41 protein-coding genes (2 of these 41 cut by a window edge) are annotated in these 57,671 nt (G+C 52.1%); 20 read left to right on the top strand and 21 right to left on the bottom strand.

Translation table 11 applies throughout. From position 1 onward, the window contains the following. The 3 genes in view from FH871_RS24770 to FH871_RS24780 are tightly spaced (at most 33 nt apart) and all read left to right on the top strand, a layout consistent with a single transcriptional unit that may run on beyond the window. Window positions 1-5,126, top strand: the 3' portion of a protein-coding gene (locus FH871_RS24770) for a polyketide synthase (RefSeq protein WP_171062941.1). It extends 160 nt beyond the left edge of the window; 5,126 of the gene's 5,286 nt are visible here — the last part of the coding sequence; its start codon lies beyond the left edge, outside the window; it ends in the stop codon at window positions 5,124-5,126. Between the two features lie 23 nt (window positions 5,127-5,149). Continuing rightward, entirely contained in the window at window positions 5,150-9,160 is a 4,011-nt protein-coding gene (locus tag FH871_RS24775) for a non-ribosomal peptide synthetase (protein ID WP_229317550.1), read from the top strand. A 33-nt stretch (window positions 9,161-9,193) separates the two neighbouring features. After that, the gene (locus tag FH871_RS24780) at window positions 9,194-9,409 is read left to right on the top strand and encodes a hypothetical protein (protein ID WP_138994115.1); all 216 of its coding nucleotides are present in this window, start codon (window positions 9,194-9,196) and stop codon (window positions 9,407-9,409) included. A gap of 38 nt (window positions 9,410-9,447) precedes the next feature. Here FH871_RS24780 and FH871_RS24785 read toward each other — a convergent pair whose 3' ends face one another. Further along, window positions 9,448-10,161, bottom strand: coding sequence for an MBL fold metallo-hydrolase (locus FH871_RS24785; protein ID WP_171062942.1), 714 nt, complete (start codon window positions 10,159-10,161; stop codon window positions 9,448-9,450). 211 nt (window positions 10,162-10,372) lie between these two features. Between FH871_RS24785 and FH871_RS24790 the strand changes: the two genes are divergently transcribed. From FH871_RS24790 to FH871_RS24800, 3 genes are all read left to right on the top strand, one after another. Beyond that, entirely contained in the window at window positions 10,373-10,795 is a 423-nt protein-coding gene (locus FH871_RS24790) for an OsmC family peroxiredoxin (protein WP_138994117.1), read from the top strand. Window positions 10,796-10,982: 187 nt separating this feature from the next. Next, window positions 10,983-11,441, top strand: coding sequence for a hypothetical protein (locus tag FH871_RS24795; RefSeq protein WP_138994118.1), 459 nt, complete (start codon window positions 10,983-10,985; stop codon window positions 11,439-11,441). Window positions 11,442-11,559: 118 nt separating this feature from the next. After that, window positions 11,560-13,044, top strand: coding sequence for a helix-turn-helix domain-containing protein (locus FH871_RS24800; protein ID WP_138994119.1), 1,485 nt, complete (start codon window positions 11,560-11,562; stop codon window positions 13,042-13,044). A gap of 49 nt (window positions 13,045-13,093) precedes the next feature. Here FH871_RS24800 and FH871_RS24805 read toward each other — a convergent pair whose 3' ends face one another. Then, on the bottom strand, window positions 13,094-14,281 hold the full coding sequence (locus FH871_RS24805; protein ID WP_138994120.1) for an acyl-CoA dehydrogenase family protein: 1,188 nt from the start codon (window positions 14,279-14,281) through the stop codon (window positions 13,094-13,096). 13 nt (window positions 14,282-14,294) lie between these two features. Beyond that, on the bottom strand, window positions 14,295-16,373 hold the full coding sequence (locus tag FH871_RS24810) for an alpha-L-fucosidase (RefSeq protein WP_138994121.1): 2,079 nt from the start codon (window positions 16,371-16,373) through the stop codon (window positions 14,295-14,297). A 345-nt stretch (window positions 16,374-16,718) separates the two neighbouring features. On the opposite strand from FH871_RS24810, the gene FH871_RS24815 reads away from it, so the two are divergent. From FH871_RS24815 to FH871_RS24835, 5 genes are all read left to right on the top strand, one after another. Further along, entirely contained in the window at window positions 16,719-18,308 is a 1,590-nt protein-coding gene (locus FH871_RS24815) for an NAD(P)/FAD-dependent oxidoreductase (RefSeq protein WP_138994122.1), read from the top strand. Beyond that, the gene (locus tag FH871_RS24820) at window positions 18,301-18,939 is read left to right on the top strand and encodes a CoA pyrophosphatase (RefSeq protein WP_114409576.1); all 639 of its coding nucleotides are present in this window, start codon (window positions 18,301-18,303) and stop codon (window positions 18,937-18,939) included. Before FH871_RS24815 ends, FH871_RS24820 begins: the two co-directional genes overlap by 8 nt. 341 nt (window positions 18,940-19,280) lie before the next feature. Further along, window positions 19,281-21,941 carry a DNA gyrase/topoisomerase IV subunit A gene (locus tag FH871_RS24825; RefSeq protein ID WP_138994123.1) on the top strand — a complete coding sequence of 887 codons (2,661 nt, stop codon included), beginning with the start codon at window positions 19,281-19,283 and terminating at the stop codon, window positions 21,939-21,941. Between the two features lie 10 nt (window positions 21,942-21,951). Beyond that, window positions 21,952-22,650, top strand: a complete 699-nt coding sequence (locus FH871_RS24830) for a vancomycin high temperature exclusion protein (RefSeq protein ID WP_229317551.1) — start codon at window positions 21,952-21,954, stop codon at window positions 22,648-22,650. Window positions 22,651-22,782: 132 nt separating this feature from the next. Continuing rightward, complete coding sequence (locus FH871_RS24835; protein WP_138994124.1) at window positions 22,783-23,895, top strand: DKNYY domain-containing protein; 1,113 nt, start codon at window positions 22,783-22,785, stop codon at window positions 23,893-23,895. Here the strand turns inward: FH871_RS24835 and FH871_RS24840 are convergent. The 4 genes from FH871_RS24840 to FH871_RS24855 are packed head-to-tail and all read right to left on the bottom strand — an operon-like array spanning window position 23,890 to window position 27,451. Next, window positions 23,890-24,645, bottom strand: coding sequence for a DUF2490 domain-containing protein (locus FH871_RS24840; RefSeq protein WP_229317552.1), 756 nt, complete (start codon window positions 24,643-24,645; stop codon window positions 23,890-23,892). The genes FH871_RS24835 and FH871_RS24840 overlap by 6 nt on opposite strands. Then, window positions 24,596-25,258: a DUF4956 domain-containing protein gene (locus tag FH871_RS24845; protein ID WP_138994125.1), complete on the bottom strand. Its 663-nt coding sequence runs from the start codon at window positions 25,256-25,258 to the stop codon at window positions 24,596-24,598. The genes FH871_RS24840 and FH871_RS24845 overlap by 50 nt, the downstream gene beginning before the upstream one ends. Continuing rightward, entirely contained in the window at window positions 25,224-26,030 is an 807-nt protein-coding gene (locus FH871_RS24850; protein ID WP_138994126.1) for a polyphosphate polymerase domain-containing protein, read from the bottom strand. The genes FH871_RS24845 and FH871_RS24850 overlap by 35 nt, the downstream gene beginning before the upstream one ends. Before the next feature lie 8 nt (window positions 26,031-26,038). Further along, window positions 26,039-27,451 (bottom strand): CotH kinase family protein, encoded by a 1,413-nt coding sequence (locus FH871_RS24855; RefSeq protein ID WP_229317553.1) that lies wholly within the window; start codon window positions 27,449-27,451, stop codon window positions 26,039-26,041. Between the two features lie 213 nt (window positions 27,452-27,664). Here FH871_RS24855 and FH871_RS24860 point away from each other — a divergent pair, with 213 nt between their 5' ends. Continuing rightward, window positions 27,665-28,993 carry an adenylate/guanylate cyclase domain-containing protein gene (locus FH871_RS24860; protein ID WP_138994128.1) on the top strand — a complete coding sequence of 443 codons (1,329 nt, stop codon included), beginning with the start codon at window positions 27,665-27,667 and terminating at the stop codon, window positions 28,991-28,993. A 2-nt stretch (window positions 28,994-28,995) separates the two neighbouring features. On the opposite strand, the gene FH871_RS24865 is transcribed toward FH871_RS24860, so the two are convergent. Genes FH871_RS24865 through FH871_RS24875 form a run of 3 tightly spaced genes read right to left on the bottom strand, consistent with a single transcriptional unit; the run spans window position 28,996 to window position 34,728 of the window. Next, window positions 28,996-32,634 carry a BamA/TamA family outer membrane protein gene (locus tag FH871_RS24865; protein ID WP_138994129.1) on the bottom strand — a complete coding sequence of 1,213 codons (3,639 nt, stop codon included), beginning with the start codon at window positions 32,632-32,634 and terminating at the stop codon, window positions 28,996-28,998. Window positions 32,635-32,654: 20 nt separating this feature from the next. Then, a complete protein-coding gene (locus tag FH871_RS24870) occupies window positions 32,655-33,509 on the bottom strand; it encodes an SdiA-regulated domain-containing protein (RefSeq protein WP_138994130.1) in 855 nt (284 codons plus the stop codon). 16 nt (window positions 33,510-33,525) lie between these two features. Then, window positions 33,526-34,728 (bottom strand): Pycsar system effector family protein, encoded by a 1,203-nt coding sequence (locus tag FH871_RS24875; protein ID WP_229317554.1) that lies wholly within the window; start codon window positions 34,726-34,728, stop codon window positions 33,526-33,528. 238 nt (window positions 34,729-34,966) lie between these two features. On the opposite strand from FH871_RS24875, the gene FH871_RS24880 reads away from it, so the two are divergent. Continuing rightward, complete coding sequence (locus tag FH871_RS24880) at window positions 34,967-37,495, top strand: DUF5686 and carboxypeptidase-like regulatory domain-containing protein (RefSeq protein ID WP_138994131.1); 2,529 nt, start codon at window positions 34,967-34,969, stop codon at window positions 37,493-37,495. 47 nt (window positions 37,496-37,542) lie between these two features. Beyond that, a complete protein-coding gene (locus tag FH871_RS24885; RefSeq protein ID WP_138994132.1) occupies window positions 37,543-37,926 on the top strand; it encodes an FKBP-type peptidyl-prolyl cis-trans isomerase in 384 nt (127 codons plus the stop codon). Window positions 37,927-38,039: 113 nt separating this feature from the next. Here FH871_RS24885 and FH871_RS24890 read toward each other — a convergent pair whose 3' ends face one another. Continuing rightward, window positions 38,040-38,489 carry a peptidylprolyl isomerase gene (locus FH871_RS24890; protein ID WP_114409587.1) on the bottom strand — a complete coding sequence of 150 codons (450 nt, stop codon included), beginning with the start codon at window positions 38,487-38,489 and terminating at the stop codon, window positions 38,040-38,042. A gap of 164 nt (window positions 38,490-38,653) precedes the next feature. Further along, entirely contained in the window at window positions 38,654-40,126 is a 1,473-nt protein-coding gene (gene proS, locus FH871_RS24895; protein ID WP_138994133.1) for a proline--tRNA ligase, read from the bottom strand. Between the two features lie 190 nt (window positions 40,127-40,316). On the opposite strand from proS, the gene FH871_RS24900 reads away from it, so the two are divergent. The 3 genes from FH871_RS24900 (at window position 40,317) to FH871_RS24910 (ending at window position 44,215) form a co-directional block, all read left to right on the top strand. Next, window positions 40,317-41,630: a hypothetical protein gene (locus FH871_RS24900; protein ID WP_138994134.1), complete on the top strand. Its 1,314-nt coding sequence runs from the start codon at window positions 40,317-40,319 to the stop codon at window positions 41,628-41,630. Window positions 41,631-41,852: 222 nt separating this feature from the next. After that, window positions 41,853-43,400 carry a hypothetical protein gene (locus FH871_RS24905; protein WP_138994135.1) on the top strand — a complete coding sequence of 516 codons (1,548 nt, stop codon included), beginning with the start codon at window positions 41,853-41,855 and terminating at the stop codon, window positions 43,398-43,400. A 254-nt stretch (window positions 43,401-43,654) separates the two neighbouring features. Then, window positions 43,655-44,215 (top strand): RNA polymerase sigma factor, encoded by a 561-nt coding sequence (locus FH871_RS24910; protein WP_171062944.1) that lies wholly within the window; start codon window positions 43,655-43,657, stop codon window positions 44,213-44,215. Between the two features lies 1 nt (window position 44,216). Here FH871_RS24910 and FH871_RS24915 read toward each other — a convergent pair whose 3' ends face one another. The 6 genes from FH871_RS24915 to FH871_RS24940 form a co-directional block, all read right to left on the bottom strand. Further along, on the bottom strand, window positions 44,217-47,411 hold the full coding sequence (locus tag FH871_RS24915; protein ID WP_138994137.1) for an efflux RND transporter permease subunit: 3,195 nt from the start codon (window positions 47,409-47,411) through the stop codon (window positions 44,217-44,219). A 13-nt stretch (window positions 47,412-47,424) separates the two neighbouring features. Then, window positions 47,425-48,591 (bottom strand): efflux RND transporter periplasmic adaptor subunit, encoded by a 1,167-nt coding sequence (locus tag FH871_RS24920; RefSeq protein WP_138994138.1) that lies wholly within the window; start codon window positions 48,589-48,591, stop codon window positions 47,425-47,427. 42 nt (window positions 48,592-48,633) lie between these two features. Continuing rightward, window positions 48,634-49,983: a TolC family protein gene (locus tag FH871_RS24925; protein ID WP_138994139.1), complete on the bottom strand. Its 1,350-nt coding sequence runs from the start codon at window positions 49,981-49,983 to the stop codon at window positions 48,634-48,636. 131 nt (window positions 49,984-50,114) lie between these two features. Next, complete coding sequence (locus tag FH871_RS24930; protein ID WP_138994140.1) at window positions 50,115-50,624, bottom strand: shikimate kinase; 510 nt, start codon at window positions 50,622-50,624, stop codon at window positions 50,115-50,117. A 25-nt stretch (window positions 50,625-50,649) separates the two neighbouring features. Continuing rightward, window positions 50,650-51,798 (bottom strand): BT_3928 family protein, encoded by a 1,149-nt coding sequence (locus FH871_RS24935; RefSeq protein WP_138994141.1) that lies wholly within the window; start codon window positions 51,796-51,798, stop codon window positions 50,650-50,652. Further along, entirely contained in the window at window positions 51,795-52,352 is a 558-nt protein-coding gene (locus tag FH871_RS24940) for a DUF1599 domain-containing protein (protein WP_138994142.1), read from the bottom strand. The genes FH871_RS24935 and FH871_RS24940 overlap by 4 nt, the downstream gene beginning before the upstream one ends. A 90-nt stretch (window positions 52,353-52,442) precedes the next feature. Between FH871_RS24940 and folP the strand changes: the two genes are divergently transcribed. The 3 genes from folP (at window position 52,443) to FH871_RS24955 (ending at window position 54,637) form a co-directional block, all read left to right on the top strand. Further along, window positions 52,443-53,288: a dihydropteroate synthase gene (gene folP, locus FH871_RS24945; RefSeq protein ID WP_138994143.1), complete on the top strand. Its 846-nt coding sequence runs from the start codon at window positions 52,443-52,445 to the stop codon at window positions 53,286-53,288. 45 nt (window positions 53,289-53,333) lie between these two features. Further along, the gene (gene cdaA / locus FH871_RS24950; RefSeq protein ID WP_138994144.1) at window positions 53,334-54,164 is read left to right on the top strand and encodes a diadenylate cyclase CdaA; all 831 of its coding nucleotides are present in this window, start codon (window positions 53,334-53,336) and stop codon (window positions 54,162-54,164) included. Between the two features lie 257 nt (window positions 54,165-54,421). Next, a complete protein-coding gene (locus FH871_RS24955; RefSeq protein WP_212768263.1) occupies window positions 54,422-54,637 on the top strand; it encodes a hypothetical protein in 216 nt (71 codons plus the stop codon). Here FH871_RS24955 and FH871_RS24960 read toward each other — a convergent pair. The 3 genes from FH871_RS24960 to FH871_RS33290 all read right to left on the bottom strand — a co-directional run. Beyond that, window positions 54,623-56,170: a capsule assembly Wzi family protein gene (locus tag FH871_RS24960; RefSeq protein WP_138994146.1), complete on the bottom strand. Its 1,548-nt coding sequence runs from the start codon at window positions 56,168-56,170 to the stop codon at window positions 54,623-54,625. The two genes, FH871_RS24955 and FH871_RS24960, sit on opposite strands and share 15 nt — an antisense overlap. Window positions 56,171-56,346: 176 nt before the next feature. Then, complete coding sequence (glf, locus tag FH871_RS24965; protein WP_138994147.1) at window positions 56,347-57,489, bottom strand: UDP-galactopyranose mutase; 1,143 nt, start codon at window positions 57,487-57,489, stop codon at window positions 56,347-56,349. Window positions 57,490-57,571: 82 nt separating this feature from the next. After that, window positions 57,572-57,671: the 3' portion of a hypothetical protein gene (locus FH871_RS33290; RefSeq protein ID WP_171062945.1), read on the bottom strand. It continues 77 nt past the right edge of the window; only the last 100 of its 177 coding nucleotides appear in the window; its start codon lies off the right edge, out of view; it ends in the stop codon at window positions 57,572-57,574.

The following is a 57,671-nucleotide window of genomic DNA, read 5'->3' on the forward strand; positions in this document are numbered from 1 at the left end:
AGGTAGCCATGACGTTTAATGATAAACAAATAACGTATCAACAACTGGATGATAAATCCAGTCAACTGGCTAATTATCTCAAAAAAAAGAACATAAAAACCGGAACCCTCGTCCCCATCTGCCTGAATCGCTCGCTGGAGTTGCTGGTGGGAATTCTGGGGATTCTGAAGGCCGGCGGGGCCTATGTACCTATCGATCCGGAATACCCCCAGGACCGGGTTGCCTACATGCTTTCCGATAGTGACAGTTGTCTGGCAGTTACGGATGTTCCCTCCAGTGTTTTGTTAAAGGGCCGGGAGAAATTGGAACCGGTGTTTATCGATCGGGACTGGGAGATGATTGCCCGGGAGTCTACCCAACCGCCTTCCAATGCGTTCACGCCCCAGGATCTGGCCTACGTCCTCTACACCTCGGGCTCCACCGGCAAACCCAAAGGCGTGCTCATCGAGCACCACAACCTGGTGAATTTCCTCTGGAGCATGATCGACAAGCCCGGCATCACGCCCAGCGATACCATTCTGGCGGTCACCACCATTTCCTTCGACATTGCCGGTCTCGATCTGTTTCTGCCCCTGATTGTGGGAGCCTCCGTCCGGCTGACCGATCTGACCACCTCCCGCGATGGCCGGGCGTTACTGAACCTGATTGAGAACCACAACATCACCATCATGCAGGCCACTCCGTTCACGTGGCGAATGATGCTCGATTCGGGCTGGAAAAAATCCCTGCCGCTGAAAGTACTCTGCGGGGGCGAACCCATGGCTCAGGACCTGGTGGAAAAGCTCACCGGCAAGGCGGCTGAAATATGGAACCTGTATGGGCCTACGGAAACAACGGTTTGGGCCACCGTGAAACACATCCGGCTGGGCGAAACGATTACCGTGGGCCGTCCCATCCACAACGTCCTGGTTTACATCCTGGATGAACAGCAACAACCGGTAGCGGAAGGTGAAGTCGGGGAATTGTGGATTGGAGGAGCAGGCGTCGCCCGGGGCTATCTGAACCGCCCCGAGTTGACCCAGGAACGGTTTGTGGCCGATCCGTTTGCCGAAACAGCCGGAGGGCGAATGTACCGCACGGGGGATCTGGGGCGGTTTCTGGAAAACGGCGAAATTCTCTGCCTGGGCCGCATCGATCATCAGGTAAAAATCAGAGGCTATCGGATTGAACTCGGCGAGATTGACAACGTCCTGCATCAATTTCCCGGCGTCAAACAGTGTGTCGTCGATGCCAAAGAAGGACCGGGCGGAGACAAACGACTGATCGGATACCTTATTCCCGAAGGTGAATTTAATAAACAGGAAGCGATCCAGTTTTTGCAATCCAAGTTGCCGGATTATATGGTTCCGCAATTGTTGATGGAACTGGCTGAAATCCCGTTAACCAGCAACGGCAAGGTCGACCGCAAGGCGTTACCCAACCCCGATGCCTCCGAGCTCCTAACGAGGGAATTCATATTACCGGGCACGAAAGTGGAAAACAACCTGGTAGACCTCTGGAAAGAACTCCTGAAAGTAAGCCACGTCAGCATTCAGGATAACTTTTTCGAATTGGGTGGCAACTCCTTTCTGGCGTTGCGAATGATGCTCAGCCTGAAAGAAAAATATGCCTATGAATTGCCCGTTACCACCATTTATCAATACCCGACGGTGGCCGGGCTGGCCGGCTTTCTGGAAGGAAAAAAAGGGAATTCCGGCCCAAAAAGAAAGACCGTAAACCGGTCGGGCAGTACGGGTGACATCGCCGTCATCGGCATGGCCGGGCGTTTTCCCGGTGCCAACACGATTGCGGAATTGTGGACGGTTTTGAAAGAAGGCCGGGAAACCATTTCCTTTTTTACCGACGAAGAACTGGATCAATCGTTGCCCCCCGAACTGACGCAGGACGCAAACTACGTGAAAGCCCGGGGCGTCGTTTCAGGTGCCAGTCAGTTCGACCCCCGCTTTTTTGGCCTGAATCCGAAACTGGTAGAACTCATGGACCCCCAGCAACGGATTTTCCTTGAAATTGCCTGGGAGGCCCTGGAGCATGGCGGTTATTTACCCCAAAAATATGACGGACTGATTGGGGTCTATGCGGGCTGTGGTAACAACACCTATTACTACAACCATGTGCTGACCAATCCATTCCTGATGAATCAGGTTGGCAGCTATCAGGTGATGACCGCGAATGAGAAAGATTACATCGCCACCCGGACGGCCTACCAACTGAATTTGACGGGGCCGGCAGTTAGCGTTCATTCCGCCTGTTCAACCTCTCTGCTGGCGATCGCACAGGCCGTCGATAGCCTGCGCAACGGCCAGTGTGATGTTGCGTTGGCGGGCGGGTCCAGTATTCGGGCTCCGTTGACAAGCGGTCATCTCTACGAGGAAGGGTCCATTTACAGCCGTGACGGGCATTGCCGCTCGTTCGATTCGGATGCGCAGGGCACGGTTTTCAGCGATGGTGCAGGGGTGGTATTGTTGAAAAACGCCGAAGCCGCCCGACAGGATGGTGACACCATCTACGCCATCATCAAAGGAACCGGCGTCAACAATGATGGAAGCGGCAAAGGGAGCTTTACGGCCCCCAGTGCCGAAGGACAGGCAGGGGCCATCCGAATGGCGATCGACGATGCCCGCATCGATCCGGCGACCATCAGCTACGTTGAAGCCCACGGAACGGCCACCCCAATTGGTGATCCCATCGAAATCGAAGGGTTAAAAATGGCTTTCGGGAATCAGGTTCCCACCCAATATTGTGCCATCGGTTCCATCAAAAGCAACATGGGGCACCTGGACGCTGCCGCCGGGGTTGCCGGATTTATTAAAACGGCCCTGGCGCTGCATCACAAACAGATCCCGGCCACGCTCCATTTCTCGACGCCGAATCCGGCCATTGATTTCGCCAACAGCCCGTTTTTTGTGAATACTGCGTTTGGTGCCTGGCCAGCGTCGGTTTCAAATCCTGACCAGCCCCGCCGGGCGGGCGTCAGCTCTTTTGGAGTTGGCGGAACGAATGTTCATATCGTATTGGAAGAGTTCGTCAGTGAGGGATTACCGCCCGTTACCGATCCGGCAGAACCGCAACGCCCGGTTCAATTGATCACCTGGTCGGCCAAATCGACGGCCAGCCGGGAAGCGTATGGCCAGCAACTGGCAGCGCACCTGGAGCAAAACCCGACCTTGAATCTGGCGGATGTGGCGTATACCCTGCAAACAGCCCGGGCGGATTTCAACCACCGGCGGTTTGTAACGGCTACCTCGTCAGAAGCACTGATCGGGCATTTACGACTTGAAAACGGCCCGGCATCGAGCCAGAAAACGCTGCAGGAACCACCGGGCGATGTCGTCTTTCTTTTTCCGGGGCAGGGCGCGCAATACCTCAACATGGGCCGTGACCTGTATGAGAACGAGCCGGTTTATAAACAGGCCGTAGACCACTGCGCCGACTTACTCCGGGAATACCTGGAAGTCGATATCCGCCAGGTTCTGTTTCCCGACGAAACCAGCCGGGAAACGGAAGAACGACTCAAAAATACACGGTTTACGCAACCGGCTATTTTTGTCACCGAATATGCCCTGGCGAGGGTATGGCTGAGTTGGGGCATCGAACCCACGGCTTTCTGCGGTCACAGCATTGGTGAATTTGTGGGGGCGCATTTGGCCGGTATTTTTTCGCTGGAAGATGCCATCCGGCTGATTGCGGTTCGCGGCCGGTTGGTGAGCGAACTTCCTACGGGGAGCATGCTCTCGGTGCGGGCCGGCGCGGAGCAGATAACCGCCCTGATGCCCGAAACGTTATCCGTGGCCGCTTTCAACAGCCATTCCCTGTGTGTCGTTGCCGGTGAAGATGAAGAAATCGCCTGTTTTGCCAGACTCCTGGATCAAAAAGAAATACCGAATCGGGTACTGGCAACGAGTCACGCTTTTCATTCGAACATGATGGATTCGGTCGTTCCCGTCTTTGAAAAAACCGTTCAGCAGGTTCGTTTGCACCATCCGCGAAAACCGGTCATCTCGACCGTAAGCGGCACCTGGCTGACGGATGCACAGGCGACGGACCCAGCCTACTGGGCTACCCACCTGCGCTTGCCTGTGCGCTTTGCCGATGCCCTGGACTCTATTGTTGAATTGAACCGACCGGTTCTGCTGGAAGTTGGCCCCGGTAGCGGCCTGACAACCCTGGCCCGCCAGCAGGCGGGTTCCAAACCGGCCGCGCTGGCCACCAGCCTCGACCGAAAAGGCGTGTCAACCGATTACCAGGCGTTGCTGAATGGTCTGGGTCAGGTGTGGCTCCACGGCCTGGAGCCCGACTGGGAAGCTTTCTACCTCCGTCAAAACCGGGTAAAAGCAGACCTGCCCACGTATGCGTTCGATCGAAAACGGTATTGGGTCGATCCACCAAAACCCGCTGCGTCTGCGATCAGTCCGACACCCGTTTCGGGGGAGAACGTACTGGCGAACATCCGGCCCCAAACCACCAGCCGCAAAGCGGTTCTTCTCCAGATCGTGCGGGAAAAGCTGAAAAACGCATCCGGCATTGCGGTGGACCAGATGCGACCGGAACTGAGCTTTTATGAAATGGGTCTCGATTCGTTGCTGCTGACCCAGGTATCCTCCACCCTGAAAAAAGAGTTTGGGTTGCCCATTACCTTCCGCCAACTGAACGAGGAATACGGTACACTGGACGCCCTGGTGGCCTACCTCGACCGGGACTTGCCGACGGGCGCTTATGAGCCTCAAACACCCGCTCCTGAGTCCCAACCGGCTCCCGCCCGGGCAGGAAACGCCGTTGTGAACCGTGATCCGGCCATGGATCAGATGGCCCGGCAGTTGCAGATCTTGACCGAAAAAATTGAATACCTCCAGTATACCCTGCAGAACCTGCCGTCCCTGGCTTCCCAAACCGTTCTGCCGGGACCGAACGGAGCCAGCAAACCCAGTTCTGTCAAAACACCGGAAGCCGTCGTGGAACGGCCGAAAACCATCTTGAAAATGCCCCGATCCGAGCGACCTGTCCTGGACTATGCGTTTACCAATCCGCCCATTCCGGGGGCCCGATTGGGCAAAGACCGGGATGGAAATCCGGCGTGGTTCATTTCAGATCCCGAGAAACCCGGAAGCTATTTACAGATCATACTCTAACCAGAATGGTAGCAAACTTTACGATGCCTAAAACGATAGCGGTTGATTTTGACCCTTTTGCGGGTCCCGAAATTGCGCAAATTGCACCGTCTACCGGGCCGCAAACCGAAATTTGGATCGCCTGTCTGTTGGGAGGAGATAATGCCAACCGGTCCTATAATCTAACAAACACGCTGCGATTGGAAGGGGCACTGGATCGCCGGGCCATGACCCAGGCGGTTCAGGCGGTGGTTGACCGACACGACTCTTTACGGTCTGTCGTCAGCCCCAACGGCGAACACATCTACGTCTATCAAGCGCTGCGGATTGAAATTTCCTATCAGGATCTTTCCCACAACCCGGCCCCCCAAAAAGACCGTTTGCTCGCTGACTATCTGGCGCAGGACGCGATGCACGTATTTGACCTGTTGCAGGGCCCCTTACTGAAAGTGGGTCTGTTCAAAATGTCGGAACACGTGCATGAATTGGTGCTGACCACGCACCACATCATCAGCGATGGCTGGTCGATGGGCGTCATGCTGAACGATTTGAGTGTATTTTATTCGAGTTTTGTCAACCATACCCTTCCCGATTTACCCGAAGCGCCTTCGTTTGCGGAATATGCCACGCGGCAGTTTCAGTATCTGAGCAGTGATGACTACCACCGAACGGAAGCGTTCTGGGTAAATCTGTACAAAAAGAAAATTCCGGTTTTTGACCTGCCCACTGATTTTCCCAGACCGGCCACCCGCACCTTCGACTGCCACCGCCTGGATTATACCCTCGAACCGACTCTGGTAACCGCCGTCCGGAAAGTGGCCGCAAAAGCCGGGTGCAGCTTTGCCACCACCCTGCTGGCGGCTTTTGAGGTACTGATTCACCGGCTGACCGGGCAGGATGATGTGATCATCGGTTTGCCAACAGCGGGCCAATCCATTACGGATTACCAGCAGTTGGCGGGGCATTGTGTCAATTTGTTGCCCTTGCGCAGCCAGATCGAAATGGATCTCGGTTTTTCAGACTTTTTAAAACACTGTAAAAAAACGGTTCTCGATGCGCACGAGCACCAGCGCCTGACGTTTGGCAGTCTATTGAGAAAGCTGAACGTTCCCAGGGATATTTCCAGGGTGCCGCTGGTGCCGATCATCTTTAACTTTAATCGCAAGGACGGCGATTTTAGCTTTGTTGGACTTACCCACCAGGTCGTTTATCAACCCAAAAAGTACGAAAATTTCGAACTTTTTCTGGATGTCAGTGGCGAGGATCAGGCACTCATGCTGAATTGGACGTATAACACCCACTTGTTCAAGGCGGAGACCATCGATCAGATGATGAGCGGATTGATACGGATTCTGGAAACCGTGGTGGCCGATGCATCCATTGCCATTCGCGACATCGATATCAAATCGGAGAAACCGCTGAAAAAAAATTGGGTTCCATTAAACTACACCAAAACCGATTACCCGTTTCATACACCGACGCAGACGCTGATTGCCCAAACCGCCCGGCAGCAGCCGGAAACAATCGCGCTCGTTTTTAACCGGCAAACAATAAGCTACCGGGTTTTGAACGAAACGGCCAACCAGCTCGCCCGCTACCTGATCCAAGAAGGTGTTCAGCGCGGAGACATCGTTGGCATCATGCTGGATCGGTCGCCCGAAATGGTCATGATCCTGCTGGCGGTTCTGAAAGCCGGTGCCGCCTACCTCCCGCTGGACCCCGACTACCCCGCGGATCGTCTGCAGTTTATGCTGGAGGACGCATCGGCCAAAACGCTGATTACCTCTGAAAAATACCACCACTACCTGAATACCGACACAACGGAAATTCACCTGGAGACCGCGTTAAAGGAGTCTAAAAACCATTCGAAGGAGGAGCCTGAACAGGTTGTGGAAGGAAATGACCTGGCGTACGTGCTCTATACATCGGGTTCCACCGGCAAACCCAAAGGTGTGCTCATCGAGCACCACAACCTGGTGAATTTCCTCTGGAGCATGATCCAGCAGCCCGGCATTACGCCAAATGATACCGTCCTGGCGATCACCACCATATCCTTCGACATTGCCGGCCTTGAACTATTTTTGCCCCTGATCGTGGGAGCCTCCATCCGGCTGGCCGATCAGGCCACCGCCCGCGATGGCCGGGCGTTGCTTGAACTGATCCAGACCCAGACCGTCACCATCATGCAGGCCACCCCCGCCACCTGGCGCATGGTGCTCGATTCGGGCTGGGACAAACCCCTGCCGCTGAAAGTGCTGTGTGGGGGTGAACCGCTGGCGCCGGACCTGGCCGATAAGCTCCTTGAAAAAACCGATGAGCTCTGGAACGTGTACGGACCCACCGAAACCACAGTTTGGGGCACCCTGAAGCACATCCGAAAAGACGAGCCGATTACGATTGGCCGTCCCATCCACAACACCTGGGTGTATATCCTGGATGAGCAGCAGCAGCCGGTTGCCGACGGCGAAATCGGGGAACTGTGGATTGGGGGCGCAGGGGTGGCGCGGGGGTATCTGAACCGCCCCGAGTTGACCCGGGAACGGTTTGTGGCCGATCCGTTTGCGGGGACACCGGGAGGCCGGATGTACCGCACCGGCGATCTGGGGCGGTTACTGGACAACGGCGAAATCCTGTGCCTGGGCCGCATCGATCATCAGGTAAAAATCAGAGGACACCGCATCGAGCTCGGCGAAATTGAGAATACCATTCATCAAATCCCGGAAATAAAAGAAGTGGTGGTCATCGCCCGGGAAGACCGGCCCGGCGACCAGCAGCTGGTGGCTTATGTCGTCTCCGAATCCCCGGAAATTAACCAGGCTCTCCCGAAGGAACTGGTTCAGCAGTGGAAACAGCAACTCCGGCAGCACCTTCCCGACTACATGGTTCCCCGCGCTTTTGTGGCCTTGGCGAAATTCCCGATCACCGCCAACGGCAAAATTGACCGGAAGTTACTGCCCGCGCCCGCCCTGAGCGAACGGGATAATGAAACCGGTTTTATGAGCCCGCGAACGGATGTAGAAAAACTGGTGGCTGAAATCTGGAGCCAGTGTTTGAAAATTGAAAACATCAGTGTGTTTGATAACTTTTTCGAACTGGGCGGCCATTCGCTGACGGCGGTACAGGTGATGAGCCTTTTGGAGAAAAAAACCGGTAAAAACCTGCCGCTGGCAACCCTCTTCGAGTATTCGACGATCGAAAAACTGGCGTCGATCCTGCACATGAATGGCCGGTCGGTCACCTGGGATTCGCTGGTGCCGATCAAACCCCACGGAACCAAAATTCCGCTGTATATCGTCCACGGCGCAGGCCTTCACGTGCTGCTGTTCAACACCCTGGCCTTGAGCATGGCCCCCGATCAACCGGTTTATGGCTTGCAGGCCAAGGGAATCAACAGCGAAGATCAGCCGCTTGAGAGTATTGAAGAGATTGCGGCCTATTATATCGATGCCATCAGGGCTCAAAACCCCGAAGGTCCGTATGCGTTAGCCGGGTATTCGTTTGGGGGGATCATCGCGTATGAAATGAGCAAACAACTCCGCAGGATGGGGAAAGAAGTGAAAATGCTCGCGATGTTCGATACGTATGCCTATCAGTCCAATTTTTACGACCCCTGGCCCGCGAAAGCCTGGCAAAACACCCTCACAGCGATCAAAGAGCGGCTGTATGTGCTGACGTTATTGAAAGAAAACCCCCGCGAAACCGTAGTCAATGTAACCAAATCTGTACAGAATAAAGCAAACCGGTTTTATCGAAAAATTCGCTACAACGAAGACCATCTCAAAGTGTTTCATGGCAACTATTACAAGGTGAATGAAGCCAACGAAATAGCATCCCGAAAGTACCGGCTGGAACCCCAGGAGATTACGGTAACCTTGTTTCGGGCTAAAAAACACAGCTATTATGTAGATGATTTTGAATACCTGGGCTGGAAACCGTTCGCTTTGAATGGGATTACCATTCACGAAGTTCCCGGCGACCACTTCAATTTGTTTACGTCGCCCAACGACAAAGAATTTGCCCGGATCTTACAGGAAGTTCTGGATCGCTTAACCTAACATCCGGTTTTTACCTTTTCACTTCGGTACACGATGGCAATTATTACGAATCTTGATCCCGAACGAAGAATTCTCCCCCACGGAACCCTGTTGGTCGAGGAGGTTTCCATGGACGAGGAGGTTTGGTGTGCAGTGGAAGAATTTCTGGAGAAAAACGGAAAAGTCAATGAACTGTATTTGAATACGAATTTTCACATCAACACCGAAGGCAAGTGTATCGTGCATTTGTCGAAGAAAACCTCGGTCTAAGGGCGGAGATGCGGGCGGTTTGGCATTCGATTCCGGCCTTACCGCCACTGCATCAAGGCCGAATTCAGGGCATCTTCGACCCGCCGGCGGGGTTTGTGAAAATAGATCATACCGTGACCGGGCAGCATCAGATCGGTGTCCACTTTGGCAAACCGGCGCAGCGACTCCGTGTAGCTCTTTTTATCGAAATCAATGGATCCACTCCATCCAAAATCCCCGCTTAACAGCGTCCCGATCACATCGCCACTGACGACGACCCGCTTCTGCTCCCAGTTGAACAAATAGGCTGTGCAACCCCGGCTGTGGCCGGGCAGGTGCATCACGTCGATTTCTACCCCCAGTAAGCGTAGTTTCTGGCCGTCTTCCACCCGTTGATCCACCGCAAAAGGCTGGAAGGTTTTGTGGTAGAGATATCCGCAGCAACGTTCGTCGCCGGAACCAACGGCATCGGCCGTTTCGCCCAAAGCAATGATCGGAATACCCCGCTGTTTCAGAAGGTGACCACCACCGGCATGGTCGAAATGGGCATGGGTCAGGAGGCAGTAGCGAATGTCGTCCGGCGAAAGGTCCCAATACTGCAGGTTGGTGAAAATCTGTTCCATCGTATCCCCGCAGCCGCAATCGAACAGAATCAGTCCCTGTTCCGTCTTTAAAACGTACGAATTGGCATCGTTCCACAACGCCCCCGGCTGGTCGAAGGTAAGGCCGTTCAGGTCACCGCCGACCTGAAACAGATTTTTTAGGATTTGCATAGCAATTGGTTTGTGTGGGTGAACCCGCCAGGATGTAATACGGTTTTGCCTTGCCATTCGGGCTATTCAGGATGTTTGAAAAACGAATCATTCGCCAAAATTCCACTTTGCCTTTTGAAGTCAGTATTATTTTTAGACCAAATCCTAAGTAAGTTGCCGGGCTGTCCGCAACATTTCTTACTTTTCCGGCTTAAACACAAACATCCACTTTATGGAAATCAAACGCAATGCCACCGCCCATTGGGAAGGTTCAGGCAAAGATGGTAAAGGTACGGTCAGCACCGCCAGCACCGTTCTGGACGGAACCCAATACTCTTTCAACACCCGGTTTGCCGATGGCGTAGGGACCAATCCCGAAGAACTGGCGGCTGCCGCCCACGCCGGCTGTTTTGCGATGCAACTCGCTTTTAACATTCAGGGAGCCGGTTTTACGGCCACGTTCATCGACGCCAAAGCCGTTGTTTCGCTCGATACCGCCAGCAGCAGCATCAGCAGCTCGAAGTTGACTGTGAAGGCCAGCGTTCCGGGTCTTGAGAAAGAAAAATTTGACGAACTCGTCGAGCATGCCGAAAAAAACTGCCCGATTTCAAAGTTATTCAATACGGCCATCAGCGTAGACGCGACGCTGGAATAAGGTCACCCTGTTGTATCGGAATCCCAGCCTTTCGGGATTCCGATGCCGCGAAACCATTCATCGAATATTCCCATTTCTGGCGTATCATTTGCGGTAGAATATATTAGATAGGCCATCGATTTCGTTCTATAGCGAAATGACCTATTATCTATCTATTTTTCAACCGTTGAAAAACCTAAAGGGCACAATGAGACTCATCGTCGTTTTTTTCATCCTCGTAGTGGGTATATCTTCCTGTAAAAAAAGCGATTCTGAAGCGGATAATGTCGATCCAAGAGAACAATACTACGGAACCTACGACATTGATTATTCGTCAAAAACCATCATCGGATCCATCGACTTCAATGAAGACAGCGGAAAGGGCGTCCTTACCTTCAGCAAGGGAGATGCGTCGAATGAACTGAAAATGACCACTGAATTCCCGGGTTTCAGCATCGCCAACGATGTCGTCAAATTAGACGGAACCAAGTTTACGGTCAACCGAACCCGCGACCAGATGACGCTGGGCAACAAACAATATGATGCTGAATTCCTGGGTTCAGGTCTGTTTGAAGGCCGGCTCGTCACCGTCACATCGGTCACGACCCTGAACCAAAATGGCACTGTAGCCAAATGGACCCGTTCATACAAAGGAATGAGACGATAATATCGATTCATTTTATAGCAAGTCCACCCGGTAAAAATCGAACCGGGTGGACTTTTTTGTTTACCGTCGATTTTAGCGGTATTTTTACTTCCATCAGAACCTTAACCTCCCCTACTCAGTGGCTGTCTATACCGACCATATCCGCCTGCTTTTTGGACTGAAATTAAAACAGATCCGGTTGGATAAAGGGTTATCGATCAGTGAACTGGGCCAGATTTCCGGGCTTTCGGTTTCGTACTTAACCGAAATCGAAAAAGGCCGAAAATACCCCAAAACGGATAAAATTGCGGCCCTTGCCAAGGCCATGGACGTGGACTACGATACGCTGGTTTCGCTCAAACTCAGCAAGAAACTCGAACCCATTTCCGAGCTGCTGCGCTCCCGGTTTCTAACCGAAATCCCGCTCGAACTCCTGGGCATCGACCCCTCCGATTTGCTGGAATTGCTGGCAGAAGCCCCCGCCAAAGTCAGTGCCATGATTTCGACGGTGATGAACATCGGGCGGAGTTACCACGTCAGTGTCGAACGGCTTTACATGGCGGTGCTGCGGTCGTACCAGGAAATGCACGACAACTATTTTGAAGACATCGAGCAGGATGGCGACCGGTTTTTGACGGAGTTTGCGTCGAGCCATTCGCTGGTCGATGAGAGCCTGTTGAGTAGCCTGCTACGAACCCGGTATAATTATAAACTGGTAAACTTTAGCCGGGAGAGCCACCCGGAACTGGCGGCCCTGCGCTCCGTTTTCCGCCCGGAATCCGGCACGCTATACCTCAACAGCCATTTGTCGGTTGAGCAAAAAACGTTCATTCTGGCCCGCGAAGTGGGATTTCAGTACCTCAACCTGAAAATCCGGCCCTATACCTACTCATACGTGGAAGTGGAGTCGTTCGAGCAGATTCTTAACAATTACAAAGCGTCTTATTTTGCCGGAACCATTCTGATTCGCCGGACGGATCTGATTACGCGCCTGCAGGCCATTTTCGACCAGACCAACTGGAGCAACGATGCCTTTCTCAACCTGATTCAGTCCTTCAACGCCACGCCCGAGCGGTTTTTCTACCGGCTCAGCAACCTGCTTCCCAAATACTTCGGCATCGATCAGTTGTTCTTTTACCGGTTTAACAACACCGCCGGGCAAACCAATTTCCATCTGACAAAGGAAATGCACCTGACCCGCCAGCAGGGTCCAAAAAGCATGGTCGATGAGCATTACTGCCGCCGTTGGGTGGCCCTGACCATTCTGCAGGAACTGGCTTTTCTGCAAAAAAACAAAAACCACGTAGGGGCTTTGTGTCAGGCCCAGCTTTCGACCTATGCCGACACGGGGAATACCTTCCTGATTGTGTCGGTCGCCCAGCCCTACCAGCCTCACCAGCAGCAGAACATGAGTGTGTCGATGTGCTTTAAAATGACCGACACGCTTAAAAGTAAAATGCGGTTTTTGAATCCCTTATCCCCCAACATCTCCCAGCGCATCGTCAACGAAGCCTGCGAACGCTGCGGGATTTTCGACTGCCGCGAACGCGTGGCCGCCCCCACCGGATTGCAGAAAAAACGCCAGGTCGATGCGATGAAAAAGGCGCTGGAGGAGTTGAAATAGTTAAGAGTTATGAATTACGAGTTAAATGCGTCAGCCAACTCTTAACTCATCACTTAAAAGCCGGTATTCCCGTAATTTCGTTGCCCAGAATCAGGAGGTGAATGTCGTGTGTGCCTTCATAGGTAACCACGGATTCCAGGTTCATGAGGTGGCGCATGATGGGATAGTCGCCCGAAATGCCCATCGCACCGTGAATCTGCCGGGCTTCCCGAACCACGTTCAGGGCCATTTCGACGTTGTTCCGCTTGGCCATCGAAATCTGCGCCGTGGTCGCTTTTCCTTCGTTTTTCAACACGCCCAGCCGCCAGCAGATCAACTGCGCCTTCGTGATGTCGGTGAGCATCTCGGCCAGTTTTTTCTGCACCAGTTGAAAAGCCCCAATGGGTTTTCCGAATTGCTGCCGTTCCAGGGCATACCGCCGGGCAGAGTCGTAACAATCCATGGCCGCGCCAACCACGCCCCAGGCAATTCCGTACCGCGCCTGATCGAGGCAGCGCAGCGGACTTTTCATGCCGTCGCTGCCGGGCAGCAGGTTTTCCTTCGGCACTTTTACATCCTGAAACACCAGTTCGCCCGTCGCACTGGCCCGCAACGACCATTTGTGGTGGATTTCGGGCGTCGAGAAGCCTTCCATTCCGCGTTCGACCAGCAATCCCCGGACGCGTCCCTGCTCGTTTTTTGCCCACACCACGGCCAGATCAGCCACCGGCGAATTGGTGATCCACAATTTGGAACCATTGAGCAAATAATGGTCGCTATGCTCTGTGAAGGCAGTTTGCATACCGGCGGGGTTGGAACCGTGGTCGGGTTCGGTCAGGCCAAAACAGCCCAGCCATTCGCCCGTCGCCAGTTTCGGCAAGTACTTCCGCTTTTGTTCTTCGGAGCCAAACGCATCAATCGGCCACATTACCAGCGAGCTTTGCACCGAAACACACGACCGCATCCCCGAATCACCCCGCTCGATTTCCTGCATCATCAGACCGTAGGAAATGGCATCGAGCCCGCCCCCGCCGTATTCCGCCGGAATGGTGGGTCCAAACGCACCGATTTCGCCAAACTTCCGGGGCATGTCGGCCGGAAACTCTGCCCGCTGGGCGCAGTCTTCGATGATCGGGCTGATTTCCCGATTCACAAATGCCCGCATGGCCGACCGGACGAGCTTCTGGTCGTCCGTCAGCAGCTCGTCGATCCCGTAAAAATCAGGTGCTTCAAAACCGGTGGTTTGCAGAGTTGCCATGCTGTATAAACCGTTAATGGACCAACACCCCAACCTCAGCCGCCGACGTCCAGTGCTCGTTTTCATTCACCGACGAAAGTGCCACCAGTTTGATGAATTTTGCGGTCTGAGGAGCCGGAAAAGCCACCTCCTGTTTCACCGGATTGTTTTTGATGTTGGCAAACGAGCGGTTTTCCAACACCGGTTTCCAGTCGGTTCCGTTTTCGCTTACGTAAAAACTATACTGGTAAATCGTCCCGCCCGACTGGCCATCCTGCCGGGGAGTGTAGGTAAATCCTTTCAGGGTCAGGCTTTCGCCCAGATTGACGACCAACTCGTGCGGATGTTTCCTGCCGCCCTCCTGCCGGGCGGTTTGCCAGACGGTGCCGGGGTTCGAATCAATCGCCCGGCTGGCGGAATTCCGGCTACTTTCATCACCGACAACCGACCAGTTGGCGGGCGCCAGGTCGAACGAGGCCGGGATGGTTTCCGAGGATTCCGCACCGTTTTTAATGAACGCTTTGGCTTTGATCGTACCGCCTTTGGCATAGTTGAACGGCGCAGAATACCGCGTTGATGCCAGCGTTGGCTCCGTTCCATCGGTCGTATACCGAATAACCGGATCTGCAACTTCCGACGTGATCGTCACCAAACCCTGTTTGCTCCGGGCAATCTCGGGATTCGACAACAACTCCGGTGCTTTGTAAATACCGACCGACGAGAGCACCGGGCAGGCATTGGCATCGAGAATCGTCACCCGCACTTTGGCGGTTTTCAGCGTCGGAAAAACCAGAATCCGTTTGTAGCCAATGGTCGTTTGCTGATCGATGGTTTCGAACCGGTTGCCGTTCCAGGCTTCCACTTTGAACGATTTGACACGTTGCCCCAGCGGAATGTATTCCTGCAACACCACGCGGTTGATTTCGGTCGGTTTTCCCAGGTCAACCACAAACGAAGCCTGCCGAACGGCATCATCCGTCGTCCAGTAGGTATCGTAGTTGCCATCCAGCAAATTACCAGCCGCAAAATGATGATCCTTTCCCCGGACTGTCGAAGCCGTTGCGGTTTTGCCCAGGGCCAGATTCGTTTTGAAAGAAGCATCGACAGTTTTGCGGAATTCCATCAACCGCGTCGAGTCGTTGGGATGAATCAGGCCTTCGCGCGAAACCGGTACATTCAACAGCAAATTGCCGTTGCGGCCTACTGACGAGTAATAAATCTTCATCAGGTGTGTCAGGGTTTTGACCCGGTCATCGGTGTCGGGGCTGTAAAACCAGCCCGGCCGAATCGACACGTCGACTTCCGCCGGAATCCAGTACTTCCCGTTTTCATTGCCGGTATTCAAGACCTGCGTGGAGGGCGCGGCATTACCCATGCCAAAACCGTCCGTATTCAGCGTCGACCAGTTGGTTTCTCCGGCAATACCGGATTCGTTCCCCATCCACCGGCAACCCGGACCTATATCACTGAAAATGATGGCTTTCGGCTGGTGCTTGAACACCACGCCCCGGAACAGATCCCAGTCGTATTCCTGGCGTTTTCCATTCGGCCCCTCGCCATTGGCCCCATCGAACCACTGTTCAAACACGTCGCCATAGCTGCTCAACACCTCATCGAGCGTGTTGGCAAAAATCTGGTTATACTCCGGTGTGCCATAGGCGGGGTGGTTGCGGTCCCAGGGCGAGAGGTAGACGCCAAATTTCAACCCGTATTCCTTGCAGGCATTCGACAACTCACGCAGGACATCGCCTTGTCCATTTTTCCAGGCACTCTCGCGCACCGTGTGTTTGCTGAATTTACTCGGCCAGAGGCAAAAACCGTCGTGGTGTTTGGCCGTGATGATGATGGCTTTCATACCAGCCGCCTTGGCAGTTTTGGCCCACTGGCGGGCATCCAGGCGCGACGGATTGAAGACTTTCGGATCTTCGTCGCCGTGGCCCCATTCCTTGTTGGTAAACGTGTTCGGACCAAAATGGATGAACATGTAATATTCCATTTGCTGCCACTGCACCTGCTGGGGGGTCGGCAGGGCACCGTAGGGCGCGGGGGGGGCAGTCTTTTGCGCGTTGACGCTTAACGTACTGAGTAATCCTAAATAAAGAAATTTTTTCATTGATAAGAGATTGACATCATGCCATCCGGTCAGCGCTCTGGAATCCTGACCGCAGTGGCAAATCTGGTTACTTGTTTTCAAATACTCATGGAGCTTTTGACCGATCCAATACGCCTGAAAGGATGGTAAAAGTAGTTCGGTTTTTGTCAATTGATTACTCAGGTGGCGGGTTTTTTCAATGAGGCATATTGGATCGTAAACGCCATTGTGGTCAGGGTCTTCACCCACTGAGCGGGTTACATTCAGTTATTTGACTAATTTTACCAAAAAATACCTAAATAATATAAGAAATACCTGCGAACCGGGAACACGGTCGTGTTGTTGAAGAAGCAGGAGTTTTCATGTATGATTCATTCGCTTTCGTTAACCCTCGAACCCGATATTGCCCTGGATGATGCGGCTTTCGAGCGGGAAGTCTATAACCGATTATTGATTCCGTCGGATCTGCTGACCGGAGCGGAACCCGAACGTCCTGTTGTCCGAAAACTGCGCCAGTCCATCGACGCCCGATCCCGGCAAATTAAAGTTCATATCGACGCCGAAGTGTACATTGGCGAAAAACCGCACCCCCTGATTGCCTACCAACGCACCTATCCGAACGTCAGCAATGCCCGGCAGGTGGTGGTGGTTGGTGCCGGACCGGCGGGGCTTTTTGCGGCACTGCGGCTGGTCGAACTGGGCATCAAACCGGTGGTGCTGGAACGCGGCAGCGATGTCAGAACCCGTCGGCGCGACCTGGCGGCCATCAACAAAGAGCACGTTGTCAATCCCGAATCCAATTACTGCTTTGGCGAAGGGGGTGCCGGAACCTATTCCGATGGCAAACTCTATACCCGCTCCAAAAAACGGGGCGATGTTCGCCGGATCCTCGAAATTCTCGTCGCCCACGGTGCCACGGAACAGATTCTGGTCGATGCCCATCCGCACATTGGTACCAACAAACTGCCCGATGTGGTGATGGCGCTGCGGCAAAGCATTCTCGATGCGGGGGGCGAAATCCGTTTCGATACCCGCATGGTCGATTTGCTGGTTGAACAAAATGAAATCAAGGGCGTTGTTACTCACCGGGGCGAAGAATTAACCGGACTGGGGGTCATTCTGGCCACCGGTCACTCGGCGCGTGACGTGTTTGCGCTCTTGCAGCAGAAAGGCATCACCATCGAAAGCAAACCGTTTGCGATGGGCGTCCGGATCGAGCACCAGCAGTCGTTCATCGACCAGGTACAGTACCACCGCCCGAATCGGGGGGATTACCTGCCGGCAGCATCGTACAGTCTGGTCACGCAAACACGTCACAAGGGCATCGAGCGGGGTGTGTTTTCGTTCTGTATGTGTCCGGGTGGCTTCATTGTGCCAGCCGCCACCGCGCCGGGCGAACTGGTGGTCAATGGCATGTCGCCCTCGCGCCGGGATTCAAAATTCGCGAATTCGGGCCTGGTGGTGGCCATCCACGAAAACGATTTGAAAAAATACCGGGACTACGGCCCGCTGGCCGGTTTGCAATACCAGAAAGAACTCGAACAACGCGCCTGTCAGTTGGCCGGGGGCGATCAAACCGCACCGGCCCAGCGGGTTTCGGATTTCGTCAATGGGCGGGTTTCCGGCAGCCTGTTGCCAACGTCCTATCAACCCGGCCTGAAACCGGCCGATATGAGTTCGGTGCTGCCGGAAGCCATTGCAGCTCCTCTGAAAGCCGGTTTGAAACAGTTTGGCCTGTCGATGCGCGGCTATGTGACGAACGAAGCCCAGCTCATTGGGGTGGAAAGCCGGACGTCGTCGCCCGTCCGGATTCCGCGGCTGGCCGATACGCTCGAACACGTGCAGATCCGGCGGCTGTATCCCTGTAGTGAAGGTGCCGGGTATGCGGGCGGCATTGTGTCGGCGGCTATGGACGGTGAAAAATGTGCTGAACAACTGATTAAACGCTATGGTTGATCCTTCGTTTCATAGCTTCGCCAGTGCCCTGCGGGAACGACTGGCCGAACCGCTGCCCGGCCCGGATGCCCACCTGAAAATGGCAGCCCGGTCGCGTTTGCGAATGGCAATGCAACCGAACGAACGGACCCGCCGGAGTGCCGTCCTGATTGTCTTTTATCCCTACCAGAATTCGATTTTTTTACCCCTGATTCTGCGACCCCAATACGATGGTGTTCATGCCGGCCAAATGGCCTTTCCGGGTGGTCGCATGGAGCGCACCGACGAAAGTCTGATCCGGACGGCCCTGCGGGAAGCTCAGGAAGAAGTCGGCATTCGGGTAACGGATGTTAAGGTGTTGGGCAAACTGACCGAGATCTACATTCCTCCCAGTAATTTTTACGTACAGCCCGTGGTGGGCATCCTTCCCTACCGCCCGGATTTCTACCCCGACCCGCGCGAAGTCGAACACGTAGTCGAGGTATCGTTAGATGAACTGATGGACGAAAGCATCATTGGCGAAAACGGTATTGAAATCAAAGGCACCCTCATCGACGCCCCTTTTTACCAGATTCAGGGTTTCAAAGTGTGGGGCGCAACCGCCATGATGATCAGCGAATTGCTGACGGTGATTCATTCCGTTCCGAAGTAAATTAGTGAAATCAGCTCTGGGATTCTATTTGGAAATTATTATATTTGTGATACAAGTATCATATACCAAGGATCGCAAAATGAATACGACCGAAACCTTTGCAAATCCGGAAACGGTGCCTTTTTAGGCCTGACTGCAAAACCGGCATCTCTTTTGTTCTTTTTTGCCCGGCGACGTAAAGATACGTCACGAAAACGACCTAAATCCCGCATTTTGCTTCAATCTGGCCTGTTTTCTTGAAAACTATTGTATCTTTATGAAGCTATCGACGGAGCCATTCCACCCGCCGACCCAATCAAAACGATAGCATTTACCATTGATTTTTATCCGTATCCATTCGAATGAGCGAAATTCTGGACCCAACTGATTTACCGGAAGATCAAAATGAAAACACCCTCCACCAGCAAACCGTGGTGTCGGGCCTCTACGAAAACTGGTTTTTAGAGTACGCATCCTACGTAATTCTGGAGCGGGCCGTTCCGGCCGTTGAAGACGGTCTGAAACCGGTACAACGCCGGATTCTACACGCCCTGAAAGAAATGGACGATGGGCGCTTCAACAAAGTGGCCAACGTCATCGGCCAGACCATGCAGTATCACCCCCACGGTGATGCCTCGATCGGTGATGCGCTGACCACCATCGGCCAGAAAAATCTGGTGTTCGACACACAGGGCAACTGGGGCGACATCCGGACCGGCGACGGGGCTGCGGCACCCCGCTACATCGAAGTCCGGCTCTCGAAATTCGGCAACGACGTTATATTCAATCCGCAAACCACTGAATGGCAATTGTCGTACGATGGCCGGAAAAAAGAACCGGTGACCCTGCCCGTTAAATTCCCGCTGCTGCTGGCGATGGGCGTAGAAGGGATTGCCGTGGGTCTTTCGACCAAAATTCTGCCCCATAACTTCATTGAACTGGTTGAAGCGTCGATCAACATCCTGAAAGACAAACCGGTCACTTTATACCCTGATTTTTTAACCGGCGGTTACATCGACGTCAGCAATTACAACGACGGTGGCCGTGGTGGAAAAGCCCGCATCCGGGCAAAAATTGAGGAATTTGACAAGAAAACGCTGATCATCCGCGAAATACCGTTCGGCACCACGACGACGTCGATCAAGGATTCGATCATCAAAGCCAACGACGACGGGAAAATCAAGATCAAGAAAGTGGAAGATCTGACGTCGAAAGATGTCGAAATTCACGTTCACCTGGCCCCCGGCGTTTCTCCCGATATCACCATCGACGCGCTCTATGCCTTCACCGAGTGTGAGGTGTCGGCTTCGCCCAATGCCTGCGTCATTATCAAGGACAAACCGCACTTTGTGACAGTGACCGACATTCTGCGGATCAACACGCACCAGACGGTCGACTTGCTGGAACGGGAGTTGCAAATCCGGCGGGCAGAGTTGCTGGAGAAACTGCTGTACAGTTCCCTCGAAAAGATTTTTATCGAAAACCGGATTTACCGCAAAATCGAAGAGTGCGAAACGTTCGAGGCCGTACTGGAAACGATCGACAAAGGGCTGAAACCGTTCAAGAAACAATTTTACCGCGAAATTACGCAGGACGACCTGTTGCGTCTGACCGAAATCCGGATCAAGCGGATTTCAAAATACGACGGTTTCAAAGCCGAGGAATTGATGCGGAGACTGGAGCAGGAACTGGCGGAAGTGGACGACAACCTGGCGAACCTGACCCGCTACGCCATCAACTATTACCGGGATCTGCTGAAAAAATACGGCAAAGGCCGCGAGCGGAAAACCGAAATCCGGGCCTTCAACACCATCTCGGCCAATGTTGTGGCGGCTGCCAATGCCAAACTGTACGTCGACCGCGAAGGCGGTTTTGTCGGTTCCGGTTTGAAAAAGGATGAGTTTGTCTCCGATTGTTCCGACATTGACGACATCATCGTTTTCCGACGCGACGGCAAATGTCTGGTGACCAAAATTCAGGATAAAACCTTCGTCGGCAAAGACATCATTTACTGCGCAGTTTTCAAAAAGAATGACGAGCGCAAGGTCTACAACCTGCTGTACCTCGACGGAAAATCAGGGATTACGATGGCCAAACGGTTCAGCGTCACGGCCGTGACGCGCGACCGGGAATATGACCTGACGATGGGCAATCCGAAGTCGAAAGTGCTGTGGTTTACGGCCAACGACAACGGTGAAGCGGAAGTAGTAACCATCAACCTGACAGCGCAGAGTACGGCCAAAATCAAGCAGTTCGACTACAATTTTGCGGAAGTCGGGATCAAAAACCGCTCTGCGCAGGGAAATATCCTCACGAAATATCCGGTGCGAAAGGTGAGCCTGAAATCGGGCGGGGTTTCTACCCTAGGGGGCGTCGACATCTGGTATGACGAACACCTCGGTCGGTTGAACCGCGACGAGCGCGGAAAATATTTAGGGAATTTCGACAACGGTATGAGCATTTTGGTGGTCTATAAAGATGGGCAGTATGAACTGACCAATTATAACCTGACCAACCGCTACGAACCGTCCGAAATTGCGGTTCTGGAAAAGTTCGACAGCGAGCGAATTCTGTCGGCCATCTATTACGAAGTCAACCAGAAATCGCATTATGTAAAGCGGTTTAAGGTTGAAACCACAACGCAGGACAAGAAATTCAGCTTCATTGGCGACACAAAAGGCTCGAAACTGATGGCGGTTACGGCCGACCGGTTTCCCCGCTTCGAAATTGCCCACCAGTTGAAAGACAAGGGGCCACTCGAAAAAATGGTGCTGGAGCCTGAAGGCTTCATCGACGTGCGGGGTTGGAAGGCTTTGGGGGCGAAATTGCCATTTGCCAAGGTGAAAGAAGTGAAATTGCTCCCTCCACGGCGCAATAATGAGCGGGATATAGCGGAAAATACCGCGATAACACCTAACTTAATCGTCGTGGAAGCGGAAACGGACGAACCGATGGACGAAACAACCGAAACGGAAGACAACGGAACCGAGCCATCCGCCAAACAATTAGGCTTGTTTTCATGATATGAATCCAATGTCGTACACGACTGACCGGGAATCCGGCAATTACAAAGGAGTCAGACCCCGGGTTCGGGTGTCACGGATGAAGCGTCTTGTCAAGGGTAGTATCACCCTGGCATTTGCGGGCGTGACCATCGTGCTCCTTTGTAATTTCTGGGTGGTCTACAGCACCCGGAGTCAGGTCTATTTCGACATGGATTCCCTGCCTTCCAACGAAGTCGGTCTGGTGCTGGGAACCAGCAAGTCCGTGAAAAGTGGAAACGAAAATCTGTTTTTCCGCTATCGGATGGAAGCCACTGCCCGGCTCTGGAAAGTGGGCAAAATCAAACACATCATCCTGAGCGGCAACAACGACTCGGAATACTACAACGAGCCCTCCGACATGAAAAAAGCCCTGCTGCGGATGGGCATCCCGGAGGCCGACATGACCCTCGATTACGCCGGTTACCGCACCTTTGATTCGGTGGTACGCTGCAAGCAGGTGTTCAATCAGGACAAGATCACGATCATCTCCCAGAATTTTCACAACGCCCGCGCCCTCTACATTGGCAACCACCAGGGCATCGATGCCATTGCCTTTGCCGCCCAGGACATTCCCGGCGGTTATTCGTTCCGCACCCTGATCCGCGAATACCTGGCCCGCCCCCTGGCCGTTCTGGATGTATACATCGTGCATCCACAACCCCAAATGGAGAATATAGAGATTCGATAGCCGATTCAATTTCTCTGGAATACTGCTAAAAACCGCGAGTTATGCGCTCAATCCCACCGGCTATTCATTTCAAATAGGCGATTGCTGAATGCTGCTTTACCTTTGAAGTGCTTTCCAATACGCACACCAAACATGAAATTCGTCTATTTGATCCTGTCGGTTCTGGGCTTCAGTTTCCTGCTCTCCTGCAAAAAATCCGGCTATGAAACGAAGAATGGAACCGTCTACTATAAAGGCAATAAGGTCAACCTGGAAGACCTCGACTCGTTTGAGGAATTGAACTCCGTTTTTGCCCGGGATGCCGTGGCAGCCTATTACCGGGGAAGTTATATCGAAGCCCACGGGGCCAGTTTTGAAGCACTGGACGAACATTATGCCAAAGATCAATCCACGGTTTATTACTGCGATAATTTCCTGGATGGCCAAACCTATTTCACCTCCCGGAAAAATAGCATCAAACGATTATCGAAAGCTGATGCGGCTTCTTTCGAACTGTTATCGAATGGTTATGCCAAAGATAAACTACATGCGTATTCGAATGGCGTGCTGTTTCCGGTACTCGACATTGCTTCTCTCCAGCCCCTTGACTACAGCTTCTGCAAGGATAAAATAACCGGCTATTACGCCCTCACCATGATTCCGAACAGTGACGGACCTTCGTTTGAAGTCGTTGGAAATGGCTTTGCCAAAGACCGAAACCAGGTTTTTTATTGCTGGATCAATTCCGCCGATCCGAAGGTCCGCAACCTGCCGGTAGCGCAGGTCATTCCCGGAGCAAACCCCGAAACGTTTGTGGTTTTGGATCTTGCGTATTCCAAGGATAAAAACCGGGTGTACTACAAAAATAAACCACTAAACGGCGCTGACCCGCTCACTACCCGGCTGGTTGAACCGAACCACCTTGATTATGTTGCAGATACAACGCAGGTATTTTATCAGAATAAGCTAATTTCCGGAGCCGATGTAGTCACTTTTGAGCTGCTGAATGACTTTTATGCCCGGGACCACAAAACCGTGTTTTACCAGGATAAACCGCTAAAAAACAGCGACCGGGCCACCTTCACCGTCCTGGAATCGGGTTATGCAAAAGACAACGAGCACGTTTATTTCGACGGAAAAGAGGTAAAAGGAGCCGATTCGGCCAGCTTTAAACTGGTTGAAAATGTGTATAACCAGGATGCGGCTGATGCCAAACACACGTACCATTTGGGCAAAATTAAAATGCCGGGCGAAGATGATTTATGAGTTGGACTCTTTCGCTACTTTTTTCTTTTTATAACCCAACTTAACCTTGTACGTTACGCCAATTACCGCCCCGCTGCTTTCTTCCGATCCGCTCAATGCGGCATCTTTAAAAACCGTTACATCCAGACTCTGCGTTTTGGTTAAATCGGCACTTACACCCGCTTTATAGCGGATTTGATCAAATTCAACGCCGACCAAATAAAATAAATCAGCGGAGATAAAAGGGGTCAATCGGGACGGATTTTTATACGATAATTCGACTTTATTTCGCAAATAACTCCCGGCCGCCACCAGCCCTTCAACATCGTCTTTAAACTGGTTCTGGTACCGAAGCCGGTAATCCAGTTTTAGGTTTCCCCAGATTTTATGATCGTACGTAATCTGTCCGTAATACCGGTGGTAAGGACGGTAGTAGTACGCATCGGTTTCCTTGTTCCACTTCCGGCGACCCGTATAGCGGTAAAAACCGCTGATTTCCCAGGATTTATTGAGCTTGTAGGAAAGCCCCGCTTCGCCCAGGAACGCCCGGGTGACCGATACATTTTCGCTAAAACGAAGCTGCGTGCTGACTTGCAGGGCAAACTTCTTCGTGAATTTTTTCTCCACATTCACCCCCGACCAGAGCCCCAAACCGGTGCTTTGTGACCAGCCGATTACGGGCAACACAACCAACCAGACGATCAGCCCGGCCTGAAGTCGGTTAGCGAAGTAGCGAAGCGGCTGCTTTATGAACAGATTCGAGTTTTGCATCGTCCTGGTAATAATAGATGGTGATTTGAGCGGAATCTTTGAGAAAGTCAATACCCTGAATATCAACCCGGTGAATGTCCAACCCCGTCCGGTTCTCCAGGTCCAGCAGCAGATCCGGTCGCCGTCCCGGCACGATCAGATCCACGCGATCGTAGAAGACGGTTTTGCTGAATTCGCGCCGAAAAAGCCAGTTTCCCTCCAGCAGTTGTACACAAAGCAGAATTAATCCATTGATGATCGCCAGTTGATACCCACTTCCCTGGCTGACCGCCGAAATCAGACCAACCGCAATCACCACGAACAGGTATGTCATGTCTTTGGCCGAAAGCCCTTCGGTTCGGTAGCGGAGCATCGAAAAAACCGCAAACAACCCAAAAGCCGCCCCAATCGACATCTGAACCTGATTCAGCAGAAAAGTGATCAGGAAAATGATGAGGTTGAACGTAAAAAAAGTCAGGAACAGATCGGTTTTTCGGTAAATGCGGTAATAGACCAGCCGGATCAGGACAACAACCGTAAACAAATCGAGGCCCAATCGGGTGAAAACGCCATCCGGCAGGTTGGCAAATCCCGAACTGTCAGGCGTAGAGAGGTGTTGCAACAGGAGCGTCATCGGCAATGAGTTTGTGTAATTGTTTTAGTTTCGGTTTGAAAAGATTTTGCTTCAGGGTGTGGTCGAGGCTGATCAGGCCGAGGCAGTATTTGCTCAGCGAGCCTTCCCGCATCCGGTATTGTTTCATCAGTTTCAGAAACTCCGACGCTTTCAGCGCATCCTGTTTCAGTTCGGCAATCACGACCTGCGGATACCCCCGCTGCTGCGTTCCATTCCGAAAACAGACGTCCAGATCAATCGTCAGGCGCTCGGCCGTCGTCTGGCTGACGAGCGTCAGGCGCGTATAATTCACCCATAAAACCGGTCTCAGATGGGCGGTTTCATACCCCGTATATTGCATCAGAAAAGCCGTACTGGCATCGTCGAAACCCATGCCGGGGCGGCTGGCGGTCGGAATGCGGGTTTTGATGGTCCGTCCCTTGTTGTTTTTCAATTTGACTTCCGTAAAGGTGAGGTTCGACTGCACGTAATGCCGTTGCCGGATCTTGTAGCGGTTGAGCCGCCGGGTGCGGTGGTCGTGGTAAAACCGCAACTCATCGGTGTCGAAATACAGCGTCTCGTAGGTGCAAAGCCGGTTGCCATCGATCTCCAGCCAGGCATAATGCGGCTGCAACGCCGTTAGCAACTCGGGCAACTGGTGCAGGGGCAGCATGAATTTGGTATCCGTGCGGTTCATCAGCCGGACACCCTCCATGTCGGCCAGGGCAATGGGTGCAAACGAACTCGCCTGGGCTTCGATTTCCCGGACATCGACTTGAAAAGGGGTTCGCATGGACACGGTTATTTTAAAAACGTACTGACTTCTTGGTTGCGGGTAACCACGTGGGCTTTCAGGATGCCCAGCGCACTGCTAAAGTTGGCCGTACTGCTCAGGTTAGAATATTTTCCGGTTTCGGTAGCCTGCGGACCAATGACATAAGGTGAAATAAGATTGGTGTTTTTCTCAAAAAGCGCGTTCATGTTGGTGGTTGTAAACACGGTTTCCAGAAATGTTTTGACGTGTTCTTTGTAGCGGGCGTAGTAAACCGGATCGTTGGCCACGTAGCGGAGCAGCGGCCAGCTACTCGTCACTTCGGACATGGAAATCGAAACCGCCCGCATTCCTCCGCCCCCGCCATTGCCCGGGTTGCCACCCCCGCCCGCTGTGCTGGTCATCGACATGTTGTGATCCCACGGAATCCACGTTAGTTTGCCAGCCGGGGCGTTGTAGAGGTAATAATTGTGCGCCATCGCACCGTAGGTATCCCAGTTGACGATGGTGTTGTTGACCGCCAGAAACTTCAAATAGTGGTCGACATTGAACGTTTTTTCGAGGTTGGCCCGCCATTCGGCGGCATTGGTGTTGCGGGTGGTGGCGTTGAGGGCCGTTATGAAAGCCCGGGCATCGGACCAGTCGGCCGCCGTTTCGTTGTTTTTCTTTTCAAACTGGCTTTGCGTAAACTGCTGAAAGGTCGATTCCGGTTTGTAGATATTGCCGTCATCTTCCCCAAACTGGTCTTTCACCATCGTGTCGTCGATCACTTCGACCATCGTATACACCCCACAGTATTTCTGACCTTCGCCGAAATCGATGTACACTTTGTAAAAAGCCGTTTGTGCCGCCGGAACACCGGCACTGCGAAAAATATCGGCCACTACTTTCTCCCGAATCAGTGAATTATCGCTGTAGGCCGGCGACATCGACAGTTCCTTAAAACCGTAGAACCGCTGGTTTTTGATGTCGGGGAAGTCGTCTTCAAATTTATCGAAGTGCAACCGGAACGGGAGTTTGTAGATGCCGGATCGCCAGGTCGATGATAAACTCGAGTTGCCTTTCAGCCGGAAACCGACTTTGTTCCAGACTTTTCCGTTAAATTTGACCAGCAGGGCAACATAATCGGGGTCATCGGAACCAAAACCGCCTGCCCCTCCCATGCCTCCGCCGGTTGTGCCACTGCTGCCGAAATCGCTGCCAAACTTGGTTTTCATGTCCGCGCGGATCGCGGTCCAGTCGGCCGCAGTCATGGTTATTTCCAGGGTATTGACCTGTTCCTGCGGAAAAACGACAGCATAATTGGGATCAACCTCGTTGCTGTGCGACTCGGTGGTCCAATCCGAATTGGTCGAGGCCGGATCGATGTCGATGGCTTTTTGCTGGCAGGAAAAACTGGTACCAACCAAAGCTAGAATTAAAAGAAGGCGAGATGGTGTCATGCACATATACGGTTGGGAATCATTATTTGACCGTACGTACAAACTCCTGAAAGCGTTGCATGGGTTTTTCGCTAATTTTGTCTGCTCACGAAACGACTTCGGCGGTTCACTCCCCTCGTTTGTCGCTTCGTAGGATTGAACTGGAAACCGTATTTTCCTGGAATTAAATTGCGGGCAGCATTGTCATGTTAACCAATCCAGTACCGTGACGCTATGACCTTTGTTTACCACAAAAAAGAGAAGCCCGAAATCAGCCCGTATTTTCACCTGGCATTTGCGCAGGAAAACCTGCGACGCGAGAAACAACGGGCGGGTTTGCTGGCCAGTGTTTTTGGTGTCGGCGTGCTGATTGCCTCATTTTTTCACTCGTTTATTCCCGAGTCAGCCTTTCCACACCAGGCCAAGATGGCAGTCCTGCGGGTGGTCTTCAGCTTTTTGCTGTTCATGGGCCTCTATGAGCTCAGTATCTGGAACTTATTCCGGCTTTGGCTGAAAAAAGGCATTCACATGCCACAATTCACCAAATTCCTGAACGCGACGTTTGAAGTGACCTCCATATCGCTGTTGATGTACCTGATTTCGGACAAATTCGACCACCCGATTCTGGTCATGCTGTCACCCTTTGCCACGCTCTATTACTTTTTCATCATCCTGTCCACCCTTCGGCTCAACTTCTGGATTTCGTTTTACACCGGTCTGGTGGCTGGTTTCGAGTATCTGTTGCTGAGTGTGTATCTGCTGGAACAGCCGTCGCTGGTGGCCGACTCGCTGGATCTCTACATGTCCGTAGCGTTTGCCTATGGGGTGAAAGCGGGCATTCTGGTGTTGTGCGGAGCCTGTGCCGGTTTTGTTTCCCGGCAAATTCAGAAAAGCATCAAAACATCCATTGAAGGCAACGAAACGCACAATCAGTTGATTACCTTCTTCGGCCAACAGGTTTCCCCCGAAATTGCGGACCTGATCATCAAGGAAAAGGGTATGCTGAAAAGCCAGCACATGAAGGTAAGCGTGCTGTTTCTGGACATTCGAAATTTTACCAAATACGCCGACAAGCACACCGCCGATGAGGTCGTCGCCTACCAAAATTCGTTTTTCAGAATTATTGTCGACGTAGTCAACCGCCACGGTGGCATTGTCAACCAGTTTCTGGGCGACGGCTGCATGATCACCTTTGGCGCTCCGATTCCGCTGGACAATCCCGCCGAAAACGCGGTCAAAGCCGGTCTGGAAATCATCGATGAAATTAAAAAAGCCGTCTTTGCAGACCTCATCATTCCCACCAGCGTCGGTATTGGCGTTCATGTGGGCGATGCCGTGATCGGCAACATCGGCACCGAAACCCGGCAACAATTCTCCATTACCGGCAACGTGGTCATTCTGGCCGCCCGCATCGAGCAACTCAACAAAGTATACGGCACCAACATGCTGGTGTCGCAGGATGTGATCAACGAACTGTCCGAATACCCGGCCCTGACTGAATTGCTGGGGGTGGTCGACGTCAAAGGCATGGAAGATGGCGTTGAACTGTATAAGCTATCCTGACCTCAGAACAGGAACCCAACCCGCAGCATCGGCAGTCTTTCTTCTTCCGAAAGGGCATACAGAAAAGAGATGACGGTTTGTTTATACGGCGACAACCAGACGCCCCCGCCGTAGCCGTGGTGCCAGGTCTTCGAATTCTCGCCCTTCACCCACACCCGACCCACGTCATTGAACGCGAGCACACCCAGATAAGCCGGGAACAGGTACGTCCGGATGGTCGCCACTTTCAGCCGAAGTTCCGTGTTGTTGTAGAGCGTGCTGCCCCCTGCAAAACGCGTTCGCCGAAAACCGCGCAGGTTCGACAGACCGCCCAGCGTGTTGGCCTGAAAAAATTCGTAGTCCGAGAAATTCACCCCGCCCCCCACGCGTGAAGCGATGGTCAGCGTGGTTGGTAGCCGCAGGCTGGCATAAAACGCCAGATCCGACTGGAGCCGTGTAAGCCCCTGGGAATGGGTTGAAATGCCTTCGTAAAGTCTAAATTCCGTTTTCCAGTAGATTCCACGGGTTGGCAGGATTTTGCTGTCACGGTTGTCGATCAGAAAACCGGCTTTCAATCCGGCATACCACCGGCGACTGAACAGATTCTGGCCGTCAGGCAGGGTATTGGCAAACTGATTGATAAACCGCTTTTCATTTTCCTCCACCTCGATACTTTCCACGGCCGGGCCATAATACACGTTCAGGCTGCCTATTTTGTGCTGAAACAAGGCGCTGACGGCCATGTTTTCAAAGCGGGTTCGGTAATACTTTATGCCTTGTCGTTTATCAAAAACTGTGTTGTTGCCCAGTCCGAAAAAGTTATAAACGTAATTGGGCGCCTGTAAATCGGCGTCAAGTCGCAGGTCGGCTTTGCCAATCACATCCGTAAACGTTCCGTCGTAGTTGAAATTATAGGCTTCGGTGGCAAACGCATGATTGACCACAAACCGGTGTTGCTGGGCAAACGGCTCTTTCCGAAAACCGTGTCTGGTATATAAAAAACCGCCCCCCAGAAAAAGGCCATCGTCGGGGTTGTACTGCACCGAAACCTGCGGAAACAGAACATCGTACTTGAACGATTTCCGGTCGTAGGCATTGATTTTAGATTTTCCCGATAGCCGCACCCGCGTTTCGGAGCCGGGGTCCACCACCGTTTTTTTCGAATCATACACCACCGTTTCCCGCCGAAGCCCCGACGCCGAGGAACTGTCCGTCACCTGATCGCGGCCTTTGCCGCCAATGATTCGCAGCAAAATCCCGTCGTTGGTTTTACCTTTTACGATGAACTCATCGTCGCCCCCCAGGCCAAACAACCGCACTTCGCGGGTTTCATCTGCCTTGAAAACCCGCCGATAAAGTTGTTCACCGGTTTCCCCGGCTTTTTTCAGCTTGGATACCACCACCGTCATCTGTCCGTTTGGCTGCCGCTCCACCTCGAACCGTTCTTTTTTATCGCTGCCGGTAACCTCGACGGTTCTGGCCAGAAAGCGGTAGAGTTCAGCCGCATAACGCGCCAGGTCGGCCCGGCGGCTTTGCAGTTTTGCTTTGATGGTGGACGCTGTTTCCTCGTACGCGGCTTCGGGCAATTGCTTCAATGCCGTATCGATGACTGCATCCGTGAGTTGCCGGGATAAACTGTCAGCGGTTTGCAGCCATTCTTCCAGCGACGGTTCGGTCAGGAAACTGCGGTCGAAATACCGGGCGTTGAACGCCAGACCGGGAACATCCCGGATGGTGTTGCTGAATCCCTGAAACTTGGGCATGGCCCATTTCCGGCTGACAACCTTCGGAATGATGCCCATGTTCACGAAAAAAGCCTGGTCGCGGTCGCGCGGAATGGGTTTAAACTGCAATCCTTTCTCGGTTTTGAAGCTCGCCCAACGCCACTGGTCATCGTGGCGATCCCAGTCGCCCAGCCAGATGTCGAAGAGCCGTGCCTTCAAAACCGCCCGCTGGTCGACCTGGTTGTCATTGTCATCCGCCAGTTTACCGAGTAATTTGGTGGTACTGAGTATTTTTTTGGTACCGCCAAACTGCGTGCTGTTGGCGTAATTGCCATCTACCCGTTCTTCAAACAACGCCAGCGACCGGGCGAACGTCCGGCGATACGGCCCCAGCAGCGAGTCGTCGGGAACAATAACCAGTTTGGGATTCGTATGAAAAACACCCACGGCATCGGCCAGCGGTGGCACCACCAGGGCCGCGAACGGATGCGAAGCCGAAATTTGATCCTGCACCAGGTCATTGACAAAACCGCTGCGTAACGCTTTTGGAATGGCATTTTCGGCATACTTTTCAACGGATCGCAGCACGTATTCCTTGCCGTCCTGCCCGGCCATCCGCAGCGAGAACGTCTGCATGCCGCCCCCGCGCTGCAAGGGTTTGAGCCCGCCCGCTTCCTGCCGCAGATTCAGCACCGGAACCGAAACCGGGCTTTGCCAGACATCGCGGTAATTCTCGCCCAATAGCATCCGGTGCAAGGGTGATGCGGCATACTGGCCACTGGCAATGACATTCTGCTCCGTGGGCGCCGTCGTAGACTCGGGCACTGGCAGGGGCTTTACGGGCAACGTGAAGGCCGTTTCGAACAGGAGCCGACCGGTTTCCGATCCGCCATCGGGGGCAAAAAACCGGACCCGCGTCTTTCCGTTTTCTTCAAAATCGAGTCGGGCGAATCCTTTCGCCGATGAAGCAAATAAACTGTGTCGCCCCTTTTTTACCGGTACGGATTTGGAACCGCTGCCGCTGGTGACGTAATACGTCGAATCGCGGAGAATCAACTGCTCGTTGTGGTCGTGTCCGTTGACATACACGACATTCCGGTATTTTTTCAGCAGCGAAACCATGCCATTTCGCATCAGTTTGTACTTCGGATGCTGAATATCCTGAATATTACCAATCAACGAGCGGTAAATCGGGTAGATCGATCCCAAAACCGGTAAGGGAATATAGAGAGACGGATTGAGCTCCGTTAACGGGAAAAGATGGTCCTTGAGTGTAAAGTACCCGCCGTGTTCGCCGTGGCTATACATCGGGTGATGGCCGGCCAACACCACTTTTTTGTTCTGATTTCGGGCCAGCACATCGTCCAGCAACAGCAGAAAAGAAGGCAGATCTTTCGCTTCGCAATCCGATTCTTCACCCGGTTTGTCCCAGGGATGAAGCCACCATTGGGTATCGATCAAAACCAGCGTAATCTCTTCATTCAAAGCCACTTCGACCGGCCCCGGACAGCCGTCTTTCGGAAAAAACACGTCTTCACGACCCAGTTCGGCGGTGATGAAGGCGGCCTGGTTCCGCACCCGTTCCCAGCCTTCGCGCTTGCCCTGCTGCCAGTCGTGGTTGCCCGGAATCACGAAGGCGCGTCCTTTAAAACCGGACAGAATGGCAAGTTGATCCCGCATCCGGCGTTCGGCATCGGCGCGGTCGACATGGGAAGAATCGGGCAAGCCCCGGGGATAGATGTTGTCGCCGAGGTAAATCAGGCTGCTGTTGGCACCGCTGGTTTGCAACTGGCTTCGAACGGTTTTCAAAACTACATCCCCTTCCGGCTGGGGTTCGCCCGCGTCGCCCAACAGAAAAACCGTATAGGGTTTCGACTGGGCGACAACCCGGAAGGGAAAACATACCAACAAAAGAAAGGCCGTGTAGAGTATCTTCATACGCCTAGTACAATTCGGATTTACGGCTGGTTCGCAAACTCGAGAATATAACCGGGTTTTCCATCTCCTTCGCTGGCGATGTAGAGCGTCCCGTCGGGCGCAAAGCAAATGCCTTCGGGTTGGCGGTACAGTTTCGGGTCGAGGGCTTCGGTGGCAACGACCTTCCCCTTCCGATTGAGCACAACGATCATTTTCCCAACGGAAGTCAGGAAATACAGGTCACCGGTTTTTGGATGAACAGCCAAACCCGAGGGTTTGAATTTGTTGAACGGCACGCCAGCCTGACTTAGCAGGTCATCCTTGATGGTCAAGCCTTTATAAACCACCTTCGTTTTGATGTCGTACGTATAAACCGCCTTCTCGTTCTTTTTGGGATTCTCTTTCACCGCAATCAGCAGCCGTTCGGTTTCGGCATCATACGCCAGGCCTTCCACCTCCGTTTTGCCCGGTAAATCCGTGGGTGTACGGGCAATTTCCTTCGAAAACGGTTTAAAATGATACAGATCGCCGTTGCTTTTCAGGGTATAAATCTCGCCTTTGGCCCATTCGATGCCTTCATAATCGCCGTAGCCCCCAAAAACCGAGGAGTCGGTCACGGCTTCTTTTTTCAGATCGAAAAGGTAAGCAACCGCCTTTTCGTCCTGCACACAAAGCAATTGATTGTCTTTGTAATACGATAGTCCTGAGATTTCTTCCAGATCGGGCGGAAGTGTAAAGCGACGGGTGGGTGTTTTCAGGTCGTAGGCCAACGGCTGTTTTCCGGAAGCACTTCCTTCGTTAACAGCCTGATTGTCGGCATCTTCCTTGCTTTTTTTGGCCGTACATGCTCCTAAAAAACAAAGCAGGGCGAGAACAGCAACTTGTGATTTTTTCATTCAAACAGGTTTCATTTTACTTAACCGGGAAATAATAGGCCGCCAGACCAAACGCCAGTACGGAGGCTGCAAACCCGAACATAAAAGTGGTGTAGGAAATTCGGAGCAGGCGGTATTTTTTACCCAGGACTTTCCCCAGAAAATAAATATCCCGGGTCATGCTGCTGTAGAGAAAGTCGCTGTCGTTCATCATTTCCCGCATTCCCCACTCGTAATCTGCCAGATCCATTTTATGAAAATTACCAAAGAACAGCAGATTCGCCTGTTTCTGGTGAATGTCTTCTTTGGAAAACCGCCCGCTGGTGATGGTGGGGCGGGTGGCCAGAATGGCAAAAATGGTTGCTACCAGGCAACTGGCGGTTAGCATAATAGTGGGAACGACCAACTGCGGCCATTCTTCCAGTTTCCGAATCAGAATACTGATGATCAGCGAAACGATGATCGTGTTGACCGAAATCATGATGTTGGCCTTGTTGTCGGCCATGGCGCTGAGCTGGAAGTGGTTTTGGGAAGTCACGCGAAACATGGTTTCGATGCCGCGTCCCGGTTTTTTCGCTTTGTCGGTCTCTTCTTCCGATTTGTGTTTATCCGAGGGTTTCCCGTCTTTCTCGTTCTCTTCGGCTTCCAGTTCGGCCAGTTTGCGACGGGCTTTTTTCAGATTTTTTTCTTTCAACGGCGTTAAAACCTGTTTCCCGTAATCGGTAAAATAATGGTGTTTTTCCATGAGAACGATGGAGCCCTGCATCCACTTTCGTTTGCCCACTTTCCCGTAGATACTTTTCACTTCCTGCCGCAGCATCTCACTCCGTTCGAAAAAACGGTCGGAACTCAGATGAAACAGGTCGGCATCGCAGAGCACTTCAGCCATTTTTGATTTCGGATTCTGGGGCATCCGGGTGGCCAGAATGTTGTCGACAACCACCTGAACCCGCTCCGGCCCGATGGCAAGGGATTCTAAAAAAGGCTGGGCCATTTCGGCACCGATCGTTTCGTGTTCCTGACAGGCTTTGGCATACCCCAGATCATGTAACCAGGCGGAAATCAGCACGTTTTCCAATTCTTCCGGGCTCAACTCACTTTCTTTTCCAATCAGTTCGGCGGCTTCAACCACCTCGCGGGTATGTGTCAGGTTGTGGTAAACCAACGCAGCCGGCATTCCGTGCAGCAACGTTTCAGCGTATTCCCGCGTACGGGCAACTGACGATCGATCAGTAGGCATAATCAAGTTTCTGAGTTTAACGGAAAAAGTGGTTGTAGATTGTGACAAAAAATGGGATATAAAGTCTAAGTGATACCGGTAAATGAATCCATAGCGGACAATTTATAGGATTATTCTGGTGATTCGTCTATACATTTCGGCGATTCGTCTTCAAATGAAATAAAATCAATTTACTTGGTAAACTCTGTTGACTAGATTTGTGTTAAACCGGTATTATTCATACCACTTGCCTTTCCGAATGAAGCACGTTATACGGGAGCGGTTCAGTTTCGTTTTCATTATTCTGAATACACTCTTTTTTCCTGTTCTTGCACAAACAGCCTACAAGATCAGTGGTCGCGTCACCGACGCTGGTACCGGGGAAGGCATTCCGTTCGCCAATATAGCCATTAAAGGCAAAACCGTTGGAACAACGTCGGATGAAAATGGCAAGTTTTCACTGTCTTCCACCCAAACCGGCGATTCTCTCCTATTCTCCAGTCTGGGGTACCAGAACCGGGCTTACCGCATCATTCCGGTGGCTACCCAGACCATCGACGCCGTTTTGACCTCCTCCGCCACCAAACTTCAGGAAGTAAAAATATACGCCAAAGGCGGTGATCCGGCCTACCGCATCATCAGGGAAGCGATCCGACGGCGCGACCAGTTCGACCCCGACCAACTGACGGCTTTTCAGTATGAAAGTTATTCCAAGGTAGAAGCCTACGTCAACAATTTTGCCAACGAACGCAAAAATGGCCGCAAAGGAGGCCCGGTCGGCCGATTGCTCTCCAAACTGCCGGCCATATACGACAGCCAGGGAAAACCGGCAGTTCCGGTGTTTGTTTCAGAAACGTTTTCGGAATACTACCAGCGGGCGAACCCCCGCAAAGTGAAAGAACGGATTTTGAAAAGCCGCGCTTCGGGTGTGGGCATCAGCGACGGCGGGGTTTCGGCACAATTGACCGGCTCGTCGTTTCAACAATACAATTTTTACCAGAATTATATCAGCCTGCTGCGGAAAGACCTGCCCTCTCCGCTGGGACAGGCCTGGCAAACCATTTATAAATTCCGGCTGATCGATACGGTTACCGTTGGCGGACTTGTCTGCTATCAGGTCGACTTTGAACCCAAACGACCGACCGATCTGGCGTTTTCCGGCACGGCCTGGATCGATACCACCCGCATGGGTCTCACCCAGATCGACGCCAAAATCGACCAGCGCGCCAACATCAATTTTGTCGATGAAATCCGGATTGAACAGGAATGGGAGGATGTGGGCGACAGCACCCAGACGTCGATGGTTCGGTTGCCGGTTTTAACACAACTGTTGATCGATACCGACGAGCCGACGCCCAATGCGCCGGGTGCGTTGGTCCGAATGTACGTAGCAGCCCGGAACGTCAAGGTCAATGTGCCCAAAGAGTCGAAATTTTATGAACCGCCCCTGGAACTGGCCGAAAACTACAGTGAAAAATCCCCGGCATTCTGGCAAACGATTCGCCCTGAAGGACTGGATCCGAATGAACTTCGGGCTTTTACCATTGTCGATTCCGTCCGGAATGTGCCTTTCATGAAATTTCTGGGGGAAGTCGTAAATCTGACGGCCGTTGGTTATTACCCCCTCGGATCCCTGCACCTCGACGCCGGTCCGCTGCTGAACAGCTACGCCTTTAACAATGTCGAGGGGCATCGCCTGCGACTGGGCTTGCGAACCAATTCGGGGTTTAGCCGCCGGTGGATTCTGGGCGGTTATCTGGCCTACGGAACGCGCGATCAGCAGTTCAAATACGGCATGAACATCGACTACGTGGTCAGTAAAAAACCGTATACGATTGTCGGTATTCAGAAAAGTTACGACATCGAACGGCTGGGGACATCGTCGGAAAACCTGGGCGGCAACACGATTTTTGCGGCTTACACCCGTTTCGGAACGCTGCGCCGTCCCTATATGCAGGAGTTTCACAATACCTACCTCCGAAGTGAACTGGGCAAGGGAATAACGCAAACGATCAGTTTACGAAACCGGTCTTTCGAGCCGCTCTTTCCATTTGCCTACAACACCAATGATCGGGAAACGATTACGGCCAGTCAATACCGCACCACCGAGTTGCTGTTCGAAACCCGGTTTGCTCCCGGTTCGCTGATGATTCAAAGCGACAACGACCGGTTCAGCGTGGAAGGCAGCAACAATCCGGTGTTCACATTTCGCTACCAGCTGGGGATGCAGGATGTTCTGCACGGCGATTTTTCTTACCACCGGTTTAGCCTGAACGTACGCCATTCGTTCCGACTAGGCGTTCTGGGCCGAACCCGTTATCAGGTCAATGCCGGTTACATTCCATCCACGATTCCATACCCGCTGCTGTATATGCCACTGGGCAACGAGACCTTTTTCCGGGTCGAGAACTCGTATAACCTGATGAATTTCTTTGAATTTGTCACCGACCGGTATGTGGGCGTGATGGCCGAGCATAATTTTGAAGGCTTGTTTTTCAACCGGATTCCGGCGATTCGGCGGCTAAAATGGCGGTTCCTGGCTACCGGAAACATCCTGATGGGCGGAGTTAGCCAGGCCAATACGGCGCTCATTCCAGCTACCAACCAGTTAGGCGAACCGGTTTTGGGCTTCCAGTCGCTGAGCCGGGCACCGTATGTGGAGGTTGGCTACGGCATCGACAATATCTTCAAGGTGTTCCGCGTCGATGCGATTCACCGCCTGACCTACCGCAACAATCCCAATATTTCGACCTTTGGAATCAAAGTTTCGGCCTGGGTAAATTTATAACGCCTATCTTGCAGCCGTAAACGATTTCTGATTAACCAGACATTCTTATGGCGAAAGCACCAGAGGCCGAAGTAGCGACCTTAAAAGAATTTATTGAGGCCAGTGGCATCTCCGCCACGGCCGATGACCGTGGTTTTTATTACACCATCCAGGCTCCGGGTTCGGGCGAAAAACCAACTGTTCGCTCCAATGTGACGGTGAATTATGAGGGCTCGCTGACCAACGGCAAAATCTTTGACAGCAATAAAAACATCAGTTTTGGCCTGTATCAGCTTATTCTGGGCTGGCAGGAAGGCATTCCCCTGATTGCACCGGGGGGCAGTATTACGCTGTATTTGCCCCCCAGTCTGGCCTATGGTTCACGCGCTCAGGGCGGTATTCCGGCCAATTCCATTCTGATTTTCAAGATTGATCTGATTCGGATTAATTAACAGGGAATGATAAGTGTAAAATGAGGAATGCCGAATGTAAAAGTGAGCAGCACCTGGCTACTTTTACATTCGGCATTCCTCATTTTACATTTCATACCCTGTCGAAATACTGATTACAGGATCAATTTCGAAGGATTGATTCCCACCAGTTCGATGTCGAAGATCAGTTCTTCGCCCGCCAGCGGATGGTTGGCATCCAGCGTTACCGATGTGGCCGTCACATTCCGAACCACCACCGGAACCGCCTGCGGATTACCGTCCTGATGCATGTTGAGGGTTAATCCAATTTCCAGCTCAATATCGTCCGGTATCAGCGAGCGGTCAAATTCGAAAATCATATCTTCGCTCGACGGACCATAGGCATCTTCTACCGGAATCCGAACGGTTTTTGCCTGCCCTATCTCCATTCCTTTTACGCCTTCGTCGAAACCCCGGATGACCATGCCGCTTCCTACCTGAAACTGCAATGGCGACCGGCCACTGGAGGAATCAAACACGGTACCATCGTTTTTTCTGCCGGTATAGTGCACTTGCACCGTATCCCCAGCCTTTGCTTCTGCCATAATACGAGTTGAATTGTGTAGCGGCAAAACTACCCAAACCCGCCGAAAGTCAGGCACAATTTGCCGATTATTTGAACCAATGTTCTTCGAGCATGATGAATGATGAGCAATGAATGATGTCTGTAATCCGTCGGAAACTCATCGTGCATTGTTCATCATGCTCGTCAATAAGCCCTTGCAAAAACAACCCGTTGCTTCGACGGTTTTCCACTGTAAATACAGGTTCCCTCTTCCAGCTCGGCATCCAGCGGAATACAGCGAATGGTGGCTTTGGTTTCTTCCTTAATGGCTTCTTCGGTCTCGGAGGTGCCGTCCCAATGGGCCATCAGGAAACCGCCTTTTTCGATTTGTTCCTTGAATGCCTCATAGGTGTCAACCCGGAACGTATGCTCCTGCCGGAATTGCGCGGCTTTGTTGTAGATGTTGAGCTGAATCTCTTCCAGCAGGTTCTGGATGTGCGCCACCAGACCGTCGGCCGAAATGGTTTCTTTCGTTTTCAGATCCCGCCGGGCAATTTCAACGGTATTGTTTTCAAAATCCCGCATTCCCATCGCCAGCCGAACCGGCACCCCCCGAAGTTCGTATTCGGCAAATTTCCAGCCCGGTTTGTTGGCATCACTGGTATCGTATTTAACCGAAATGCCGACCTTCTTCAACTCCTTGATCAGCGGGTTGATTTTTTCCGATAACTGCGCCAATTGCTCGTCGTTGCGGAAAATAGGAATAATCACCACCTGAATCGGGGCCAGTTTCGGCGGCAAAACCAGACCGTCGTCGTCGGAATGCGCCATAATCAGGGCGCCCATCAGGCGGGTGCTGACGCCCCAGGAGGTTCCCCAGACGTAATCCTGCTGGTTGTCTTTGGTCAGAAATTTCACATCGAAGGCTTTGGCAAAATTCTGCCCCAGAAAATGGGATGTTCCCGCCTGCAGGGCCTTGCCATCCTGCATCATGGCCTCGATACAAAGCGTATCGTCGGCCCCGGCAAACCGTTCGTTGGCGGTTTTAGTCCCCCGGATCACCGGCATCGCCATCCATTCTTCGGCAAACGTGGCGTAGACGTTCAGCATTTGGGTTGTTTCTTCCATCGCTTCCCTGGCCGTCGAGTGGGCGGTGTGCCCCTCCTGCCAGAGGAATTCGGATGTGCGCAGAAAAATCCGGGTTCGCATTTCCCAGCGCACGACGTTGGCCCACTGGTTGATCAGCAGCGGCAGATCCCGGTAAGACTGTATCCAGTTTTTATACGAGCTCCAGATGACGGTTTCCGACGTGGGACGCACGATCAGTTCCTCTTCCAGTTTGGCTTCCGGATCCACGATGACACCGGAGCCGTCTTCCGCATTTTTCAGTCGGTAGTGCGTTACCACAGCACATTCTTTCGCGAAACCTTCCACGTGGGAGGCTTCTTTGCTCAGAAACGATTTCGGAATGAACAACGGGAAATAGGCATTGCTGTGGCCGGTTTCCTTGAACATATCATCCAAAGCCCGCTGCATTTTTTCCCAAATCGAAAAACCGTACGGTTTGATCACCATACAGCCGCGAACCGCCGAATTTTCGGCCAGGTCCGCTCTTTTAATTAACTCGTTATACCACTCGGAATAATTCTCGGAACGCGAAGGAATTGCTTTTGCCATGGGTAACTAAAATATTTTTTGATCACGGTTAAACCCTACGGTACAAATGTGGGTCTAATGTTATGAGAAGCTTGCAAAGATAGGTTTTTCTCCTATATTTGTAATCAAACAGCTTATTTGTAATCAATTTGCCAGGTTCTGCGTTTTAGCAATATAATCGGTCCCTAAAACCTTTTATCAAAACAACACCATGAAAGTGCTTCATACCTTCAAATACCTGAGTTTACTGGCCGTGGTTGGCTTCTGGGGCTGTAGCTCCACGAAACAAACCGCCCAGAACGCGGGCGAATTTGATGACCTCTACGGGTCTTCCTCCGATGCGGCCGTCATATCATCACCCCAAAAAGAGAAACGATTGGCAAGTCGTCAATCAACCCAACGGTTTAACAACGGTACGTTAAACTCCGACCCGGAGTATTATAACGAGCAGACAGCCGCGCAGTATTCTGACGATGAGTACTACAGCGAAATTTCGGCCCGCAAGGTAACCCGGGGCATTTCGCCCGATCCAGGCTGGAATACCGATAACGCTTATACCGACGGATTCTCCAACGGCTACAACATGGCCATGATGAATTCAGGCTGGAACCGCTGGGGCTGGAACAGTCCTTTTTACGGCGGTTTGAGTCTGGGCATTGGAATGGGGATGGGAATGTCGCCCTGGGGCTTCAACCGCTTTTACAGCCCGTTCTATAGTCCATTTGGATACAGCCCCTTTGGTTTCGGTGGCGGCTATGCTTACAGTCCTTTTGGCTACGGTGGTGGCTTCTACGATTCGTTTTACTCACCATTCGGTTACGGCAACGGCTTCTACAATCCTTATTCGTACGGTTTCGGAGGTTATGGTCGTAATGTGGTTGTCGTAAACAATTACAACAACATAGGAGCCAGCCGTAATGCTACGTATGGAGCCCGTGGTGGGTCGAGCCGTGATCGCTACAACGGCGATTTCGTCAATACCCCCCGGAGTTACAACAGCAACAATAATGGCGGTCGTCGGTCCGGTGAGTTAAACGCTGCGAACAACAACACCTACTACAGCCGTCCGAACACCTCAGGTTCTTCTAACAATGGTACCTACGGTGCCGGTCGTGCCAACAGCCGGGGTAGTGATTATTACTACGGAGGATCCAGTACCAGTGGCCGGGCTAGCGCCAACGACGCAGCCACGCCGAGCTACAGCGCTCCCAGCAATTCGGACTATTATGCCGCTCCACGTTCCAATAGCCGGGGCAGCTATACGCCTTCGTCTTCGGTCAACAGCGGATCACGGTACAGTGCTCCCCAGCAAAGCCGAAGCTATCAGGCACCAACCCGGAGCTATCAGTCTGCTCCGACCCGGTCCTATGAAGCTCCGACACAACGGAGTTATAGCCCGCCTGTGCAACGTAGCTATAGTCCGCCTTCACAACCCAGCTACAGCGCTCCCAGTGGTGGTGGTGGCAGCCGGGGCGGATCAAGTGGTGGCTACTCAGGTGGTGGCGGATCACGGGGTCCCCGGTAATTTCGACCTCTTACGACACGGTTAGCCGTGGCTATAGAAAATAAAAAGCCCGTCGATGTTACAATCGACGGGCTTTTTCGTTGTATAATCGTGACGGAATCGTAACCTATAGGTATTTTTTACCGTTGTTTTTAAACCAAACGGCTCCAGAATGCATCTATAGGTACAAATAGATTTATACACAAGTCCGGAACCTGTTTTCACTTTTAGCACACAACCTTTATGAAAAATAGCATCTGCATCGTGGGCTTGCTCCTGTACGCAGGCACAGCCTGGAGCCAGGCTGATATTTACGCCGGTGACGCGTTTCGGTATTCAGAAGTAACGCAAACCGGAACCGCCCGGATGCGAGGTTTGGGAGGCAATCACGTCAGCATTGGTGGCGACGCCAGTTCGACCTTCGGCAATCCGGCTGGGCTTGGTTTCTATAACCGTTCCGAAATTACGTTTAGCCCTTCATTCAACATTCTGAATGCCCAGTCGACCTACATCGGCACACAAACCACCAATACCAAAACGACGCCCAACATCAGCCAATTCGGGGTGGTATTAGCTGGTAACAAACAAAATGAAAACCGGCGCTGGCGCCGGACTGCGCTGGGAATTACCTACAACCGTCAGGTCAGCTTGAGCAATAGTTTTGAATTTCAGGCGCGCAACAACCGCAGCTCTATTGTCGATTCATACATTGTCGATGCCAATAACCGAAACCTGACTGGTGACCAGATCAATAATCAATACAATCAAAACACCAACGAAGCCAACTTTGCCTCAGCGGCTGCCTACCAGCTTTTTTTGATCAACGGGACGCCTTCTTCTACCAATCCGAATCAATCCGGCCCGCCCTATTTCCGCTACGATGCCACTGCGCCAACCCAGCAACTGAACACGTTCACCTCAACGGGGGCCAATTCGCAATGGACGATCGGATACGCCGGGAACCTGGACGATAAGCTGTACATCGGTGCCTCCCTCGGACTCAGTCGCCTGCGGTATGATTTCGAAAACGTATACCGGGAAACCGTTGTCGGCGGTGCCGTACTGGATAATTACAGCCAGATTGATAACTTCAGCGTTACCGGAAATGGCATCAATTTCTCATTGGGTTTGATTTACAAACCGGATCGCAACCTGCAACTGGGGGCGGCATTGACCACACCAACTTTCACCAGCGTCAAAGAATCGTTTGAGCAAACGCTCAGGGCTGTTGCCCGGGACCCAAACCTTCCCCTCGAACGAAATGAGGTTTTTGTCGTACCCAATAATTTTGATTACTCCCTCACCACACCCTTCCGGGCTTCCGGCGGATTGACGTACTTTCTGGGTTCGGGAAAAATTGGGTTCATTACGGCATCCGCTGATTATGTAGGGTACTCCGGCATGCGCGTCACCACCAATGTGTACGATGCGCAGGACAACAATGCCTTTAAAAACGATGTTCGAAGAGAGGTTCAGAATACCTACCAGAATGTAGTGAATCTACGGGCCGGTGCTGAAATCCGGGCGGGCTTGCTCCGTATCCGGGGTGGGGTTGCCTATCTGCCTGATTCGTATAAAGTGCAATTGAATAACATTGATCGCAGCCGGTTGCTGGTATCCGGTGGGCTTGGTTTCCGCACCGATCGCTTCTTTCTGGACGGTAGCGCCACCTACAATACCTTTAAATCGGCCTATACCCCATATACACTGCCCAATACGTCGGATTTTGCCTCTGCCCAGATTGACTCGAAGCTGACGACAATTACCCTGACGGCCGGCGTATTTTTTTAAAAAACATACCTGTGATCATGAAAAAAGCTTCCTGCTGTCGGGAAGCTTTTTTCGTTTGTAGTCAATGCTAATTTTTAGGTATTTCCCGTTGGTAACACTTTTTTAACCGCCCAATTAATCACATCCGGAACAATTTTAGCCCACTGGAGTTAAGTAGTATAATTAGCCTTACTGAGTAGCTGGTGCAGAGAATAGGAATAAACAACTGGCTACAAATCCAAGTAATCAATCACATTACTATTCATTTGTACCTTTTGAAAAAGCCTTTTACTACCACTTCTGAAACAGATCTGATTGAGGGCCTTAAATCGCACAGTCGGATTGCTTTCAGCGAACTGTATGACCGGTATGCCGCAACGCTGCTCGGTGTGATTACCAAAATCGTCAAGAACGAAACGGAAGCCGAAGACTTGCTGCAGGACACCTTCGTCAAAGTGTGGAAAAATATACACCGGCATGATCCCGCCAAAGGGCGACTTTTCACCTGGCTGCTCAATGTTACCCGAAACACCGCGTTAGATTACCTGCGGGCAAACAAAAAAGCCCCGCAGGTTGAAATTCCACTGGATGGTTATTTGCCGGGTATGAGCACGACACTGAATAATGTTGGCTACATCGGATTCAGTGACGCGGTGAACACCACGCTGGAACCCAAACACTGGCAAATTATCGAACTGGTCTATTTTCAGGGATACACCCAGCAGGAAGTGTCTGAACACCTCAACTTACCCTTGGGAACTGTCAAAACCTGGACTCGCCTGGCCCTCATTCAGCTTCGGCAAACGTTTCGTCGGGATCAGTTCGCCTTTCAATAGCTTACAGCGTTACGCCGTCATTTTCCTGAAGTTGCAGTTCAGGTTTTTTGGCCATTTCTTTCAGTTCTTCCAGTTTTTTCTTGCCGTACGCAAACCGGGTAATCGTCACGAACAAAACCGGCACGAAGAAGATCGCAAGCGACGTTGCCGCCAACATACCACCAAAAACCGTCCAGCCGATGGTTTTCCGCGCCACGGCACCTGCCCCACTGGCAAAAACCAACGGCAACACGCCCAGAATAAAAGCCAGCGACGTCATGATAATCGGGCGAAGCCGCAACTTGACCGCTTCGAGCGTTGCCTCCAGCAAATCCACCCCTTTATCGACACGCTCCTTCGCAAATTCCACAATCAGAATGGCGTTTTTGGCCGCCAGACCAATCAGGGTAATCAATCCAATTTGGGCATACACGTTGTTGCTGAGGTACGGAATCAGCGTCAGGGTCAGGATCGCACCAAAGGCACCAACCGGAACCGACAGCAGAACAGCAAAAGGGACCGACCAACTTTCATAAAGTGCGGCCAGGAACAAAAACACAAACAGGATGGACAATCCGAAGATATACACCGTGCTGGACCCGGAGCTGATTTCTTCCCGACTCAAGCCGGAAAAGTCGTAGCCGTAGCCCGCCGGAAGTACTTTGTCGGCTACTTCGCGCAGCGCATCGATGGCCTGTCCACTGCTATAGCCCGGCTTCGGACTGCCATTAATTTCAACTGAACGGAACAGGTTGTAGTGTGAAATCAGGGGGGCATTTTCAATCACCTGTGTTTTGATAACCGTGCTGAGGGGTACCATAGCCCCGGACCGGTTGCGAACAAAGTACCGATTCAGTTGCTGAATATCAGCCCGGTAGGCGGTGTCCGCCTGTGCCACTACCCGGAATTTCCGACCGTAAACGATGAAGTCATTGACGTAAATACTTCCCAGGTAGGTCTGCATGGTGGTATACACCTCGTTGACGTTGATGCCCAGCTTCTTGCATTTTTCCCGGTCCACATCGACCCGAAAAGCGGGCGTTTTGGACGTAAAATAGGTAAAAGCCCGCGCAATTTCCGGCCGCTTGTTGGCTTCAGCAACGAACGTCTGCACCACTTTATCAAACGCCCGCACATCGTCGGTACTCTCGCGCTGCTCGATTTCAAACGTAAAACCGGCCGTTTGCCCTAAACCGGGAATGGCCGGCGGCTGGATGACGACCACACTCGCTTCCTTGATGGGTGCAAATGCCCGCTGAAGCTTGGCAACGACCGAGTCGATTTGCACCGATTTGTCCTGTCGTTCATCCCACGGTTTCAGTTTCGTAAACACCGTCCCACTGTTCGACTTACTGGCGAATGTAACGGCGTTCAAACCTCCCAGGGCAGCAAAATGGTCGATATAGGGTTGCGTTTTCAACGTTTCCATAATCTTGTTCAATACTTCAAGACTGCGGGACGTGGAAGCGGCTTCCGGAATTTCGTAGGTAATGATGACCCGTCCTTCGTCTTCCGTGGGAATAAAACCGGTCGGTTTGTTTTTGAACAAAAAGCCGGTTCCGACAAACAGGCAGGCCAGCACCACCAGCACCAGGGGCGTGGCTTTGATCAACCGGTTTACGCCACTGCTGTATGAATTGCTCGTCCGCTCAAACCAGTTGTTGAATCGGAAAAACAGCCAGTTCAATCCTTTCGACTTCTCCGTTATCTCGGTTGGTTTCAACATCAGGGCGCAAAGGGCCGGCGTCAGCGAAAGGGCCACAAAGGCCGAAAGCAGAACCGAAACCGCAATGGTAATGGCAAATTGCTGGTAAAGCCGCCCAACAATACCGGGAATGAACCCTACCGGCACAAAAACAGCCGCCAGAATCAAGGCGATGGCGACCACCGGCCCGGATATATCACGCATGGCTTTTCGGGTTGCTTCTTTCGCGGAGATTCGCTCATGATCGATGTAATGCTGCACCGCTTCCACCACCACGATGGCGTCATCGACGACAATCCCGATGGCCAACACAAAACCAAACATGGTTAGGGTGTTGATCGTAAAACCGAGCGGAATGAAGAAGGCAAACGTACCCAGAATCGAAACCGGAATAGCCAGAACCGGAATCAGGGTTGCCCGCCAGTTTTGCAGGAACAAAAACACGACGATAATAACCAGAGCCAATGCTTCCAGCAGGGTTTCGACCACCTCATCGACGGAAACCTGCACCACGGAAACCGACTCGAAAGGCACCACATAATCAACGTCTTTCGGAAACGATTTTTTCAATTCCTCCATGGCCGCATAGACGCCCTCTGCCGTTGAAAGGGCATTGCTACCCGGTAATTGATACAGCAAAAGATAGGACGCCCGGTTGCCATCGACAAAGGAATTGCTGACATAACTGAACTTTCCCAACTGCACGCGGGCCACATCTTTCAGGTAGACGATCGACCCGGTTTCGGGCTTGCTGCGCACAACGATGTTCCGGAAATCCTCTTCCTTGCTCAATCGGCTGTTCGTAAAAACCGTGTATTCAAACGCCTGGGAAGATTGCTGTGGGGGGGCACCGATCGACCCGGCTGCGACCTGAAGGTTTTGCTCCTGCAAGGCCGCCACCACATCGGCAGGCGTCATGCCCAACTGCGCGATTTTGTCCGGTTGCAACCAGATCCGCATACTGAAATCATCCGCACGGGAGAAAATATCACCGACCCCTTCCACCCGCAGCAGCGCATCCCGGATGAAAATATTGGCGTAGTTATCCAGAAAAGAAACACCGTGGGTTTTGTTGGGCGAATAAATCGCTACCAGCATGAACAAACTCGGATTCCGCTTGCGAACCGTCAAACCGAGACGCGTTACTTCCGAAGGCAATTGGGGCTGGGCAATGCCGACCCGGTTTTGGACGTCGAGTGCGGCAATGTTCACATCCGTTCCGACGTCGAACGTTACGTTCATGGTCATCCGGCCGTCACTGGTGCTGTTGCTTTGCAGATACAGCATGTTGGGCGTCCCGTTCACCTGTGTTTCGATGGGTGTCGCCACGGTTTGCTCCACCGTCTGGGCATCGGCCCCAGTGTAGGTTCCCGTCACCTGCACCACTGGGGGCGTAATATCCGGATACTGCCCGATCGGCAGATTCAGAATCGCCAGGATTCCCAGCAAAACGATGACAATGGAAATAACGATGGCCATTACGGGCCGGTTGATGAACGTATTGGCAAACATGTTTTAAAGCTGATTAACGGGTTTGACCGGTTGTTGAAGAGGGTGCCGTGGGTGCCTGCGCAACCGCAGTAGAATCACCGACAACTTTGACAACCGCCCCTTCCCGCAGTTTCTGAATTCCTTCTGTCACAATTTTATCACCTGCACGAATTCCATCTTTGACAACGATGTTGGCTCCAATGCGGTTGCCCAGCGAAACTTTCCGTTGAGACACCTTGCTGCTGTCGCCGACCACATACACAAAATACTCGCTCATCTGCTCGGTCACGGCTTTGTACGGAATCAGCAGCCGCTGCCCCGATTCGCTGTTCAAAACACGGATGTTGCCGTTCATGCCCGATTTCAGCAGTTTCTGTCTGTTGGGAAAAAACAAGCGCACCTTCAGGGTTCCGGTCTGCGGGTCGATGGCCCGGTCGATGATCCCGATTTTCCCCGAAGCCTGATAAGGGGTTCCATCGGGCAAGACGAAAACAAAGGTCGAGTCAGTAATCTTCCGGTTTTGAAAACGCACGAAGCGGGCAATTTCGGTTTCATCGACCGAAATGTCGACGGCAATCGGATCATCGGACGAAATGGTATTCAGCAGGGTTTGTCCCGGCGAAACGGCGGCTCCCAGTTTCACCTGCGAAATGCCGATGGTTCCGGTCATGGGCGCTTTGATGGTCGAATAATTCAGGTTGGTAGAAACCCGCGAGACATTGGCCCGGGCGGCTGCCACCTGCATTTTGGCCGATTCGAGGGCCGCTTCGGCATTGTCGACCACCTGCCGGGCAATAGCGTCTTCTTTGGCCAGCGTGTTGTAGCGATCCGCATCTTTCTGCGCCCGGTTCAGGTTGGCCAGTGCCACGTTGACGTTGGCAACGGCTTCATCGTAATTCGCCTGGTATTGCTGTTTGTCGATTTCGTAGAGTTTTTGCCCCCGCGTGACAACCTGCCCTTCCGTGAAGAAAACACCGGTAATGTACCCTGTAATCTGCGGGTAGATTTCTACCTGATTGAGGGGCGTTACCGTTGCCGGATACTCGTCGTAATAAGTGGCGGTTCCCTGACTGGCGACGGCCACAGCAACCGCTGTTGGCGGAGGTGGCCCCTGCTGGGCTTGTTTTTTATCGCCCACGCAGGCCGTCAAAAAAACCAGCAAAACAACGGGTATGGAAAGCTTGAGTAAGCGACGGTTCATTCGAAATGATAGATAAAGACTGCGTTTCATATTTTCTGATTACTAATTCGGCACCGTGCCCAACGCCCGCTGAACATCCAGTTTACTGACCAATACCTGATACAAAGCATTGAAATACGTCAGTTGGGTGGTTCGAAGATCGTTTTGGGCGATGATCACATCCAGATAGGCCCGAACGCCCGAACGGTATTGCAACTGAATCACCCGGTAGACGTCGTTGGCCAGATCGAGGTTTTCCTGCAACGCCCGGTAAGTGGCCAGATTCCCCTTGTAATTGGCCATCGCCTGCCGGTATTCGGTCGTGACGGTGTTGGAGAGATTTGTCAGATCCCACTGGGAACGCTGCAGCTGCAATTCGGCAATCCGGGATTCCTGCACCCGCCGACCACCCTGAAAAATCGGCAGGGCAATGGTAAGTCCGATGAGTGAATTCGGGAAATTCCGGCTGTATAACTGGGCAAATTCGCTGTTCTGAAACACAAAATTGTAGTTGGCCGAGGCCGAAACCGACGGCAGATACGCCCAACGGTTATACAATACGTTGGCCTTCAGCAACGCCTGCTGGGTCCGCAGCAATTGAAACTCAATCCGGCTTTCGGGTTTGATCAGTTGGGTTGTGTCGATGTAGACTTCATTGGCGAGTTGCAGCGTATCGTAAGTCACTTTCAGCTCACCGTTGGGTGGATAGCCCATCAACTGCTTCAAAAGCTGGGCTTTCCCGCCGATTTGTTCCTGCGCCTGTTTGCGCTGCGCCCGTGAATTGTTCAGCGCAATGGCCGCCCGTTTGTAGTCCGTCCGATCGACCAAACCGCTTTTGTACTGATTCGTGGCGTCCTGCAAACTCCGCTCCAGCCGGACAATGTCACCGTCCAGAATGTCCACCTGCTTTTGGGTCAGGATCAGATCGTAAAAGGCTTTGCTGACGTTGACGGTTACATCGATCTTGTTATTAATCAGATTCTGGCGGGCCTGATCGCGGTAGGTATCGGCGGTGCGGCTGGCGAGCAACACATCCCGGTTAAAGAGATTCTGGCTGAGTGAAAACTGGATGTTCGAGAGATTGGCAACGCCCGTTGTGACGGGAATCCGTTCGGGAGAGGTTGGATTACTGAAATTTGGAAAAAGCGAAACGGGTAATTTGAGATACCGCTGCAGACTGTAATTCCCCGAAATTTGCGGCAACCAGCTCGACAACGCACTGCGAATCGTTCGCTCAGCAATCAACTGATCCAGTTCAGATTGCTTGATAACCGGCTGATGCTGCAAAGCATATTGGATACAGCTTTCCAGCGTAGCCTGTTGTAACGTAGAATCAGTGGATGGTTGCGAATACGAAAGATAAGACCCGAAACAAAGCAGGCAGGCAATCAGGTACTTTTTCGCTACGATCATATCAATATACGGCGCATTTTACCATTTAAAACCGCACTGGGGTAGTGCAAACTGTATAGAATACACATTGATTGTTTTAAATGGTTCCTGGAACCGGAAAAGATTATTGAACCGCCCGCTGCCTGGTAAGTTTATAAATACCCTTCAATCTGCTTACTTAGTTCTTCTACAGCGATTTCTCCGGGAACAATTAAATCCGCCTGTGTATAATAAATCCGGCGGTCATTATATTTCTGACGCAAATTTTCGAGTAAGGTAGGGTCCTGTCGGCTGAAAAGCGGACGGTCGTCCTGCGCGTGCCGTAACATGCGGTCGAGCAGGTGTTCCGGCGAAACATCCAGAAAAATACTGAATCCATTCGCCTTGATAAACGCCATGTTCTCGTGAAAACAGGGCATTCCACCCCCCGTTGCCACGACCAGCCGGCTGTTGGGCTGAATGGTATGCAAAACCCGGCTTTCGACTTCCCGAAAATAGGATTCTCCGTCGCTGCGGAAAATGGCGTTGATACTCCGTCCTTTTTCTTCTCGAACAATCAGTTTATCCGTATCGACGAACCGGTAGGCTAAATGCCGGGCCAGCCGTTTTCCGAGGGTGCTTTTTCCCGACGACGGCATTCCGACCAAAAAGATATTCTTCATGTACCACGCCCAGCCGGGCAATCACTTAGTTTTTAGTCAACAGCGCAAGCGCTTCCTCGGGAGTTGGCGTATCGGAATGGTGCCACTTGCCTTTCACCACCCCACCACTGATCAGCCACAAACCGGGGTTGGAGCGAACGATGGTTTTCAAAACCGTCGCATCGGCTTTATAGACCGGGACAGAAAGCTGGTATTCGTGCCGGAAATCATTGATTTCCTTGTCGCTCACCGACGTCAGAATCATCGGCATCACGTTTTTGTCCTCAACGCCTTTCAACAGTTTCCGGATAGCGGGCATGTCGCCAATGCTCAGATCGTCCAGTTCCCGGATAATCAGCATGAGCTTAGTGCCTTCAAACGTAGACTGCGTAAAGTCGCCTTCGTCGTTCCAGACCCGGTAATCGGTGATTTTAGGCTTGGCCGATTCGTTCAGCAAAACCATTTCCTTAAATTTGTAGGTCGTGTCGGTGGGGTATTTTTCCAGTTCCACTACTTTTCCGTCTTTCTCCATTTTATACGAAAACCGCAACGGTTCCGAGGGCTGCATCTGGGTCGGAATGCTTTTTCCGACGGCATAAGGCAGTAAATCGAGCGGGGGTAAATGTTGAATGGCGAAGACGCCAATCCCGATTGAAACCACGGTGGCCATTCCGACCAGAAAACCGGTGGGCGTGTTGCGGAAAACTTTCCGTTGCCAGATAATAACCAGGATCAGCACCAGCAGGAAAATGTCTTTGCTGAACGAGGTCCACGGTTTTAGCTTGATGGCATCACCAAAACAGCCGCAATCGGTCACTTTGTTGAAATAGGCCGAATAGAAGGTTAAAAAGGTAAAAAACACGATCAGGGCCAGCAGCACCCAGGAGGTGAACCTAATCCGGTACGAAAGCAGCAATGCTACCCCCAGCACCACTTCGGCCGCACAAAAAATGACCGATAGAATGAGCGTGAAAGGGATCAGACCGTGAAAAAAGCCCGCCAGCGACGGCACATCCAGCGCAAAAACTTCGAAATATTCGGTGAATTTAATCTGGGTGCCAACCGGGTCGTTGATCTTGATCAAGCCCGAAAAAATAAAGATGGCTCCAACCATGAAACGGGCGGTTTGGGCCAGAATACGCTGCCAGAGTGCGGTTTTTCGGACGGGTGTGGCCCGGACTTTACTGGTGTTCATCGAGGTACAGAGGTTTCTACTACATCTAGTTTTATCAAACAGAACACGGCATAGTTGATTATGTCCATGTAGTTTGCGTCGACGCCTTCCGAAATCAGGGTTTGTCCTTGGTTGTCTTCAATTTGTTTCGTGCGAAGCAGTTTCATCAGGATAATATCGGTCATCGAGCTGACCCGCATTTCGCGCCAGGCTTCACCGTAATCATGGTTTTTGGCAAACAACAAGGCCATGACATTACTCACCTGCCGGTCATACAAGGCCATGAGTTCGTCCACCGGGACCTCCATCTGGTCGCTGTCGGCCAGCTCCAGTTGAATCAGAGCCATGACGCAGTAGTTGATGATGCCCATAAATTCCGGGATCACCCCTTCCGCGACGCGCTGCGTCTGGAGTTCCTGTAAAGTCCGAATCCGTTGCGCTTTGATATAAATCTGGTCCGTGATGGAGGGCAGTCGAAGAATGCGCCAGGCCGTACCGTAGTCTTTATTCTTTTTCTGGAAAACCTCTTTGCAGAGTTGAATGACTTGCCGATATTGAGCTTCGGTTTGCAACATACGTTGGAATCTTCAGTTATCAGTCTTCAGGAGCCACTCGTTTTCTACAGATGACTGAAGAAAGGCAACCGATGACTACCCACTAATTTCATGCCGAAAGTTAAGAAAAAAACGCTCAATCTCCGGGGAAATGTTCTGGACCTGACCACACCCGTAGTAATGGGAATCCTGAACATCAACGCCGATTCGTTCTACGCCGGTAGCCGCATTCTTTCTGTCGATCAGGCGGTTGAGCGGGCAGAAGCCATGCGTTCCGAAGGCGCTTCCCTGCTTGATATTGGCGGTTATTCGACCCGCCCGGGTGCGGCAGATATTAGCGAAGAGGAGGAAATAAACCGGGTTTTACCCATTATCGAAGCCCTGGTCCGTCACATTCCGGATGTGTGGATTTCGGTGGACACCTTTCGCTCCTCGGTCGCACGGCAGGCTGTTGAAGCGGGTGCGGTACTGATCAACGATGTTTCGGGGGGCACCCTGGATTTGCAGATGTTCGAAACCGGCGCCGGATTGGGCGTTCCGTACGTCCTAATGCACATGCGCGGAACTCCGCAGACGATGACCCGGCACACGGTTTACAACGATCTGGTGCCGGATGTTCTGTTCGAGTTGCAGCAACAATTGGCGACGTTGCGGACCCTGGGGCAGAAAGACGTGCTGATCGATCCCGGTTTTGGATTCGCCAAAACACCACAGCAGAACTTCCAGCTTCTGAATCAGTTGGAAGCGTTTCAGACATTCGACGCGCCGGTGCTGGTCGGACTGTCGCGCAAATCGACCATCTGGCGTACCCTGAACATTCAGCCCGAGGATGCGTTGAACGGAACAACGGTTTTGAATACGCTGGCCCTGACCAAAGGGGCCGACATTTTACGGGTCCATGACGTGCGGGAAGCAATGGAAGCCATTACACTGGTTTCAAACTGTCAGCCAGCCTGATTAATACGACCGCTTGTACCCAACTATAAAAAGAGACGTGCTAGTATGAAAATTGGTTTTCTCGATATCGAATGGTTTGATGTGCTGGACGTTCTGTTGCTGGCCTTCCTGCTCTATCAAATTTATTTTCTGGTTAAAGGCACGATTGCAAGCCGGATTTTTCTGGGTTATCTGCTCGTCTACTTGCTCTACCTGGTGGCGAAAGCCATTGGGCTGGAGTTGCTGACCACCATTTTGGGGTATTTCATCAGCGTTGGGGCACTGGCATTGATCATCATCTTTCAGCAGGAAATCCGGCGGTTTTTGCTCATCATCGGCAAATCGACCAACATTGCCAACAGCCGGTTTGTGATGCGGTGGTTTCGCCAGCCTTCGGTGACCGAACCCACCACGCCCCTGAAACCGATCATCGATGCCTGCAAATCCATGTCGTCGGAATTTACCGGCGGGTTGATCGTCATTGCCAAAAATGACGATCTGGACAAATTCATTCAAACCGGCGACGGCCTGGATGCGTTGGTTTCGAAACGGCTGCTGCTTTCCATCGCCGGACAGTACAGCCCGCTGCGCGACGGAGCCGTTGTGATTTCCGAAGACCGGATTCGGGCCGCCCGCTGTATTTTGCCCATTTCTGAAAACGACGAAATCCCGACAACCACAGGGTTTCGCCACCGGGCTGCCCTTGGCATCAGTGAAGTGACAGATGCCGCAGCCATCGCCATATCCGAAGAAACCGGTCGGATATCCCTGGCCATCGACGGCGAATTGTACCCCAACATTGCCTCCGCCGAACTGGAAGAAAAGCTCCAGCAGTATTTGATCGACCTCAACCGCGTCAAACGACGGGAGAACGGAAAAGACGCTTCGGTGGAATAATTAATTGTTACTGATGTTTCGATTTAATAAACTACCAATCAACCAAATACAGAATACGAATACATAAAAAACCGCTAGCTAACTTTGGCTATTTAATTGGGTGTTTCCGCATACAATTATAAATATGGAAACGTAAACTGCATCGTAAATACGACGAATCAAATCACCATCTGCAGCTTATGTTAACCCGAATTGAATATAACCAGCTCCCACTACCCAAGAAAGCGGATTTTCTCTGGCGTCATGGTCACCACTTGATGAATCGTTTTTCTCCTCCTTTCACCGTCCGTTTGTATGCCGTCGGCGATTTTTTCGTTGAAGCCTATTTCAGTGAGAGTCCGTATTACGAAGGCAATCATGAACTCCAGCAGGTATTCTCGCTGCGCAGCCCAAACCGATGCCATTCGAGAAGCCAGCATCCTTTTGATCCCTATTTAGATCAGATCGACCTGCATCAGCTACTCCGGGGCTAATGGCTGGCGGTGTTTTAGAGAATGGGCCTGCCAGCTTTTCCGAAGACTGACGTAGAAACCAGTACGATTGGTATACAGTTTCCCCCAATCGCTGGACATCGAAACGGTGGCTTGTGCGCCATCCAGCCAGGTAACCGGAAAGCTGACAGAAATCAGGGATGAAAACTGTCGGACCCGTTCAGGAAATGGCAAAGAATATGTTCCATAATTATCACTCAGCGACGCTTTTAGCTGAAAAATATAATTCGATCGGTAGCTTCCTACCAGCCCTGCATGCATGACCCGCACGCGGTTGTTGTTGGAATAGATGAGCAAATGCTCCCTATAAGCGCGGGGCAAGGTCGGGTTGGCGTCCAGGGCGGAGGTGATGAAAGGCGTTCCGATGGTTCGGCCCCCATACGACCAGCCGTCGACGTACTGCCCGTGGTTAAAATAATTATCTGCGCCCCGTTTTTTATTTTCCGTACTGAAAACCGAGCCTCCCTGACTTTTCGTAAACAAAAACTCGACAACGGCTGTCTGGATTTGCCAGTTGTGGGTGACCGGTTTGAAATTCCGAAAGCGCAGGCCATTCAGGCCATCGGCAAGGTTGGTCAAATAGTAGAGCGAACCGTCTTCGTAGATGCTCTGGCGATAAAACAGCAGTGAAAACGATCTCCTGATGATCTCCAGTCCTACATCCACAGTACCCAGGTGATTCCCCACCCGGTTCCCCCGGTCGTTTTTACCGTATTCGGTGGTATCGACAGCATCGCCCTTGGCTGCCAGCGAAAGGCCGGTAATGGCATTCAGATAATTGGAAAAACCGGTGGGGAATCGCCCGTTTTTGATCACGTCGTCGCCAGTAATAACCGTACTTCGGCCAGCCCATTGCACCTGATGATTCAGCCCGCCATAGAACCGGACCGGCCAGTTCGGTTTTCCAATTCGACCGTAAAGTGCCTTTTGATGGAGATACGAATGCGTCACCGGTCCCTTGTTGTCAAACCAGCCGTGGGCATACAACCCCCGGAATGCGATCAGACCTTTGGTAAAACCGATGGGTGTATAGTCTGCCAGCGAAAGCTGAATTTTAGGCATCGGCAGGGCATTCCCCGACCAACTGTAGGAGCCCGAACCGACGACCGTAGAATCCGCCAGTCCAATGGTTTCCCGACGCCGTCCGACCAGGAGTTCAAATACGCTCCATTTTCCTTTGACATACGCTTCGGGAACCAGCAAGACAGATTTTGCCGCGACCGTACCGACTCCTTCAAAACCGTACCCCCAGGCCGTCTTGCGGTTTTTACCGATAAACTCGGCCTGGATGCCGGCGCGTGCTGTCAGGAACGGAGCCGTGTTTGGAACAATTCCGGATTGGTTGGTGCGAAACCAGAAGGGCGTTTGGCGTGAAGAACTACCGAATACGCCCAACTCGGCAAACAGCCGGATGGGCGGTTTTCTGATGACGGTTTCTACCCCCAAAGAATCCTGGCTAAAAACAGGGAATATCCTGAAAAAGAGACTAAACGTGATCAGAAAAAGTATCCTCATACAGCATTGTAAAAAATAAACCCACTGGTTTACTTTAGACGCTGTTCCGATTCAGAAGTAATCGTTATCGGACGAACATTCTCAAATAAATATAAAAAAAACCATTTCCAGCCTTGCCGCGCCCACAAGGAAGCCTGCAAAACCGGAAATGGTTTCCGATTGGGGACGTATTTCTTTTATTCCGTTGGTGCTTTGCCGGCGGCAACTTCTGCCAGCGAATCGGCCCCTACCAGTTTCTTATACAAGGTCAACGCCTGCGCAACGACCTGATCCATGTTGTAATAGCGGTACGTTCCCAAACGCCCCACAAAATACACATTCTCCTGTTGATCAGCCAGTTGCTTATACTTCCGATAAAGTTCGGCATTTTCCGGCATCGGCACCGGGTAATACGGATCGCCCTCTGATTGGGGGTATTCGAAGGTGATGCTGGTCTTGGTCGGGTGTTCCTGCCCCGTCAAATGCTTGTACTCCGTGATGCGGGTATAGGCATTGTCGTTCGGGTAGTTGACCACAGCCACCGGCTGGTGCCACTCTTCGTTGAGGGTTTTGTGTTCAAATTGAAGCGAGCGATACGGGAGTTTACCAAAACAGTGGTCGAAATATTCGTCGACCGGGCCGGTATAAATCAACTGATCGTATGACAAACTGTCTTTAACGTCTTTAAAGTCCGTCGCCAGCATCAGCGTAATATTCGGATGATCGACCATTTTTTCGAACATCTTCGTAAAACCGTGCAGCGGCATCGACTGAAATTGATCCGAAAAATACCGGTCGTCCTGATTGGTCCGGGTCGGAATCCGGGACGTTACGGATTTGTCGAGTTCGGAAGGGTAAACCCCCCATTGCTTTTTGGTGTAGTACTTGAAAAACTTCTCGTACAGATCGCGTCCTACCTGACTCACCACCACATCTTCCGACGTTTTGATATCCTCGACGGGTTCGCCGACGGTTTTGAAGTACTCACCGAGTTCTTCGGACGTAAAATTCTTGCCGTAGAGTTTATTGACGGTATCCAGGTTGATCGGAATGGGCAGCAACTGGCCCTCGACCGACGCCAGTACCCGGTGTTCATACGGACGCCATTCCGTGAAATTAGACAGATAACCAAACACTTCCGGCGAATTGGTGTGGAAAATATGCGGGCCGTAGAGGTGGATTAAAATACCGTCTTCGTTGTAATAATCGTAGGCGTTTCCGCCGATGTGGGGGCGTTTGTCGAGAACCAGAACTTTCTTTCCGGATTGGCTGGCCAGGCGTTCGGCCAACACACTACCGGCATATCCGGCTCCAACAATTGCAAAATCGTAATGCTGCATAAACAGACGAAAAGGGTGGTTTTTACGAGGTTAAAAGTAGTGATTTTTCTCCAATCGACCGTTGCAGGACCGTTTTCCTTATTTAACGTACCAAATACTTGCGCCGAATCGTATTGATGAGAAACTTTTTCTGGGTAGTAAAGCTTTCCGGATGCTGTTGATCAAACTCCGATTTCCAGGTT

Source organism: Larkinella sp. C7, assembly GCF_006149005.1.
Taxonomy (GTDB): domain Bacteria; phylum Bacteroidota; class Bacteroidia; order Cytophagales; family Spirosomataceae; genus Larkinella.

Excerpts from the sequence above, each read along its gene's own strand:
- FH871_RS24775 (WP_229317550.1), top strand. The coding sequence starts at position 5,150 with ATGCCTAAAACGATAGCGGTTGATTTTGACCCTTTTGCGGGTCCCGAA.
- FH871_RS24780 (WP_138994115.1), top strand. The coding sequence starts at position 9,194 with ATGGCAATTATTACGAATCTTGATCCCGAACGAAGAATTCTCCCCCAC.
- FH871_RS24785 (WP_171062942.1), bottom strand. The coding sequence starts at position 10,161 with ATGCAAATCCTAAAAAATCTGTTTCAGGTCGGCGGTGACCTGAACGGC.
- FH871_RS24790 (WP_138994117.1), top strand. The coding sequence starts at position 10,373 with ATGGAAATCAAACGCAATGCCACCGCCCATTGGGAAGGTTCAGGCAAA.
- FH871_RS24795 (WP_138994118.1), top strand. The coding sequence starts at position 10,983 with ATGAGACTCATCGTCGTTTTTTTCATCCTCGTAGTGGGTATATCTTCC.
- FH871_RS24805 (WP_138994120.1), bottom strand. The coding sequence starts at position 14,281 with ATGGCAACTCTGCAAACCACCGGTTTTGAAGCACCTGATTTTTACGGG.
- FH871_RS24810 (WP_138994121.1), bottom strand. The coding sequence starts at position 16,373 with ATGAAAAAATTTCTTTATTTAGGATTACTCAGTACGTTAAGCGTCAAC.
- FH871_RS24815 (WP_138994122.1), top strand. The coding sequence starts at position 16,719 with ATGATTCATTCGCTTTCGTTAACCCTCGAACCCGATATTGCCCTGGAT.
- FH871_RS24820 (WP_114409576.1), top strand. The coding sequence starts at position 18,301 with ATGGTTGATCCTTCGTTTCATAGCTTCGCCAGTGCCCTGCGGGAACGA.
- FH871_RS24825 (WP_138994123.1), top strand. The coding sequence starts at position 19,281 with ATGAGCGAAATTCTGGACCCAACTGATTTACCGGAAGATCAAAATGAA.
- FH871_RS24830 (WP_229317551.1), top strand. The coding sequence starts at position 21,952 with ATGTCGTACACGACTGACCGGGAATCCGGCAATTACAAAGGAGTCAGA.
- FH871_RS24835 (WP_138994124.1), top strand. The coding sequence starts at position 22,783 with ATGAAATTCGTCTATTTGATCCTGTCGGTTCTGGGCTTCAGTTTCCTG.
- FH871_RS24840 (WP_229317552.1), bottom strand. The coding sequence starts at position 24,645 with ATGCAAAACTCGAATCTGTTCATAAAGCAGCCGCTTCGCTACTTCGCT.
- FH871_RS24845 (WP_138994125.1), bottom strand. The coding sequence starts at position 25,258 with ATGACGCTCCTGTTGCAACACCTCTCTACGCCTGACAGTTCGGGATTT.
- FH871_RS24850 (WP_138994126.1), bottom strand. The coding sequence starts at position 26,030 with ATGCGAACCCCTTTTCAAGTCGATGTCCGGGAAATCGAAGCCCAGGCG.
- FH871_RS24855 (WP_229317553.1), bottom strand. The coding sequence starts at position 27,451 with ATGACACCATCTCGCCTTCTTTTAATTCTAGCTTTGGTTGGTACCAGT.
- FH871_RS24860 (WP_138994128.1), top strand. The coding sequence starts at position 27,665 with ATGACCTTTGTTTACCACAAAAAAGAGAAGCCCGAAATCAGCCCGTAT.
- FH871_RS24865 (WP_138994129.1), bottom strand. The coding sequence starts at position 32,634 with ATGAAGATACTCTACACGGCCTTTCTTTTGTTGGTATGTTTTCCCTTC.
- FH871_RS24870 (WP_138994130.1), bottom strand. The coding sequence starts at position 33,509 with ATGAAAAAATCACAAGTTGCTGTTCTCGCCCTGCTTTGTTTTTTAGGA.
- FH871_RS24875 (WP_229317554.1), bottom strand. The coding sequence starts at position 34,728 with ATGCCTACTGATCGATCGTCAGTTGCCCGTACGCGGGAATACGCTGAA.
- FH871_RS24880 (WP_138994131.1), top strand. The coding sequence starts at position 34,967 with ATGAAGCACGTTATACGGGAGCGGTTCAGTTTCGTTTTCATTATTCTG.
- FH871_RS24885 (WP_138994132.1), top strand. The coding sequence starts at position 37,543 with ATGGCGAAAGCACCAGAGGCCGAAGTAGCGACCTTAAAAGAATTTATT.
- FH871_RS24890 (WP_114409587.1), bottom strand. The coding sequence starts at position 38,489 with ATGGCAGAAGCAAAGGCTGGGGATACGGTGCAAGTGCACTATACCGGC.
- proS (WP_138994133.1), bottom strand. The coding sequence starts at position 40,126 with ATGGCAAAAGCAATTCCTTCGCGTTCCGAGAATTATTCCGAGTGGTAT.
- FH871_RS24900 (WP_138994134.1), top strand. The coding sequence starts at position 40,317 with ATGAAAGTGCTTCATACCTTCAAATACCTGAGTTTACTGGCCGTGGTT.
- FH871_RS24905 (WP_138994135.1), top strand. The coding sequence starts at position 41,853 with ATGAAAAATAGCATCTGCATCGTGGGCTTGCTCCTGTACGCAGGCACA.
- FH871_RS24915 (WP_138994137.1), bottom strand. The coding sequence starts at position 47,411 with ATGTTTGCCAATACGTTCATCAACCGGCCCGTAATGGCCATCGTTATT.
- FH871_RS24920 (WP_138994138.1), bottom strand. The coding sequence starts at position 48,591 with ATGAACCGTCGCTTACTCAAGCTTTCCATACCCGTTGTTTTGCTGGTT.
- FH871_RS24925 (WP_138994139.1), bottom strand. The coding sequence starts at position 49,983 with ATGATCGTAGCGAAAAAGTACCTGATTGCCTGCCTGCTTTGTTTCGGG.
- FH871_RS24930 (WP_138994140.1), bottom strand. The coding sequence starts at position 50,624 with ATGAAGAATATCTTTTTGGTCGGAATGCCGTCGTCGGGAAAAAGCACC.
- FH871_RS24935 (WP_138994141.1), bottom strand. The coding sequence starts at position 51,798 with ATGAACACCAGTAAAGTCCGGGCCACACCCGTCCGAAAAACCGCACTC.
- FH871_RS24940 (WP_138994142.1), bottom strand. The coding sequence starts at position 52,352 with ATGTTGCAAACCGAAGCTCAATATCGGCAAGTCATTCAACTCTGCAAA.
- folP (WP_138994143.1), top strand. The coding sequence starts at position 52,443 with ATGCCGAAAGTTAAGAAAAAAACGCTCAATCTCCGGGGAAATGTTCTG.
- cdaA (WP_138994144.1), top strand. The coding sequence starts at position 53,334 with ATGAAAATTGGTTTTCTCGATATCGAATGGTTTGATGTGCTGGACGTT.
- FH871_RS24955 (WP_212768263.1), top strand. The coding sequence starts at position 54,422 with ATGAATCGTTTTTCTCCTCCTTTCACCGTCCGTTTGTATGCCGTCGGC.
- FH871_RS24960 (WP_138994146.1), bottom strand. The coding sequence starts at position 56,170 with ATGAGGATACTTTTTCTGATCACGTTTAGTCTCTTTTTCAGGATATTC.
- glf (WP_138994147.1), bottom strand. The coding sequence starts at position 57,489 with ATGCAGCATTACGATTTTGCAATTGTTGGAGCCGGATATGCCGGTAGT.